This is a genomic window from Methylobacterium sp. E-025 (assembly GCF_022829705.1).
GTDB lineage: Bacteria > Pseudomonadota > Alphaproteobacteria > Rhizobiales > Beijerinckiaceae > Methylobacterium.
Window position 1 is genome coordinate 1 of record NZ_JAKSYR010000034.1, and the last position, 55,064, is coordinate 55,064.

52 protein-coding genes and 1 pseudogene (1 of these 53 running past the window's edge) are annotated in these 55,064 nt (G+C 71.8%); 21 read left to right on the forward strand and 32 right to left on the reverse strand.

What is annotated here, in order from left to right:
• The 16 genes and pseudogenes from MKK64_RS02140 to bchF all read right to left on the reverse strand — a co-directional run.
• Window positions 1-740: pseudogene (locus tag MKK64_RS02140) on the reverse strand (hypothetical protein); the annotation flags it as partial.
• A complete protein-coding gene (bchI, locus tag MKK64_RS02145; protein WP_243932067.1) occupies window positions 737-1,747 on the reverse strand; it encodes a magnesium chelatase ATPase subunit I in 1,011 nt (336 codons plus the stop codon). The gene bchI and the pseudogene MKK64_RS02140, both read right to left, overlap by 4 nt.
• 308 nt (window positions 1,748-2,055) lie before the next feature.
• The gene (gene hemA, locus MKK64_RS02150; protein WP_243932068.1) at window positions 2,056-3,273 is read right to left on the reverse strand and encodes a 5-aminolevulinate synthase; all 1,218 of its coding nucleotides are present in this window, start codon (window positions 3,271-3,273) and stop codon (window positions 2,056-2,058) included.
• Between the two features lie 45 nt (window positions 3,274-3,318).
• Entirely contained in the window at window positions 3,319-4,182 is an 864-nt protein-coding gene (puhE, locus tag MKK64_RS02155; RefSeq protein ID WP_243932069.1) for a putative photosynthetic complex assembly protein PuhE, read from the reverse strand.
• A 10-nt stretch (window positions 4,183-4,192) separates the two neighbouring features.
• Entirely contained in the window at window positions 4,193-5,245 is a 1,053-nt protein-coding gene (gene acsF, locus MKK64_RS02160; RefSeq protein WP_243932139.1) for a magnesium-protoporphyrin IX monomethyl ester (oxidative) cyclase, read from the reverse strand.
• Window positions 5,246-5,265: 20 nt separating this feature from the next.
• On the reverse strand, window positions 5,266-5,568 hold the full coding sequence (locus MKK64_RS02165; RefSeq protein ID WP_187273562.1) for a hypothetical protein: 303 nt from the start codon (window positions 5,566-5,568) through the stop codon (window positions 5,266-5,268).
• A complete protein-coding gene (gene puhC / locus MKK64_RS02170; RefSeq protein ID WP_243932070.1) occupies window positions 5,565-6,038 on the reverse strand; it encodes a photosynthetic complex assembly protein PuhC in 474 nt (157 codons plus the stop codon). The genes MKK64_RS02165 and puhC overlap by 4 nt, the downstream gene beginning before the upstream one ends.
• A 269-nt stretch (window positions 6,039-6,307) precedes the next feature.
• A complete protein-coding gene (puhB, locus tag MKK64_RS02175) occupies window positions 6,308-7,009 on the reverse strand; it encodes a photosynthetic complex putative assembly protein PuhB (RefSeq protein WP_243932071.1) in 702 nt (233 codons plus the stop codon).
• Complete coding sequence (puhA, locus tag MKK64_RS02180; RefSeq protein ID WP_243932140.1) at window positions 7,006-7,782, reverse strand: photosynthetic reaction center subunit H; 777 nt, start codon at window positions 7,780-7,782, stop codon at window positions 7,006-7,008. The genes puhB and puhA overlap by 4 nt, the downstream gene beginning before the upstream one ends.
• A gap of 31 nt (window positions 7,783-7,813) precedes the next feature.
• Window positions 7,814-9,244 (reverse strand): BCD family MFS transporter, encoded by a 1,431-nt coding sequence (locus MKK64_RS02185; protein ID WP_243932072.1) that lies wholly within the window; start codon window positions 9,242-9,244, stop codon window positions 7,814-7,816.
• Window positions 9,241-9,948, reverse strand: coding sequence for a magnesium protoporphyrin IX methyltransferase (gene bchM, locus MKK64_RS02190; RefSeq protein WP_243932073.1), 708 nt, complete (start codon window positions 9,946-9,948; stop codon window positions 9,241-9,243). Before bchM ends, MKK64_RS02185 begins: the two co-directional genes overlap by 4 nt.
• A gap of 11 nt (window positions 9,949-9,959) precedes the next feature.
• Window positions 9,960-10,853, reverse strand: a complete 894-nt coding sequence (gene bchL / locus MKK64_RS02195; protein ID WP_147727570.1) for a ferredoxin:protochlorophyllide reductase (ATP-dependent) iron-sulfur ATP-binding protein — start codon at window positions 10,851-10,853, stop codon at window positions 9,960-9,962.
• Window positions 10,850-14,569 (reverse strand): magnesium chelatase subunit H, encoded by a 3,720-nt coding sequence (locus MKK64_RS02200; protein ID WP_243932074.1) that lies wholly within the window; start codon window positions 14,567-14,569, stop codon window positions 10,850-10,852. The genes bchL and MKK64_RS02200 overlap by 4 nt, the downstream gene beginning before the upstream one ends.
• A complete protein-coding gene (gene bchB, locus MKK64_RS02205; protein WP_243932075.1) occupies window positions 14,544-16,106 on the reverse strand; it encodes a ferredoxin:protochlorophyllide reductase (ATP-dependent) subunit B in 1,563 nt (520 codons plus the stop codon). The genes MKK64_RS02200 and bchB overlap by 26 nt, the downstream gene beginning before the upstream one ends.
• Window positions 16,107-16,110: 4 nt before the next feature.
• Complete coding sequence (locus MKK64_RS02210) at window positions 16,111-17,412, reverse strand: ferredoxin:protochlorophyllide reductase (ATP-dependent) subunit N (protein ID WP_243932076.1); 1,302 nt, start codon at window positions 17,410-17,412, stop codon at window positions 16,111-16,113.
• The gene (bchF, locus tag MKK64_RS02215) at window positions 17,409-17,924 is read right to left on the reverse strand and encodes a 2-vinyl bacteriochlorophyllide hydratase (RefSeq protein WP_147841440.1); all 516 of its coding nucleotides are present in this window, start codon (window positions 17,922-17,924) and stop codon (window positions 17,409-17,411) included. The genes MKK64_RS02210 and bchF overlap by 4 nt, the downstream gene beginning before the upstream one ends.
• Window positions 17,925-18,259: 335 nt before the next feature.
• Here bchF and MKK64_RS02220 point away from each other — a divergent pair, with 335 nt between their 5' ends.
• From MKK64_RS02220 to MKK64_RS02270, 11 genes are all read left to right on the forward strand, one after another.
• Window positions 18,260-19,090, forward strand: a complete 831-nt coding sequence (locus MKK64_RS02220; protein ID WP_243932077.1) for a B12-binding domain-containing protein — start codon at window positions 18,260-18,262, stop codon at window positions 19,088-19,090.
• A gap of 35 nt (window positions 19,091-19,125) precedes the next feature.
• Entirely contained in the window at window positions 19,126-20,574 is a 1,449-nt protein-coding gene (gene ppsR, locus MKK64_RS02225; RefSeq protein WP_147728497.1) for a transcriptional regulator PpsR, read from the forward strand.
• Between the two features lie 203 nt (window positions 20,575-20,777).
• A complete protein-coding gene (gene chlG / locus MKK64_RS02230; protein ID WP_243932078.1) occupies window positions 20,778-21,659 on the forward strand; it encodes a chlorophyll synthase ChlG in 882 nt (293 codons plus the stop codon).
• On the forward strand, window positions 21,659-23,026 hold the full coding sequence (locus MKK64_RS02235) for a BCD family MFS transporter (protein ID WP_147858409.1): 1,368 nt from the start codon (window positions 21,659-21,661) through the stop codon (window positions 23,024-23,026). The genes chlG and MKK64_RS02235 overlap by 1 nt, the downstream gene beginning before the upstream one ends.
• A 136-nt stretch (window positions 23,027-23,162) precedes the next feature.
• Entirely contained in the window at window positions 23,163-24,347 is a 1,185-nt protein-coding gene (locus tag MKK64_RS02240) for a geranylgeranyl diphosphate reductase (RefSeq protein WP_147728828.1), read from the forward strand.
• Window positions 24,348-24,358: 11 nt separating this feature from the next.
• The gene (locus MKK64_RS02245; protein WP_147728829.1) at window positions 24,359-24,826 is read left to right on the forward strand and encodes a TspO/MBR family protein; all 468 of its coding nucleotides are present in this window, start codon (window positions 24,359-24,361) and stop codon (window positions 24,824-24,826) included.
• The gene (locus MKK64_RS02250) at window positions 24,826-25,182 is read left to right on the forward strand and encodes a hypothetical protein (RefSeq protein ID WP_243932079.1); all 357 of its coding nucleotides are present in this window, start codon (window positions 24,826-24,828) and stop codon (window positions 25,180-25,182) included. The genes MKK64_RS02245 and MKK64_RS02250 overlap by 1 nt, the downstream gene beginning before the upstream one ends.
• Before the next feature lie 42 nt (window positions 25,183-25,224).
• A complete protein-coding gene (locus MKK64_RS02255) occupies window positions 25,225-26,814 on the forward strand; it encodes a c-type cytochrome (protein ID WP_147841444.1) in 1,590 nt (529 codons plus the stop codon).
• A 123-nt stretch (window positions 26,815-26,937) separates the two neighbouring features.
• Complete coding sequence (locus tag MKK64_RS02260) at window positions 26,938-28,332, forward strand: dihydrolipoyl dehydrogenase (protein WP_243932080.1); 1,395 nt, start codon at window positions 26,938-26,940, stop codon at window positions 28,330-28,332.
• A gap of 115 nt (window positions 28,333-28,447) precedes the next feature.
• Window positions 28,448-31,057, forward strand: a complete 2,610-nt coding sequence (locus MKK64_RS02265; protein ID WP_243932081.1) for a histidine kinase dimerization/phosphoacceptor domain -containing protein — start codon at window positions 28,448-28,450, stop codon at window positions 31,055-31,057.
• The gene (locus tag MKK64_RS02270; protein ID WP_243932082.1) at window positions 31,054-31,641 is read left to right on the forward strand and encodes a biliverdin-producing heme oxygenase; all 588 of its coding nucleotides are present in this window, start codon (window positions 31,054-31,056) and stop codon (window positions 31,639-31,641) included. Before MKK64_RS02265 ends, MKK64_RS02270 begins: the two co-directional genes overlap by 4 nt.
• Window positions 31,642-31,654: 13 nt before the next feature.
• Here the strand turns inward: MKK64_RS02270 and gmk are convergent, their stop codons facing one another.
• The 5 genes from gmk to mutM all read right to left on the reverse strand — a co-directional run bounded on the left by gmk (window position 31,655) and on the right by mutM (window position 36,181).
• On the reverse strand, window positions 31,655-32,326 hold the full coding sequence (gene gmk, locus MKK64_RS02275; protein ID WP_147728705.1) for a guanylate kinase: 672 nt from the start codon (window positions 32,324-32,326) through the stop codon (window positions 31,655-31,657).
• Between the two features lie 45 nt (window positions 32,327-32,371).
• Window positions 32,372-33,235, reverse strand: coding sequence for a YicC/YloC family endoribonuclease (locus MKK64_RS02280; RefSeq protein WP_243932083.1), 864 nt, complete (start codon window positions 33,233-33,235; stop codon window positions 32,372-32,374).
• 63 nt (window positions 33,236-33,298) lie between these two features.
• On the reverse strand, window positions 33,299-33,649 hold the full coding sequence (locus MKK64_RS02285) for a VOC family protein (RefSeq protein WP_243932084.1): 351 nt from the start codon (window positions 33,647-33,649) through the stop codon (window positions 33,299-33,301).
• Between the two features lie 49 nt (window positions 33,650-33,698).
• Window positions 33,699-35,081, reverse strand: a complete 1,383-nt coding sequence (mltG, locus tag MKK64_RS02290) for an endolytic transglycosylase MltG (protein ID WP_243932085.1) — start codon at window positions 35,079-35,081, stop codon at window positions 33,699-33,701.
• 173 nt (window positions 35,082-35,254) lie between these two features.
• Window positions 35,255-36,181 carry a bifunctional DNA-formamidopyrimidine glycosylase/DNA-(apurinic or apyrimidinic site) lyase gene (gene mutM / locus MKK64_RS02295; protein ID WP_147729354.1) on the reverse strand — a complete coding sequence of 309 codons (927 nt, stop codon included), beginning with the start codon at window positions 36,179-36,181 and terminating at the stop codon, window positions 35,255-35,257.
• Window positions 36,182-36,387: 206 nt separating this feature from the next.
• Here mutM and ubiE point away from each other — a divergent pair, with 206 nt between their 5' ends.
• Window positions 36,388-37,182 (forward strand): bifunctional demethylmenaquinone methyltransferase/2-methoxy-6-polyprenyl-1,4-benzoquinol methylase UbiE, encoded by a 795-nt coding sequence (gene ubiE, locus MKK64_RS02300; RefSeq protein ID WP_147729355.1) that lies wholly within the window; start codon window positions 36,388-36,390, stop codon window positions 37,180-37,182.
• 25 nt (window positions 37,183-37,207) lie between these two features.
• On the forward strand, window positions 37,208-38,764 hold the full coding sequence (gene ubiB, locus MKK64_RS02305) for a 2-polyprenylphenol 6-hydroxylase (RefSeq protein WP_243932086.1): 1,557 nt from the start codon (window positions 37,208-37,210) through the stop codon (window positions 38,762-38,764).
• Between the two features lie 37 nt (window positions 38,765-38,801).
• Here the strand turns inward: ubiB and MKK64_RS02310 are convergent, their stop codons facing one another.
• Complete coding sequence (locus MKK64_RS02310; RefSeq protein WP_243932087.1) at window positions 38,802-41,195, reverse strand: EAL domain-containing protein; 2,394 nt, start codon at window positions 41,193-41,195, stop codon at window positions 38,802-38,804.
• Between the two features lie 307 nt (window positions 41,196-41,502).
• Entirely contained in the window at window positions 41,503-42,792 is a 1,290-nt protein-coding gene (gene senA, locus MKK64_RS02315) for a selenoneine synthase SenA (RefSeq protein WP_243932088.1), read from the reverse strand.
• Window positions 42,793-42,819: 27 nt separating this feature from the next.
• Between senA and senB the strand changes: the two genes are divergently transcribed.
• Window positions 42,820-43,842 carry a selenoneine biosynthesis selenosugar synthase SenB gene (gene senB / locus MKK64_RS02320; protein ID WP_243932089.1) on the forward strand — a complete coding sequence of 341 codons (1,023 nt, stop codon included), beginning with the start codon at window positions 42,820-42,822 and terminating at the stop codon, window positions 43,840-43,842.
• Window positions 43,839-45,113 (forward strand): bifunctional phosphopantothenoylcysteine decarboxylase/phosphopantothenate--cysteine ligase CoaBC, encoded by a 1,275-nt coding sequence (coaBC, locus tag MKK64_RS02325; RefSeq protein WP_243932090.1) that lies wholly within the window; start codon window positions 43,839-43,841, stop codon window positions 45,111-45,113. The genes senB and coaBC overlap by 4 nt, the downstream gene beginning before the upstream one ends.
• A 16-nt stretch (window positions 45,114-45,129) precedes the next feature.
• Here coaBC and MKK64_RS02330 read toward each other — a convergent pair whose 3' ends face one another.
• Together MKK64_RS02330 and MKK64_RS02335 are read right to left on the reverse strand one after the other, a co-directional pair.
• Window positions 45,130-45,774, reverse strand: a complete 645-nt coding sequence (locus MKK64_RS02330) for a glutathione S-transferase family protein (RefSeq protein ID WP_147727391.1) — start codon at window positions 45,772-45,774, stop codon at window positions 45,130-45,132.
• An 85-nt stretch (window positions 45,775-45,859) separates the two neighbouring features.
• Window positions 45,860-46,504: a L,D-transpeptidase gene (locus MKK64_RS02335; protein ID WP_147727392.1), complete on the reverse strand. Its 645-nt coding sequence runs from the start codon at window positions 46,502-46,504 to the stop codon at window positions 45,860-45,862.
• Window positions 46,505-46,681: 177 nt separating this feature from the next.
• On the opposite strand from MKK64_RS02335, the gene MKK64_RS02340 reads away from it, so the two are divergent.
• Window positions 46,682-47,125 (forward strand): VOC family protein, encoded by a 444-nt coding sequence (locus MKK64_RS02340; protein ID WP_243932091.1) that lies wholly within the window; start codon window positions 46,682-46,684, stop codon window positions 47,123-47,125.
• Window positions 47,126-47,142: 17 nt separating this feature from the next.
• On the opposite strand, the gene MKK64_RS02345 is transcribed toward MKK64_RS02340, so the two are convergent.
• Window positions 47,143-47,586, reverse strand: a complete 444-nt coding sequence (locus MKK64_RS02345) for a cyclic nucleotide-binding domain-containing protein (RefSeq protein WP_147727394.1) — start codon at window positions 47,584-47,586, stop codon at window positions 47,143-47,145.
• Between the two features lie 167 nt (window positions 47,587-47,753).
• On the opposite strand from MKK64_RS02345, the gene MKK64_RS02350 reads away from it, so the two are divergent.
• Complete coding sequence (locus tag MKK64_RS02350; protein ID WP_243932092.1) at window positions 47,754-48,548, forward strand: SCO family protein; 795 nt, start codon at window positions 47,754-47,756, stop codon at window positions 48,546-48,548.
• Window positions 48,549-48,554: 6 nt separating this feature from the next.
• Here MKK64_RS02350 and MKK64_RS02355 read toward each other — a convergent pair whose 3' ends face one another.
• Window positions 48,555-48,767 (reverse strand): hypothetical protein, encoded by a 213-nt coding sequence (locus tag MKK64_RS02355; protein ID WP_243932093.1) that lies wholly within the window; start codon window positions 48,765-48,767, stop codon window positions 48,555-48,557.
• A gap of 173 nt (window positions 48,768-48,940) precedes the next feature.
• Here MKK64_RS02355 and MKK64_RS02360 point away from each other — a divergent pair, with 173 nt between their 5' ends.
• Window positions 48,941-49,135 (forward strand): general stress protein, encoded by a 195-nt coding sequence (locus MKK64_RS02360; RefSeq protein WP_147727396.1) that lies wholly within the window; start codon window positions 48,941-48,943, stop codon window positions 49,133-49,135.
• A 155-nt stretch (window positions 49,136-49,290) separates the two neighbouring features.
• Here the strand turns inward: MKK64_RS02360 and MKK64_RS02365 are convergent, their stop codons facing one another.
• Window positions 49,291-49,668, reverse strand: coding sequence for a hypothetical protein (locus tag MKK64_RS02365; RefSeq protein WP_243932095.1), 378 nt, complete (start codon window positions 49,666-49,668; stop codon window positions 49,291-49,293).
• A 425-nt stretch (window positions 49,669-50,093) separates the two neighbouring features.
• Entirely contained in the window at window positions 50,094-50,897 is an 804-nt protein-coding gene (locus MKK64_RS02370) for a response regulator (protein WP_147727398.1), read from the reverse strand.
• Between the two features lie 195 nt (window positions 50,898-51,092).
• Here MKK64_RS02370 and MKK64_RS02375 point away from each other — a divergent pair, with 195 nt between their 5' ends.
• The gene (locus MKK64_RS02375) at window positions 51,093-51,341 is read left to right on the forward strand and encodes a NepR family anti-sigma factor (protein WP_313898882.1); all 249 of its coding nucleotides are present in this window, start codon (window positions 51,093-51,095) and stop codon (window positions 51,339-51,341) included.
• A gap of 67 nt (window positions 51,342-51,408) precedes the next feature.
• On the opposite strand, the gene MKK64_RS02380 is transcribed toward MKK64_RS02375, so the two are convergent.
• Both MKK64_RS02380 and MKK64_RS02385 read right to left on the reverse strand, forming a co-directional pair.
• A complete protein-coding gene (locus tag MKK64_RS02380; RefSeq protein ID WP_003599466.1) occupies window positions 51,409-51,585 on the reverse strand; it encodes a DUF1328 domain-containing protein in 177 nt (58 codons plus the stop codon).
• Window positions 51,586-51,834: 249 nt separating this feature from the next.
• The gene (locus MKK64_RS02385; RefSeq protein WP_243932096.1) at window positions 51,835-52,023 is read right to left on the reverse strand and encodes a hypothetical protein; all 189 of its coding nucleotides are present in this window, start codon (window positions 52,021-52,023) and stop codon (window positions 51,835-51,837) included.
• A 413-nt stretch (window positions 52,024-52,436) separates the two neighbouring features.
• Here MKK64_RS02385 and MKK64_RS02390 point away from each other — a divergent pair, with 413 nt between their 5' ends.
• Entirely contained in the window at window positions 52,437-53,357 is a 921-nt protein-coding gene (locus MKK64_RS02390; RefSeq protein ID WP_243932097.1) for a DUF2865 domain-containing protein, read from the forward strand.
• An 85-nt stretch (window positions 53,358-53,442) separates the two neighbouring features.
• Window positions 53,443-54,384, forward strand: a complete 942-nt coding sequence (locus MKK64_RS02395) for an MBL fold metallo-hydrolase (protein WP_243932098.1) — start codon at window positions 53,443-53,445, stop codon at window positions 54,382-54,384.
• Between the two features lie 36 nt (window positions 54,385-54,420).
• On the opposite strand, the gene MKK64_RS02400 is transcribed toward MKK64_RS02395, so the two are convergent.
• Window positions 54,421-55,064 carry the 3' portion of a DUF1499 domain-containing protein gene (locus tag MKK64_RS02400; RefSeq protein WP_243932099.1) on the reverse strand. Its footprint extends 136 nt past the window's final position, so only the last 644 of its 780 coding nucleotides appear in the window; the start codon falls outside the window, past its right edge; its stop codon occupies window positions 54,421-54,423.

Below are 55,064 nucleotides of genomic sequence, written 5' to 3' on the forward strand. Positions count from 1 at the left end.
GAAAGGGGAGCGCCGGATCCGGCATCGTCGCTCCCCTCTCCCGACCCGCTTCGCGGGCTACCCTCCCCCGCAGAGGGGGGAGGGAAAAGCGGTTCCTGCGATCGCCGTTCGGGGTGGGCGGATGCGAAAGCCGTTCCAGAAGAATGGCGTTCTGCGGAACGCGCCCGTTGCAACCCCCGAAGGTCCGCCGCGTCATGCCCGGGCGAAGCATCCTCGATCTCCCGCAGCCCGAAGGCGCGCAGATCCACGTCGAAGGCGAGGCGCTCGGTGAGCGCGCTCGGCGGCGCCTCGTCGTCGAGCCCCTCGTCGAGCAGTACCAGGCCGAAGCGGGCGGGCCGCGTCTCGCAGAAACCGTCGCGCGCGACCGTGATCGTGCCGGTGTCGAGCGCCGCGGCGAGACGAGCCGCCGTGCCGGGCGACAGGCGCTCGGCCATCGGCACGACGACGAGGCCGCCGTCGGCCTCGGCCAGGAGGCCCGCCTGGGCCACCGGGCGGCCGGCCGACAGGGTCGCGGCGAGGTCGAGGCCGCCGAGCAGGCGGTCGTCGCCGATGCCGGGTGGGCAGCGCCGGACGGGGGTACCGGGCGCGAGGCGGTCCGTCAGGTGCCGCAGCCACGCCTCGCGGACCGGGCCCGTCCCGGCGCGCAGGCGGATGCCGACGCAGGCCTGCGGATCGGCCGCCAGCAGCGAAGCGGCGCGGAGCGCCTCGGCCCAGCGGCCCTCGCCGGGCGCGAGCGTCACGCCAGCACGTCGGCGACCGCCCGCGCCACGCGGGCGGTGGAGCCGGCCTCGTCGAGCGGGTTGCGGCGCAGGCGATGGCGCAGCGCCGCCGGCGCGATCCGGCGGACATGGTCGATCGTCACGTCGTCCGCGCCGTCGAGCGCCGCCAGCGCGCGGGCGGTGCGCATCAGGGTGAGCTCGCCGCGCAGGCCGTCGGTGCCGAGCGCCACGCAGAGCCTCGCGCAGGCCTCCAGCACCGCGTCGGGGATCGTCACGGCACTCAGCCGTTCGCGGGCGACCGTGATCTGCTTGGCCTGCGCCCGCTCGGCCTTGGCGTAGGTGGCGCAGAACGCTTCCGGGTCGCGCTCGTAGGCGTCGCGGCGGCGGACCACGTCGATGCGGGTCGCGATGTCGGTGGGCGTCGCCACCTCGACCGCGAGGCCGAACCGGTCGAGGAGCTGCGGCCGCAGCTCGCCCTCCTCCGGGTTGCCGGAGCCGACGAGCACGAAGCGCGCCGGGTGGCGGATCGACAGGCCCTCGCGCTCGACGGTGTTGACCCCGGAGGCCGCTACGTCGAGCAGCAGGTCGACGAGGTGGTCTTCCAGCAGGTTTACCTCGTCGATGTACAGGAAGCCGCGGTTGGCCCGCGCCAGCAGCCCAGGCTCGAACGCCTTCTCGCCGAGCGTCAGCGCCCGCTGCAGGTCGAGCGCGCCGACCACCCGGTCCTCGGTGGCTCCGAGCGGCAGGTCGACCACCGGCACCGGCACGAGCGCGCTCTTGCGCTCCGCCTGGCCGCGGCAATGCGGGCACGATTCGGCGGGTGCGGCCGGATCGCAGGCATAGGGGCAGCCGACGACCGCGCGCATCCGCGGCAGCAGACCGGCCAGCGCCCGGATCGCGGTGGACTTGCCGGTGCCGCGATCCCCGAACACCAGCACGCCCCCCACCGACGGATCGACCGCCGCGATCAGCAGCGCCCGACGCATCTCGTCCTGGGCGACGATGGCGGTGAAGGGGAAGGTGGTCACGCGCTGGGGCACTCGCGATTGCGAAGATGTTGTCACGCCGATCCGTGGCTGGGGAGGTGCGGCGCGATCGGCGCGATCGAGAATGGCACCCTGGCCTTCGAAACGCACGGGCAGTTCCCTTCTTCCGATGCGACTCGTCAGGGCCGCACGCTATGCAGGGTCAGGCGCGGGTCCCCTCTCCCCATGGAAGAGGGGGCCCCGCGGTGCTTCGGACGCACCATCCGGCGCCGTCACGCAGAGGCGTCGGAATTCGGTAGGGCCCGAGGACGCGGAGAAACTCGCCGCACGGATTGTCGGCGGCGTGTCCCCTACTCCGCCGCCACCCGCTCCAGCCCGATCCGCCCCCAGATCGCGGCCAGCGCCTCGACGAGGTGGTCGATGTCGGCGTCCGTGTGCAGGGGCGACGGGGTGATGCGCAGGCGCTCGGTGCCGCGGGCGACGGTCGGGTAGTTGATCGGCTGCACGTAGATGCCGAACTCGTCGAGCAGGGTGTCGGAGATCGCCTTGCACAGCACCGGATCGCAGACCATCACCGGGACGATGTGGCTGTCGTTGGGCAGGGTGGGGATGCCGGCGGCGTCCAGGCGCTCGCGCACCCGCTGCACCCGCTCCTGGTGCCGTGCGCGCTCGACGTTGCTCCGCTTAAGGTGGCGGATGCTGGCGGCCGCGCCCGCCGCCACCGCCGGCGGCAGCGAGGTGGTGAAGATGAAGCCCGAGGCGAAGCTGCGGACGAAGTCGCACAGCGTCTCGCTCGCGGTGATGTAGCCGCCATGCACCGCGAAGGCCTTGCCCAGCGTGCCCTCGATCACGTCGAGGCGGTGGGCCAGCCCCATGCGCTCCGAGATGCCGCCGCCGCGCGCGCCGTAGAGGCCGACCGCGTGGACCTCGTCGAGGTAGGTGAGCGCGCCGTGCGCCTCGGCCACGTCGCAGATCTCGTCGATCGGGGCGATGTCGCCGTCCATCGAGTAGACCGATTCGAAGGCCACGAGCTTCGGCCTGCCGGGCTCGATCATCCGCAGCTTGCGGTCGAGGTCCTCCGGGTCGTTGTGGCGGAAGATCTGGCGCTCGGCGCGCGACGCCCGGATGCCCTCGATCATCGAGGCGTGGTTCTCGGAATCCGAGAGGATGACGCAGCCGGGCAGCTTGGCGCCGAGGGTGCCGAGCGCCGCCCAGTTCGAGACGTAGCCGGAGGTGAACAGCAGGGCCGCCTCCTTGCCGTGGAGGTCGGCGAGCTCGCGCTCCAGCAGCACGTGGTAGTGGTTGGTGCCGGAGATGTTGCGGGTGCCGCCCGCGCCCGCGCCGCAGCGGTCGAGCGCCGCGTGCATGGCGGCGAGCACGTCCGGGTGCTGGCCCATCCCGAGATAGTCGTTCGAGCACCAGACCGTGACGGGCTTCTCGCCCTCGGGGCTGTGATGGGTCGCGTGCGGGAAGCGTCCGGCCTGACGTTCGAGATCGGTGAAGACGCGGTAGCGCCCCTCCCGGTGCAGGTTCTGAAGCTCGGCGCCGAAGAACGCGTCGTAATCCATCGCTCGTCTCCCCGTCCTCGTTTCGATCGCGCGGGTTCTCCCGCGTCAGGCCGCGTCGCGCCGGGCCGGCTCGGCCGGCCCCTGTGTCGGTCCGGCCGCGGCGGAGGCCGCGAGCTTCACCTTTGTCGGGACGGCCGCGGCGGAGGCCGCGACCTTCGGCGGGAGGCTCCAGTTCCAGAGGGCGGCCGCGGGCAGCGGCAGCATCAGGAACCAGTGCTCGAGGGTCGCCAGGCCCATCAGCGTTGTGAGGATGGTGAAGCCGACCATCGCGTGCGGCGTGATCGGCTCGGCGAGCGCCGCCTGGCCGAGCAGCACGACGATCACGGTGGCGACGCTGACCGACACCGGGAACAGCAGGTTCATCGGCCGCTTCGTCAGGTAGCAGCCGAGATAGGCCAGATGGTCGGGCAGGAACTCGGCGTTGAGGTTGCGCACCCCGAGGAACAGGTTGAGCCGGGCGCTGAGGTTCATCCCCCACAGCACGCAGTAGGTCCACAGGGCCATTCTTTGCGGGGTGTTCCAGGTGAGCGCCAGGATCGCCAGCGCGCCGAGAACGATGGCGAATTCGTGCCACAGGCTCGTCGCGACCGCCGCCCGGAACTTCTCGACGCCGCGGGCGCCGGGCCGGCAGGCCTCCGGCCGCGGGCCGGTGACGAAGCCCATGTAGTAGCTCATCTCCTGCCAGCCCCAGACCAGCAGCGCGCCGGTGAAGGCGGTGTAGGCCCCCGTCTCCGTGGCGTCGCCGGCGCTCGTGCCGATCGCGTAGAGCGCCGCCAGCAGCACCGCGGTGCCGGCGGCCATGCTCCACGGGAAGGTGCGGCGCGGCAGGTGGTCGAGCAGGATGATCACCCCGGTGGAGAACCACCAGATCGCCACCGCATAGAGGGCCGGGACGGCGTAGGGCGACATCGCCGGCCCGCTACCACACCGGCTCGAGGCGGATGTCGGCGGGCATCGCGTTTTCGCGGGTCGGCAACAGGTAGAGCCTGCCGAAGGTGACCGCGGCCCGCGCCACCTGCACGCCGCGCTTCAGCGTGCCGGCGACGCCGCCCTGCGCCCGCGCCTCGGCGATCTTCACCGAGCAGTCGAGCAGGGTGTCGAGCCGCTGCTTGAACTTCGGGTTGTCGAGGTCGAGCGTCAGCGGGAAGGTCTGCTTCGAGATCTCGGAGGTGATGCGGAAGACCGTGAAGTCGTACTCGGACGGGTCGACCCCGAGGGCGGCGTGGAAGGCCGGCCGGCAATGGTCGCGGACGTACATCGTCGCGAACACCGCCAGCAGGAAGAACTTGATCCAGTAGCGGTTCAGCCCCTGCGTCAGCTTCGGGTTGGCGCGCATCAGCAGCGCGAAGGCCTCGCCGTGGCGGAACTCGTCGTTGCACCACTTCTCGAACCACTTGAAGATCGGGTGGATGCGCTGCTCGGGGTGCTTCTCCAGCTCGCGGAAGATGGTGATGTAGCGCGCGTAGCCGATCTTCTCGGACAGGTAGGTTGCGTAGAAGATGAACTTCGGGCGGAAGAACGTGTACTTCTTCGACTTCGTCAGGAAGCCCAGATCGACGCCGATGCCGAAATCCTTCAGCGTGTCGTTGATGAAGCCGGCGTGGCGCGCCTCGTCGCGGCTCATGAAGCCGAACAGCTCCTTGATGTCCTTGTTCTTGGCGCGCTTGCGCATCTCGGCGTAGAGGACGCAGCCCGAGAACTCGGCGGTGATCGACGAGACCAGGAAGTCGAGGAACTCCTTCCGGAGTTCGGGCTCCATCTGCGACAGGTCGCAGTCGAAGTCGGCGTTGCGGGTGAAGTGGCGCTTGTTCGGGTCGGAGCGCAGCTCCTCGATCAGCACGTCCCACTCGGCCCGGACCGGTTCGACGTTCGTGCGGTCGAGCTCTGCGAAATCGGTGGTGTAGAAGCGCGGGCTGAGGAAGGTCGTCTCCTGCGCGGACTTGGTCGATTCGTTGACCGGGCGGGTGGGCAGCGGATGCCTGACGGGAGCGTTCAAAGCTTCCTCCTCTCGCTGAAGCTGACTTCGTAGAGCTCGGTCAGCTCGAGATGGCCGGCGAGCTTGGTCCAGAGCCGCTCGATCCGGCCGGCCCGCGTCACCGTCGCGGTGCGGCGGACGACGAGGCGCTCGCCGTAGGGCACCGAGGTCGGCGCGTCGTGGACCTGCACCTCGTCGCCGGGCTCGATCTCGAAGTCGGCGTCGAGGCTGACATGGGCGTGCAGGCTCTCGGGGGTCTGCTCGATCTCGACGGTGCAGGGCACCTCGACCGTGCGGCGGCCGTTCAGGAATCCGATCATCGCGGGACGCTCACGTCGGGAAGGGCGTTGCCGGGTAGGAGCTTGGCGAAGGCGAGCGCGTTGGTCGGGCCGAAGGCGCCCATGTTCACGCTGCGCCCCGTGGTCTCGTCGATCAGGGCGAGCGAGCCGTCGTCGTAGCGGGTCAGGCGGAACGGCTCGGCCGGGGTCAGGCCGGCGCGCAGGCGGGACTGGCCGAAGCTGCGCAGGGTCGCGCGGACGAAGTTGTCCTGGCCGGGCTCGATGATCTCGATCAGCCGCGCATCGGCGGCGTCCTCGATCCGGATCGACCCGTCCGGGCGGTCCAGCACGCGCAGGGCGACGGAGGCGACGGGATTCCCGTCGGGGTTTCCGCTGAGGCCGATCCGCTCGGTGCGCCCGACCACCACCGCCAGCATGGTGAAGCCGAGGAGCGCCCCGGCTCCGATCAGTGCGAGCGCCGGGATCGGTCCGCCCTCCGCCACCTCACCCATCGGCTTCCCTCACCGTCTGCCCGGACCGGTCGTCGGGGCGGCACCGCTCGGTGTCCAGCCGCGTCGCCGTTTCCTTGGCTTCACGTTAACCGGTGTCAAGCACGCTTGACAATCCTCGTTCTGGATTTTTCGGGCGGGTTTTTCGAGAGAACCGTCAAGATGCTGTTCGCGAACGACTTTTTTCGAGAAGCGAACGCCCGCCCCGGCGGTTCGGCCGGGACGGGCGGGGTGATGTCTCGTCCGCGCGGCTCCGCGGAGGCTCGGGCCGGTCAGCGCGCTCCGACGGCGACGAGACGCGGCTTGCGCGCCGCGTTCTGCGGGCGGGCGACGAGCACCGGCAGCGCGGACTCTTCCTCGGGCGCCCGCGCCGCGACGATCGCCCGGGCGAGGATGGCGGCCACCTCGCCTGCGTTCGGGACGGAGCGGAGCATCGGCTGCGGCTCGGTCACGCGCCAGGGGCGGGCATGCGGCCACAGGTGCAGGTAGGCGACGCGGGTGCCGGCGCTCAGCCGGAGCGGCAGGTCGCCGGTGCCGTCGGCGAAGCTGTGCAGGGCGGCATCCTCCACCTGCGCGAGCGGCAGGTTGAACGTGACCGGCAGCGCGATGCCGATCCGCATCACCACGCGGCGGTTGGTGATGGTGTAGGTCGTGGTCCAGGAGGCAAGCCAGCCGAGGCCGCCGATGACGGCCAGCGCGGCGGCGCAGGCGGCGAAGGTCGGCCACGAGGCTTCGAGGCCCGCCAGCACCGCGCCGTCGAGGGCCGCCGGCAGGATGGTCCAGGCGGCCAGCACGCCGAACCACAGCACCACGAACCCGCCGTGCATCGGGCGGGCGGCCATGCCGAAGGCGGTCGGCCGGCCCTGCCACAGGATGTGCTCGCCCGGCGGCAGCGCCTCGGGCAGGCCCTCGGGGATCCGGTCGTCGCGGACGGTGTCGTCCGAGGGCGTATCGTGGGTCCGGCGGCCGCTCATAGCAGGGTCTCCGCGCGCTGGGGCGTGGCGTACAGGGTGCCGGCGCCGAAATAGGCGATGATCTTCTCCTCCTCGAGGAGGGTCACCGCGTCGGGGTCGGCGTGGGGCGGGATGTCCGAGAACTGCCGGGCGAGCAGCGCCTCGGTCTTCACGGTGCGCGAGAACCGCCCCGTGCGGCAGAAGGTGACCGGCATCAGCACGCGGCGTCCGCCGGCGCCGAGATCGACCTCGTAGTAGCGGGCGAAGCTTTCGCCGCGGTCGACCCAGATGTCGGACACCGTTCCGGCGATCTGGCTGTCGGCGCCGAACACGCTCATGCCGATCGGGTTGGGGCCGTCCTCGTGGACCATGAAATGCGTCGCGACCCGCAAGGGGACGATCCGCTTCTGGCCGTCGAAGGTGTGATCGAACGCGTCGTCGCGGCTGACCCAGGAGCCGGGGCCGACATGGGCGAACATCGGGTCGGCGCCGGTCGGCTCCAGCGGGGCGCCCGGCCAGGGCTCGCGCTTGCTGCCGAGGTAGTTGCGGTCGGGCACGGTGTCGGCCTGCGGCGCCTGCTTGATCTTGCCGTCGGCGAGGTGGAACAGCTTCGGCGTCGGGATCAGGATCGGGTCGGGGCGCTTGAGGGTGCCCGTCACCTCCGCCTCGAGGGGATAGCCCTCGCGCCGGTCCTCGCGCCGGAGCCAGAAGACCAGGCCGAAGAAGAACAGGAAGAAGGCGTACAGGACGATCTGCGCGACGTCGACGTAGCCGGTGAGTGCTCCCGTGGGCAGTGCTCCTGGTGGCATGGCGATCTCCCGAGGCTCAGGTGGAGGAGGTGGACAGGGCGACGCGGGGCCTGCCCCGCGCCGCCGGTTGCGGGCTGCGGTCCCGGACCAGCGGGCCGATCGCGACCAGCGTCGCGAACAGCAGCGCGATCTCGATGTGGTAGACGACGAGGTAGCCGATCGAGGGATCGCTCATGCCCTCGCCGAGCGCCCCCGAGACGGCGAGCGCCGAGCCGACGTCCCGCACGATGCCGCTGCCGGCGATGGCGAGGCCGGCCGCCGACGCCTGGACCGCGCCCCAGGCGCCGAGCGCGAGCCCGGTATCCTCCGGCCCGGCCTTCGCCATGGAGGCGGTGAGCGTGCCGTGGGCGAACAGGCCGCCGCCGCAGCCGATCAGGCTGACGCCGGTCGCGAAGACCTGCGTCGAGCCGAGCGGGGCCGCGAACACGACGCAAGAAAAGGCAAGGATGCCGATCACGGCACCCGCCGCCGCCACCCGGAACGGGTCGCCGCCCCGGTTGAGCCAGCGCGCCGCCGCCAGCAGCCCGAGGCCGCCGCCAGCCGCCAGCATCGCGGTCAGCGCCGTGGTCGCCCCGACCGAGAGGTGCAGGATCTGCCCGCCATAGGGTTCCAGCAGGATGTCCTGCATCGAGAAGGCGGCGGTGCCGAGCCCGGTGGCGACGAGGCGGCGCCGCGCCAGCCCCTGCCCCGCATAGGCCGCCCAGGATTCGGAGAAGCTCGGCTGCGCCGCGTCGCGGGCGCGGTCGGGGTCGCGCGCCTCCTGCTTCCACAGGGCCAGCCCGTTGAGCACGATGGTGACGAGGGCCGTGCCCTGGATCACCTGGATCAGCCGCACCTTCGAGAAGTCGGCGAGCAGCAGGCCGAAGGCGACCGCGCTGACCATCATCCCGACGAGCAGCATGACGCAGAGCAGCGCGACGACCTTGGGCCTTGCATGGGCCGGTGCGAGGTCGGTGGCGAGGGCGAGCCCCACCGTCTGCGTGGTGTGGAGGCCGGCTCCGACCAGGACGAAGGCGAGCGCGGCGGCGACCTGCCCGGCCCACATCGGGCCGGTGGTGTCGCCCGACAGCAGCAGCAGCGCGAACGGCATGATGGCGAGCCCGCCGAACTGCAGCAGCGTGCCGAACCAGATGTAGGGGACGCGGCGCCAGCCGAGCACCGACCGGTGCGTGTCCGAGCGGAAGCCGATCAGCGCCCGCAAGGGGGCGAAGATCAGCGGCAGGGACAGCATCAGCGCGACGACCCAGGCCGGCACCTCCAGCTCCACGATCATGACGCGGTTGAGCGTGCCGATCAGCAGCACCGCGGCCATGCCGACGGTGACCTGGAACAGCGACAGCCGCATCAGCCGCCCGAGCGGCAACTCCTTCGTCGCCGCGTCGGCGAAGGGGAGGATCGACGGCCCGAGGGCCGCGACGTGCCGGATCAGGCGGAGGCCGAGCTTCATCGGCGGCCCCGCGCCAGCTCGATCGCGTTCGAGAGGTAGAAGCCGCTGTTGACGCGCTGCGTGCGCGTCAGCACGAACTCGGCCAGCGCCGGCTCCCGGCCGATCCGCTTGGCCAGCGCGCCTAGCGTGATCGGCACGATCGCCGGCGCCCGGTCGGCCCTCGGGAACAGCGTGCCGGCGGCGTGCATCGCGGTGAGCAGGGCGGTGCGGGGCGCCACCGTGAACACCACCGACCCGTCCGTGCGCGCGCCGAGCGCGGCGAGCGCCCGGGCGATGTCGGCGGCGCCGTAATGGATCAGCGAATCCATCGCCACGACGTGGTCGAAGCGGCCGAGGCTCGGATCGAGCATGTCGCCGACCCGGAAGTCGATCGACCCGCCGCCCGCGATCGGCCCGGCGCGCTCGGCCGCGAGGCCGACCAGCGTCGCCGACACGTCGATGGCGACGACCTCGGCGCCGCGGCACGCGGCCTCCAGGCTGAGCGCCCCGGTGCCGCAGCCGGCATCGAGGATGCGCCGGCCGGTCAGGTCGTCGGGCAGCCAGGACAGAAGCTGAGCCCGCATCGTGTCGCGACCCGCCCGCACCGTCGCGCGGATCTTCGAGACCGGTGCGTCGGAGGTGAGCCGCGCCCAGGCCTCGACCGCGGTGCGGTCGAAGTAGGTGGTGAGCTGCGAGCGGCGCTCGGCGTAGGATGCGCTGGTCATCACGAGAACCCTCAATCAAATCCGAGGAACTCGAAGAGGTCGCGGTCCTTCATCGGGATCGCGGAGAGCGGCTTTCCGCCGGCGTAGAGGTAGGCGGCCAGCCGCATGTACTCGGCCTTCACGGCCTCCAGCTCCGGCGTCTCGTCCATCTCGAACAGGGTCGACTTCTTCAGGCGCGAGCGCCGCACGACGTCGAGGTCGGGGAAGTGGGCGATGCGCTCCAGGCCGACGGCGGCGTTGAAGCGGTCGATCTCGTCGGTCTTGGCCGAGCGGTTGGCGATGACGCCGCCGAGCCGCACGGGGTAGTTCTTCGCCTTGGCGTGGATCGCGGCGACGATGCGGTTCATCGCGAAGATCGAGTCGAAGTCGTTGGCCGTGACGACCAGCGCCTGTTCGGCGTGCTGGAGCGGCGAGGCGAAGCCGCCGCAGACCACGTCGCCGAGCACGTCGAAGATCACCACGTCGGTGTCCTCCAAGAGGTGATGCTCCTTGAGGAGCTTCACCGTCTGGCCGACGACGTAGCCGCCGCAGCCGGTGCCGGCCGGCGGCCCGCCGGCCTCGACGCACATCACGCCGTTGTAGCCCTCGGCGACGAAGTCCTCGACGCGCAGCTCCTCGGAGTGGAACTGCACCGCCTCCAGCGCATCGATCACGGTGGGCGCCAGGCGCTTGGTGAGGGTGAAGGTCGAGTCGTGCTTCGGGTCGCAGCCGATCTGCAGCACCCGCTTGCCGAGCTTCGAGAAGGCGACCGACAGGTTCGACGAGGTCGTCGACTTGCCGATGCCGCCCTTGCCGTAGACTGCGAAGACCTTCGCCGTCGTGCCGATGGCGACGTCCAGCGAGACCTGGACGCTGCCTTCCGGCTCGCGGCGGGCGGCGACGGGGTTTCGAATCGCGATGTTCATGCCGCAACCTCCGCGGTGATGCCTTCGAGACGGTCCTCGAGCTCCTCCTCGGCGCGGGCGAGCGCGTCGCGCGTCGCCGCATCGGGAGTCCAGAAGCCGCGCTGGTGCGCCTCGATCAGCCGGTGCGCGACCTTGGCCGAGGCGGTGGGGTTGAGGGCGGCCATGCGCGCGCGCATGGCGGGGTCGAGGACGTAGGTCTCGGTGATGCGCTGGTAGATCCAGGGCGCGACGCCGTCGCTCGTGGCCGACCAGCCCATGGTGTTGGTGAGGTGCGCCTCGATCTGGCGCACGCCCTCGTAGCCGTGCCCGAGCATGCCCTCGGTCCATTTCGGGTTGAGCATGCGGGTGCGGGTCTCGAGCGAGACCTGCTCGGAGAGCGAGCGCACGGTGCCCTCGCCGCGGGTCTGGTCGCTGATGAAGATCGGCACCGCGGCGCCGCGGGCCTCGGCCACCGCCCGGCCCATGCCGCCGAGCCCGTCGAAGTAGTGGTCGACGCTCGTGACCCCGACCTCGACCGAATCGAGGTTCTGGTAGGCGAGGTCGACCTTGGCCAGCACGCTGCGCATCAGCGCGCGCTGCGGTGCCGGCTGGCCGGTGCGGCCGTAGGCGAAGCTCTTGCGGCGCGAGAAGGTCTCGGCGATCTCGTCCTCGTCCTCCCAGCGGCCGGACTCGACCAGCCCGTTGACGTTGGCGCCGTAGGTGCCCTCGGCGTTCGAGAACACCCGCAGCGCCGCGGTCTCGAGGTCGATGCCGTGCTCGGCCTGATGCGCGAGGGCGTGCTTGCGGACGAAGTTGCGCTCCACCGGCTCGTCGGCGGTGGCGGCGAGGTAGGAGGCTTCGGCGAGGAGCTTCGTCTGGAGCGGCAGCAGGTCGCGAAAGATGCCGGACAGGGTGACGACCACGTCGATGCGCGGGCGGCCGAGCGTCTCCAGCGGGATCAGGGTCGCGCCGCAGAGCCGGCCGTAGCCGTCAAAGCGCGGCGCCGCGCCGATGAGCGCCAGGGCCTGGGCGATCGGGCCGCCCTCGCTCTTGAGGTTGTCGGTCCCCCACAGCACCAGGGCGACGCTCTCGGGCAGGGCCGCGCCCTCGTCGCGGTGACGGGCGAGGATCCGGGCGACCTGCCGCGCGCCGTCGGCGACCGCGAAGGCCGAGGGCAGGCGGTAGGGATCGAAGCCGTGCAGGTTGCGTCCCGTCGGCAGCACGGCCGGGTTGCGCAGCAGGTCGCCGCCGGCCACCGGCGCGATGAAGCGCCCGTCCAGCGCCTTGAGCAGGCCGGCGACCTCGTGGTCGCGGGCGAGCAGCGCGTCGGTCTCGGCCAGCGACCGGAAGGCGGCGCGGTGGGTCTCGTCGAGGGGCAGGCCCGCGGCGGCGAGCGCCGCGTCGACCCCCTCGCCCGCCACGAGCGCCGCGATCCCGGCCCGCTCCGGCACGAGGCCGGCGGAGGCTTCGGCCAATGCCAGCAGCAGGTCGACCCGCTCCTCGGGCGGCGTGCCCTGCCCCACCACGTGCATCCCGTGCGGGATCAGGGTGTGCTCCAGCTCGTGCACCGCCTGGCCCAGCGCCTGGATGCGGGCGGCGAGGTCGTCCCAGGCCGGCTCGGCCGGGGCCAAGTCGAGGGCGGCGGCCTGCGCCTGGACGAGCAGGCCGAGGTCGCGGCGCTCGGCTTCCGCCTCGGGCTCCAGGGCACGCCAGCGCTCGATCGAGGCCTTGAGGTCGATCAGGCCGCGATACAGCCCCGCCTGGGCGAGGCTCGGGGTCAGGTAGCTCACCAGCGTCGCGGCGGAGCGGCGCTTGGCGATCATCCCCTCGGAGGGGTTGTTGGCGGCGTAGAGGTAGACGTTCGGCAGCGGCCCGATCAGCCGCTCAGGCCAGCACGATTCGGACAGGCCGGTCTGCTTGCCGGGCATGAATTCGAGCGCGCCGTGGGTGCCGAAATGCAGCACCGCGTCGGCGCGGAAGTCGTCGCGCAGGTAGCGGTAAAAGGCCGAGAAGGCGTGGGTCGGCGCGAAGCCGCGCTCGAACAGCAGGCGCATCGGGTCGCCCTCGTAGCCGAAGCCGGGCTGCACGCCGACGAAGACGTTGCCGAACTGCGCGCCGAGGACGAAGAGGGCCGAACCGTTGCTGTTCTGGCGCCCCGGCGCGGGCCCCCACTGCGCCTCGATCTCGGACAGGTGCCGCTCGCGCCGGACGTGCTCCTCGGCGGGGATGCGGTGGTGGACGTTGGCCGGCGTGCCGTAGCGGGCGGAGTTGCCGGCGAGCACCGCGTTGCGCAGGTCGTCGACCGTGTCGGGCACCGCGACGTCGTAGCCGTCCGCCTTCATCGCCGTCAGGGTGTTGTGCAGCGACTGGTACACCGACAGGAACGCCGCCGTGCCGATCGAGCCGGCGTTCGGCGGGAAGCCGAACAGCACGATCGCCACCTTGCGCGCGGCCCGCGCGGTCCGCCGCAGGGCGACGAGGCGCTCGATGCGGGCGGCGAGCATGTCGGCGCGCTCCGGGTGAACGCGCATGTCGCGGGCGTTCTCGCCCATCGACGCGCCGGAGCGGCCGCCGAACACCATCGGCGCGGTGGCGCCGTCGAGCTCGGGGATCGCGACCATCATCGTGGCCTCGACCGGCGAGAGGCCGCGGTCGGAGCCCTCCCACTGCTCCAGGGTCTGGAACTCCAGCGCGTGGGCGGCGAGGTAGGGCACGTCGAGGTCGGCGAGCGCCGTCTCGGCCGCCGCGGCGTCGTTGTACGCGGGCCCGCCGACCAGCGAGAACCCGGTGAGCGAGACCAGCGCGTCGATGGCCGGCCGGCCGTCGCGGCGGAAGAAGGCGTCCACCGCCGGGCGGTTGTCGAGGCCCGAGGCGAAGGCCGGCACCACCGCGAGGCCGCGGCCTTCGAGCGCCGCGATCACGCCGTCGTAATGGGCGGTGTTCCCGGCCAGCACGTAGGAGCGCATCACCAGCAGGCCGACCCGACCCTTCGCAGGGCCGCTCGAAGGCCCCTTGGGCATGGGGAGCGCGGCGAGCGACTCGCCGATGCGGCCCTTCATGCGCGGGTGGTAGAGGCCGGTCTCGGGATAGCTCAGCGGCGCGGGTGCGACCGCGATCTCGCGCCAGGCGAGGCGCGGGCCGGCGGCGTAGCGCCCGACCAGGAAGCGCACGAGGTTGGCGATGTTCTCGTCCGAGCCCGAGAGCCAGTATTGCAGGGTGAGGAAGTAGGCGCGCACGTCCTGCGCCGAGCCGGGGATGAAGCGCAGGATCTTCGGCAGCTTGCGGATCATCGCCATCTGGCGGGCGCCGTTGCCCTGGGCGCCCGGCTTGCCGCGCAGCTTCTTCAGGAAGTCGAGGGCGCCGCGCTTGGTGCCGTCCATGTCGAAGCGGTTGAGGCGGGTGGTCTTCACCACCTCGCCGGCCGAGAGGCAGCCGATCATCGCGTCGCAGTGCGGGCGGCGGGCCAGCAGCGCCGGCAGCACGGCGCGGACGTGCTCGTCCATGAACAGCATCGTCGCGAGCACGATGTCGGCCCGGGCGATGTCGGCCTTGCAGGCGGACAGGCTCGCGGGCGCGGTGTCCCACTCGGCGGCGGCGTGGAAGTCGAGGACGAGGCCGGGCATCTCGCTGCGCAGCCGGAGGCGGGCGCGCTCGAGGGCGCTCGCCATGTGGTTGTCCATCGTCACGACGACGATGCGGAGCTCGGGCCGTTCAGTGACCGAAATGCGCTTTGGCATCGTACAAGGTCTCGACGGTGATGAGCGGCAGCGCCCGCTCCCTGGCGAAGGTTTCCGTGTTGGTGCGGGCTTTTCCTCGGACGAAGAACGGGATCTTCCGCAGCTCCTTCTCGGCCTCCACGGCCCAGGTCGGAGCGGTCGGGACGGCGAGCGTCACCGAGGTGACGGGCTCGGGAACCGGCGGGGCGGGCGCGGGCGCCCCGGCGGGAGCCTTGCCGCCGAGATGGGACGGGGCGCGGTCGTTGAACTCGGGGTCCTCGCGGAACATCCCGAGCAGGTGCTCCTCCAGGCCCATCATCAGCGGGTGGACCCAGGTGTCGAACAGGACGTTGGCGCCCTCGAAGCCCATCTGCGGCGAGTAGCGCGCCGGGAAGTCCTGGACGTGGACCGGCGCCGAGATCACCGCGCAGGGCAGCCCGAGCCGCTTGGCGATGTGACGCTCCATCTGCGTGCCGAGCACCAACTCGGGGCCGGCCGCCTGGATCGCCGCCTCGACGTCGAGGTAGTCGTCGGAGATCAGCGCCTCGATGCCGTGTAGCGTGGCCTCCGCCCCGACCTCGCGGGCGAACTCGCGGCCGTAGGTGCCGAGGCCGACGACCCGGAAGCCGAGCTCGGCCTTCGCGACGCGGGCGGCGGCGATCGCGTGGGTGGCGTCGCCGAAGATGAAGACGCGCTTGCCGGTGAGGTAGGTCGAGTCGACCGAGCGCGAATACCAGGGCGCGCGCGACGGCGCCCCGGCGAGCACCGGCGCCGGGTCGATTCCGGCCAGAGCCGCGACCTCCTCGACGAAGCGGATCGTCGCGCCGACGCCGATCGGCACCGTCTCGACCATCGGCTGGCCGAAGGCCTTCTGCAGATACTGCGCGGCCGCGCGCGCCACCTCCGGGTAGAGCACGACGTTGAAGTCGGCGTCCTTCAGGCGGCCGAGGTCGGCCGGGCTCGCGGCCATCGGCGCCACGACGTTGACGGCGATCCCGAGCCGCCCGAGCAGGCCGGTGATCTCAGCGAGGTCGTCGCGATGGCGGAAGCCCAGCGCCGTCGGCCCGAGGATGTTGCAGGACGGGCGCCGGCCCTCCGGCTTCGGCTCCGGGGACGGCGAGCCGGAAAGCCCGCGGACCAGCCGGTAGAAGGTCTCCGACGCCCCCCAGTTCTCCTTCTTCTGGTAGGCCGGCAGCTCCAGCGCGATCACCGGGATCGGCAGGTTCAGCGCCTTGGCGAGGCCGCCCGGATCGTCCTGGATCAGCTCCGCCGTGCACGAGGCGCCGACGATCATCGCCTGCGGCCGGAAGCGCTCGTAGGCGGCGGCGGCCGCGTCCTTGAAGATCTCGGCGGTGTCGGAGCCGAGGTCGCGGGCCTGGAAGGTCGTGTAGGTGACCGGCGGGCGGGCGTCGCGCCGCTCGATCATCGTGAACAGCAGGTCGGCGTAGGTGTCGCCCTGCGGCGCGTGCAGCACGTAGTGCAGCCCCTCCATCGCGGTGGCGATGCGCATGGCGCCGATATGCGGCGGTCCTTCGTAGGTCCAGAGGGTGAGCTGCATCGCCTCAGACCTCCAGCCGGGTGCGGCGGACGAGCGGGCGGGCGAACAGCTCGGCGAGGTCGCCGGCCTGCTCGTAGCCCTGGATCGGCGTGAACAGCAGCTCGATCGACCACTTGGTCGCGAGCCCTTCCGCCTCCAGCGGGTTGGCGAGGCCGAGGCCGCAGACCGTCAGATCGGGCCTCTCGGCCCGGGCCCGGTCCATCTGCGCGTCGAGGCTCTGGCCCTCGACGATGTCCGTGCCGTCGGGCAGCAGGGCGAGGTCCTCGGCGAGGTGCCCGCGGTGCAGGTAGGGCGTCCCGACCTCGCACAGGCCCATGCCCAATTCCCGCGACAGGAACCGGGCGAGCGGCACCTCGAGCTGCGAATCGGGGAAGAAGAACACCCGCTTGCCGGCAAGCGTCTCGCGGTGGTGATCGAGCGCGCGGGCGGCGCGGGCCCGGCCCGGCGCGGTCGCCGCCTCGAAGCGGCCCTCAGGCACCCCCCACGCGTCGGCTGCGGCCCTGAGCCAGCGCGTCGTGCCCTCCACGCCGAGCGGGAACGGGGCCGACAGGCGCTTGGCGCCGCGGGCCTCCAGCGCCTTGGCGGTGTCGGTCAGGAACGGCTGCGCCAGCAGGAACGTCGTGCTCGGGCCGACGGCCGGCAGCGCGCCGGCCCGGCGCGCCGGCAGGAACGCGACGTTCGCGATGCCGAGCTCGGAGAACAGCCGAAGGAACTGGTCCTCGACCACGTCGGCGAGCGCGCCCGCCACCAGCAGCGACGGGGCGGCGTCGGGCGCTTCCCGCGGCATCTCGGGCACCAGGGCCGCGAGGCAGGCATCCTCTCCCTGCGTGAACGTGGTCTCGATGCCGCTGCCGGAATAGCTCAGCACCCGCACGTCCGGCGAGAAGGTGGTCGAGAGCCGCTGCGCCGCGCGGCTGAGATCGAGCTTGATCACCTCGGAGGGGCACGAGCCGACCAGGAACAGCAGCCGGATGTCGGGGCGGCGCTCGATCAGGCGGCGCACCACCCGGTCGAGCTCCTCGTTCATGTCGGCGATGCCGGCGAGGTCCCGCTCGTCGATGATCGCGGTGGCGAAGCGCGGCTCGGCGAAGATCATCACCCCGGCGGCCGACTGGATCAGGTGGGCGCAGGTGCGCGAGCCGACGACGAGGAAGAACGCGTCCTGGATCTTGCGGTGCAGCCAGACGATGCCGGTCAGCCCGCAGAACACCGCGCGCTGGCCACGCTCCTGCCGGATCGCCACGTCGCCGCAGCCGGGTTCGGCGGTGGCTGCGACGGTCCTCGGCGGGAGGAAGGGCGCGTTCATCGCGCCACCATCGCGGTGCCGGCGACGGGGCGCGGACGCCGTGGCGCCTGCAGCCGCGCCGCCCGCAGCTTCAGCAGGAATTGCGTCGCGTTGACCGCGTAGGAGGCGTAGGCCGCGAGCGCCAGCCACATGAGGCCGGCCGTGCCGAGGAGCCCGAAGCCGAGGGCGCCGAGATAGGCGGTGTGCAGGGCCAGCACGAGCATGCTGACCACGTCCTCCCAGTAGAAGGCCGGGGCGAACAGGTATCGCCCGAACACCGCCTTCTCCCAGATCGAGCCGGTGACCATGATCGCGTAGAGCAGGAAGGTCTTGGCCAACACCGAGAGGTTGGCCGCGGCCTCGCCCTCCCCGGTGGACAGGGTCCGCAGGACCAGCCCCAGGCTGACGAGGAACACGAGGAATTGAAGCGGGGCCAGAAGGCCCTGGACCAGGGTCCAGCGGGTCGCGTCGCGCCGGGCGCGCTCGGCCGACGTGTAGAGTGGTGGTCGTGCCGTCCGGTCGCTGGGACCCATAGCCTCACCCCATCCCTGCTGCGGCGGGCCGCCTCTCGGGAGGGCGGCTTGGGGGAAGCCTAGAAACCGTGCCAAAAAGTGTCAAGCGCGCTTTACGTCAAAATCGTATGACAATGACGTGGAAGCATTCTTATTCGATTCGACCATTGCCAAGTTGCCTCGAAAGCGTATCGTTGAGGTCAAGTCGACCCGAAGAGGCCGACAGCGCCGGGAATCCCAAGCCCGGCCAAGCGTTGTTTTGAATACAAGCAAGCCGTCAGCGACATTGGAGAGGGCCAATGGATGACTTGAGGCGCTCCGAGGGGCGAAACGCCATCCTAGCGCTCGCTCGCGAGATGGCGTCAGCCTGCGAGATCGACCAGCAGGCGCCGCCGCGCCGGCAGCAATTGTCCGATCGCTGGCACGGTCACCTCTCCCGCGTGGTCGAGGCCGAGATCATCCCCCGCCTGATGCTCGCACACCGCATGGAGGCGTCGACGCGCGGCCCGGGGCCGAGAAAGCCGACCGCCGAGGACATCGAGGCCTTCGCCTCCCTCGTGCTGGCGCCGGCCGGCGAGGTGGTGGAGGCGCGCATCGCCGCGCTCGTCGACGACGGCCTCGCCCTCGACAGCCTGCTCCTCGACCTCCTGGCGCCGACCGCGCGGCACCTCGGCGTGCTCTGGGAGGAGGACCTCTGCGACTTCGCCGAGCTGACGATCGCGATGGGCCGCCTGCAGCGGATCATGCACGACCTCGCGCGCCGCTACGGCGGCGAAACAGGAGGGCACCGGGACGGGCACAGCATCCTCCTGAGCCTTTGTCCCGGCGAGACCCACATGTTCGGGCTGTCGATGATCGAGCAGTTCTTTCGCGACGCGGGCTGGGACGTCACGAGCACGGCGCTCGCGCCGGTGGGCGAGATCCTGAACCAGGCGCGGACCGCCTGGTTCGACGTGATCGGCCTGTCGCTCGGCTGCGAGGTGCTTCTGCCGACCCTGACCAAGACCGTCCACGAGCTGCGCCGGGTCTCGTTCAATCCCGGCGTGCGCATCCTCGTCGGCGGCCCGATCTTCGTCGACAATCCGGGGCATATCGAGCGCGTGGGTGCTGATGCCACGGCCACGGATGCGCGTCGTGCTGTGGCCGCCGCCGAGTTCATGCTTGATCTCAGGGCGGGAGCCTGCTGAAAGACCCGATCGACGACTTCACGAAGCGGTGAGACTTGACCAGCTTGGCCACCCACGCTGCGCAGAACCCCTCCGCAGCCCTGAGCAAGACCCTGTCGGCCCTCGGGGGAGAGGCGGCGGGCCTTCTCGTCGCGGCCGCGACCGACCTGTCCCTGGTGGTGGATGCCGACGGCATCATCCGCGACGCGGCCTTCGCCGCCCCGGACCTCGCGGGCCAGGGCTGCGACACGTGGCTCGGGCGGCGCTGGATCGACACCGTCACCGTCGAGAGCCGCCCGAAGATCGACGCGCTGCTGCGCGACGCCGCGCCGGACGGGGTGACGCGCTGGCGGCAGGTCAACCACCCGTCCGTCTCCGGCGACGACCTGCCGATCCGCTACGCCGCGATGCGCCTCGGCACGGACGGCTCGATCATCGCGATCGGCCGCAACCTGCTCGCCATGGCCTCGCTCCAGCGCAAGCTCGTCGAGACGCAGCAGGCGCTGGAGCGCGACTATCTCCGCCTGCGCGGCGCCGAGACCCGCTATCGCATGCTGTTCCAGCTCGGCAGCGAGCCGGTGCTCGTGGTCGACGCGGCCACGCGCCGGGTCACCGAGGTCAACCCCGCCGCGGTCCGGCTCCTCGGGCGTACCGAGAAGCGGATCCTCGGGCTGGACGTGGTCGAGCTGTTCGAGGCGGCGAGCGGGCGCGAGATCGAGCTGCTGTTCTCCGGCCTGCGCGCCACCGGCAAGGCCGAGGATCTCGAGACCCGGCTCGCCGGAAGCCGCGGGCAGGCGCGGATCTCGGCATCGCTGTTCCGGCAAGGCAGCTCGGCGAGCGCGCTGCTGCGGCTGAGCGATTCCGCGATCGGCGACGCCGCGTCGCCCGAGCGGCGCGGCCCGCTCCTCGACGTCATCGAGGGCATTCCCGAAGGGTTCGTCGTCACCGACCTGTCGCGGCGGATCCTCACCGCCAACGGGGCCTTCCTCGACCTCGCCCAGGTCGCGACCGTGGAGCAGGCGCGCGGCGAGCTGATCGACCGCTGGATCGGCCGCGAGGAGACCGAGGCCGCGACCCTGTTCGCGACGCTGGCCGAGCACGGCTCGGTCCGCCACTTCGCCACCGGCCTGCGCGGCCTTCTCGGATCCGTCGAGGAAGTCGAGATCGCCGCCGTCGCCGTGCCGAACGCCCGCCCGCCCTGCCTCGGCTTCACCATTCGCGGCACGCCGCGCCGTGCCGTGGCGACGGCGGTGTCGGGCGGGCACGAGCTGCCGCGCTCGGTCGAGCAGATGACCGAGCTGGTCGGCCGCGTCTCGATGAAGAACCTCGTGCGCGAGACCACCGACCTGATCGAGCGTCTCTGCATCGAGGCGGCCCTGCGGATCACCCGCGACAACCGGGCTTCGGCCGCCGAGATGCTCGGGCTCAGTCGCCAGGGCCTCTACGCCAAGTTGCGCCGCTACGGCATCGGCGATCTCGACGGGCCCGACTATCCCGACGCCTGAGCGCAATCCGCTCGGCCTGCCTCCACCCGCGAAGCGCGACGTCCGCCGCCGGAACGATCGTGAATGGACCGTCCGTCGGCATTCGACCTCGCCCGCTTGGTTTCAGCTTGGCACTACTCCTACCTTCATGTGTCCAAGTTTTCGATCATCTGTCGTGTCATCTCTGCTTGACACTTCGTAGGGCGAGATCCTAGCCTCGCACCATGGCGACACCGGCTCCCAGCGCACTCGTCGAACTGCTCAAGCCGATCACGTGGTTCGCGCCGATGTGGGCCTTCGCCTGCGGCGTGGTCTCGTCGGGGCAATCCACCAACGGGCAATGGCCGGTGATCATGGCCGGCGTCGTGCTCGCCGGGCCGCTGGTCTGCGCCACCAGCCAGGCGGTCAACGACTGGTACGATCGCCACGTCGACGCGATCAACGAGCCGAACCGCCCGATCCCGTCCGGCCGCATGCCCGGCCGCTGGGGGCTCTACGTCGCCGGGGCCTGGACCGGGCTTTCGCTCCTCGTCGCCGCCGCGCTCGGGCCCTGGATCCTCGGCGCGGCGATCTTCGGCCTCGTCCTGGCATGGCTCTACAGCGCGCCGCCGATGCGCCTGAAGAGCAACGGCTGGTGGGGCAATTCCGCCGTGGCGATCTGCTACGAGGGGCTGCCGTGGTTCACCGGCGCCGCCGTAATGGCCGCCACCGTGCCCGACCGCCGCGTCCTGATCGTCGCGGCGCTGTACTCGATCGGCGCCCACGGGATCATGACCCTGAACGACTTCAAGTCGGTGGAGGGCGACACCCTCACCGGCATCCGCTCGCTGCCGGTCCAGCTCGGCATCGCGGGGGCCGCCCGCTTCGCCTGCCTCGTGATGACCGTGCCGCAGGTGGCCGTGATCGCGTTCCTCTACGGCTGGAGCCGGGGGTGGCACGCCGCGATCGTCGGGCTGCTGCTCGTCGGGCAGATCGCGCTGATGCGCCGGCTGCTCGCCGCGCCGCGGGCGAAGGCCGCCTGGTACAACGGCACCGGCACCACCCTCTACGTGCTCGGCATGCTGGTTTCCGCCTTCGCGCTCCGCCCGCTCGTGGGAGCCCCGTGATGGCCGCGCCCGCCTCATCGTCATTCACATCTTCGTTCTCTTGGGCGCAGATCGTCCGTCTCGGCCTCGTCCAGACCGCGCTGGGCTCCGTCGTCGTGCTGATGACCTCGACCATCAACCGGGTGATGGTGGTGGAGCTGGCGCTGCCCGCCATCGTCCCGGGCGCGCTGGTCGCCTTGCACTACGCGGTGCAGGTGCTGCGCCCGCGCTGGGGCTACGGCTCGGATGTCGGCGGCCGCCGCACGCCGTGGATCGTAGGCGGCATGGCCGCCCTGGCGCTCGGCGGCTTCCTCGCCGCGGCGGCGACGGCGCTCGCCGAGACGAACCTCCCCGCCGGCCTTTCGCTCGCGATCCTCGCCTTCTTCTCCGTCGGCATCGGCGCGGGCGCGGCGGGAACCTCGCTCCTCGTCCTGCTCGCCACCGGCGTCGAGGATCGGCGCCGGGGTGCCGCCGCCACCATCGTCTGGGTGATGATGATCGCCGGCTTCGCGGTCACGGCGCCGCTGGCCGGGCACTTCCTCGATCCGTTCTCCGGCGCGCGCCTGGTCGCGGTCTCCGGCACCGTCTCGCTCGCGGCGTTCGCCCTCGCGTGCCTGGCCGTGCGCGGGGTCGAGCCAACCGTCGCGCCGGTGCGATCGGAGACCGCCGGCTCTGCGAAGGCGCCGTTCCGGGCGGTGCTCGCCAAGGTCTGGTCCGAGCCGGCCTCGCGCCGCTTCACCGTGTTCATCTTCGTGGCGATGCTGGCCTACAGCGCCCAGGAGCTGATCCTCGAGCCGTTCGCCGGCCTCGTCTTCGCGATGACGCCGGGCACCACCACCAAGCTCGCCGGCCTCCAGCACGGCGGCGTGCTCGCCGGGATGCTGCTGGTCGCGGGTCTCACCATGGGCGTCGGCGGACCCTGGCTCGGCTCGCTCAAGCTCTGGACGGCCTTGGGCTGCGCCGGCTCCGGCGCGATGCTCGTCGGGATCGCGGCCGGCGGCCTCGTCGGGCCGGAGTTTCCGTTACGCGCCGTGGTCTTCGGCCTCGGCCTGTTCAACGGCGTCTTCGCGGTCGCCGCGATCGGCTCGATGATGGGGCTCGCGGGCGCCGGCGGCGAGGCCGAGCGCGGCACGCGCATGGGCGTGTGGGGCGCGGCGCAGGGCGTGGCCTTCGGCGCCGGCGGCTTCCTCGGCACCGTCGCGGTCGACCTCGCCCGCCTCGTCACCCCGGAAGCCGTCCACGCCTACGCCGCCGTCTTCCTGGCGGAGGCGCTGCTGTTCGTGCTCGCCACCCTGATCGCGCTGCGGATCGAGCATGCGGGCGCCACCCGCGTGCCGCGCGCGCAACGCCGGGCGGCGCTCGATCTCCGGTTCGAGCCGCGGTTCTAGGGCGTTTTCAGGCGAGGTGGATGCCGGCTCGCGTGAAGGACATCCGACCCGACGACGAGAGAGCGTTTTTTTGATCCGGCGATCTGGGAAGACGCTCCAAGCGCCGCCCGCCGAAACCAACGCCAGGGAGCACAGCATGTCCGAAGCCCCCGAATTCTTCGATTGCGTCGTGGTCGGCGGCGGTCCCGCCGGCGCGACGGCGGCGACCGACCTGGCGCGGATGGGCCGCAGCGTGCTGCTCCTCGACAAGCCGGGGCGGATCAAGCCCTGCGGCGGCGCGATCCCCCCGCGGGCGATCCGCGATTTCGCCATCCCCGACGCGCAGATCGTCGCCCGCATCAAGCTCGCGCGGATGATCGCGCCCTCCGACACGGCCGTCGACATGCCGGTCGGCGACGGCTTCGTCGGCATGGTCGACCGCGAGCATTTCGATCCGTGGCTGCGCGATCGGGCCTCGCTCGCCGGCGCCGACCACCGCCCCGGCACCTACGAGCGCATCGTCCGCGACGGCGCCGGCACCACGGTGCATTACCGCGTCGGTGACGCGGCGCGCACGGTGCGGACCAAGCTGGTGATCGGTGCCGACGGGGCCTCGTCCCCGGTCGGCCGGGCCGAGATCCCGGGCCATGCCGGGATGCGCCAGGTCTTCGCCTACCACGAGATCGTCCGGCCGCCGGCCGACGGCAGCGGAGCCTACGCGGCCACGCGCTGCGACGTGTTCTACCAGGGCAAGCACTCGCCCGATTTCTACGCCTGGATCTTCCCGCACGGCGAGACGATCAGCATCGGCACCGGCTCGGCGCGGAAGGGCTTCTCGCTGCGCACCGCGATCCGCAACCTGCGCGAGTCGACGGGGCTGGCGGCGGGCGAGACGGTCCGCCGCGAGGGTGCGCCGCTGCCGCTCAAGCCGCTGAGGAAGTGGGACAACGGCCGCGACGTCCTGCTCACGGGGGATGCCGCCGGCATCGTCGCCCCCGCATCCGGCGAGGGCATCTACTACGCGATGCTCGGCGGCCGGCTCGCCGCCGACGCGGCCGACGCGTTCCTCAGGACGGGCGATGCCCGCGCCCTCGCTCAGGCCCGCCGCCGCTTCATGAAGCTGCACGGGCGGGTGTTCCTGATCCTGCGGATCATGCAGGCGGTCTGGTACCGCAACGACGCCCTGCGCGAGCGCTTCGTCTCGATCTGCCGCGACAAGGACGTGCAGCAGCTCACCTGGGAAAGCTACATGAACAAGGAGCTGGTGCGGAAGAAGCCGATGGCGCACGTGAAGATCTTCTTCAAGGACATGGCGCACCTGTTCCGCTGGGTCTCGCCTTGAGCGAGGTCTGGATGCCGGCGGCGATCGCCACCCTGTCCGCGCTCGTGGTGGCCCTGGCCGGCGGCGTGCTGACCACCACCGGCCCGTGGTACCGCGCCCTGCGCAACCCGGCCTGGAAGCCGCCAGACTGGGCGTTCGGCCCGGTCTGGGCGACGATCTTCGCGCTCTGCGTCGTCTCCGCCGTGATCGCCTGGAGCGAGGCCGACGAGCCGCAGCGCGTCGTGCTGCTCGCGGCCTACGCCGTGAATGCCGTGCTCAACATCGCCTGGAGCGCGCTGTTCTTCCGCGCCGAGCGGCCGGACTGGGCATTCTTCGAGCTCGTCCTGCTCTGGCTCTCGGTGGCGGCGCTGATCGCCGTCACGCTGCCGGTCTCGGGCGTCGCGGCGGTGCTGCTGGCGCCCTACCTCCTCTGGGTGACGATCGCCGGCTTCCTCAACCGCGCCATCGTGCGGCTCAACGGCCCGTTCGGAGCCGCGTGATGGCGGAGTGGTTCGCGACCGGCCGGATCGTCGACGCGATCCTCGTGCTCGTCGCCGCCGAGGCCGCGATCCTGCTCGCGTTCCGGTGGCGGACGGGTCGCGGGCCGGCGCCGGTGCCGCTCCTGTGCAACCTCGTCTCCGGGGCGGCGCTGATGCTGGCCGTGCGTGCGGCCCTGGTCCAGTCGCCCTGGCCGGTCGTCGCCGGCTGGATGCTGGTCTCGCTCGGCGCCCATCTCGGGGACCTCGTGCCGCGCCTGCGCAACCCGGCCGGCCTGACGCTTGGTCGCACCGGCGCCCCTGGCGTGCCAGGAACTTCCGACGCGGCGGCCGCGTTCAACGCGCGGCCGCGAAGCTGAATTATTATGCTTCTCACTTGCCACAACCGGAGATTAGGCATCATGCGTGGCTTCCTCGCTCTGGCCGCGACCTCCGGTTTTCTGCTGGGTTCCAGCCTGCCGATCGCGGCCTTCGCGCAGGAGGCTGCCGGGGGCGCGAGCCAGGATCTGGTGAAGCGCGGCGAGTATCTCGTCACCGCCGGCGATTGCGTCGCCTGCCATACCGGCCCGAGCGGCAAGCGGCTGGCCGGCAACTACGTCCTCAACACGCCGATCGGAAAGATCCGCACCCCCAACCTGACGCCCGACGACGAGACCGGCCTCGGCAAGTGGACGGAAGCGGACTTCGTCAAGGCGATGCACGAGGGCATCGACAACGAGGGGCACTACCTCTACCCGGCCTTCCCCTTCGCCTGGTACACCAAGGTGACGACCGACGACGTCAAGGCGATCTGGGCCTACCTGCGCTCGCTCGAGCCGGTGAAGGAGCCGCGCAAGGACAGCGAGATCCCGTTCCCGTTCAACATCCGCACCGCCCTGATCACCTGGCGCACCGCCTTCTTCACGCCGGGCGAGTGGAAGCCCGATCCGAACGCCACCGCCGAGGTCAACCGCGGCGGCTACCTCGTCGAGGGGCTCGGCCACTGCGGCATGTGCCACAACGAGAATAAGATCGTCGGCAACAGCAGCCTCGCGGGCAAGCTCGGCGGTGGCGTGATCGACGGCTGGTACGCCCCGAACATCACCCCCGACGGCCACCAGGGCATCGGCGCCTGGACCGAGGAGCAGGTGGTGACCTACCTGAAGACCGGCACCGCCCCGGGCGACAAGCCCGGTGTCGCCGCCGGGCCGATGCGCCAGACCATCGAGGAATCGCTCTCGAAGATGACGGACGCCGACCTCAAGGCCATGGTCGCGTATCTCCGGACCTACCAGGCCAAGCAGACCTACAAGTCCAAGGACCTGCAGGCCTACGACACCACCGGGGCGCCGGGCGCGGGCGTCTACCTCAGCTACTGCTCGTCCTGCCACCAGCCCGACGGCAAGGGCGTCGAGGGTGCGATCCCGGCGCTCGCCGGCAACACCTCGGTCCAGTCGGCCGGCCCGGAGACGGTGCTGCGCGTGATCTACGGCGGGCTCGGCGCGCAGAGCGGCTACGCGCCGATGACCGCGATCGGCCAGGGCATGACCGACCAGCAGGTCGCCGACGTCACCGACTACATCCGCAACTCCTGGGGCAACAGCGCTCCCGTCCTGAAGTCCGGCGTCGCCGCCGACGCGCGCAAGGCGACGAGCACCATGCTCGCCGGCAATGCGCCCTGCGCCGAGATCGAGCAGCCGGACGTGGCCAAGGCCGTGGCCGACGCCGGTGCCGCGGAACAGCTGAAGGGCCTCAAGCAGGAGGACTTCATTCCGCGCATCGATGCGCTCCTGCCGAAGATCAAGTCGGCGCTGCCCGCGGGACGGGACGACGACATCGTCAACGGCCTGACCACGGCATTCTGCAAGGCCGCCAAGCCGGAGACCGACGACGTGAAGCTGCCCTGGCACGCGACGATCGGCAGCTTCAGCAACCTCGTCTACAGCCAGCTCAAGCACCCCGAGCGGCAGGCCAGCACGATGCCGGCCCCGGCGATGCCGAAGCCGAACTGAGCCACGGGCAACCGGTCGCGGGCGGCCTGACGAACCAGCGCGCGATTGGCGCGTTGGCCGGCCGCGCCGACGAGGGGATGTCGCGGTGTCGCTCGATTCCGCAATCCCGGTCTTTTCAAAACCATGACGCATCAGACCTGTGACGTGGCCGTCATCGGGGCCGGCACGGCGGGGATCGCCGCGTTCCGTGCCGCCGAGGCGGCGGGCGCCGACGCCGTGCTGATCGAACGCGGCCCCGGCGGCACCACCTGCGCACGCGTCGGCTGCATGCCATCGAAGCTGCTCGTCGCGGCCGCGGCGGCGGCCCACGACGCGCGCCGCGCCAGCCTGTTCGGCGTCGCGGTGTCGGGCGTATCGGTCGACGGCCCCGCGGTGATGGCGCGTGTGCGGGCCGAGCGCGACCGCTTCGTCGCCGGGGTGCGCGACGGGCTCGACGCGATCCCGTCGGCCAAGCGGCTCGCCGGCGAGGCGCGGTTCCTCGACGCCCGGACGCTCGCGCTCGACGACGACCGCCGCGTGGCGTTTCGGGCGGCGGTGATCGCCACGGGATCGAGCCCGAGCATTCCGAAGCCGCTCGCGCCGCTGGGCGACGCCGTCCTGACCACCGACACCGTGTTCGAGCTTCCCGACCTTCCGGCGTCGCTGGCGGTGATCGGCGGAGGGCCCGTCGGCATCGAGATCGCCCAGGCGATGGCGCGCCTCGGCGTGCGCGTCGACCTCTTCGACACCGGGTCGGGCCTGGCCGGCCTGAGCGAGCCCGGCCTTCGGAAGGACGCGGCCGCGATCTTCTCCGACGAGATGGCCTTGCATCTCGGGTCCGAACTCGTCTCGGCCGAGCCCGTCGACGGCGGGGCGCAGCTGACCTGGGCGGAGGCCGACGGCACCCGTCGCACCGGCACCTTCGCCCGGGTGCTCGCAGCCGCCGGCCGGCCGCCCAACGTCCGAGGCCTCGACCTCGCGCAGGCCGGGCTTCGTCTCGACGAGAAGGGCATGCCGGCCTTCGACACCCGGACCCTGCTCTGTGCGGGAGCGCCCGTGCTGATCGCGGGCGACGCCAACGCGGTGCGACCGGTCCTGCACGAGGCGAGCCGCCAGGGCGGGATCGCGGGGCGGAACGCGGCGGCCCTCGCCGCGGGCCGAGCCCTCGCGGCGCCGGAGCCCTGGCCGGCGCTCGCCATGGTGTTCACCCACCCGCAGGCGGCGAGCATCGGTGCGCCGTTCGATCCCGAGGCGGGCGACGGGCGCGTAGTCGGCGGGATGTCGTTCGACGACCAGGGCCGGGCGCGGGTCGAGGGCGTCAACCGGGGCGGCATCCGGCTCTGGGCGGATCGGGACGGGCGCCTGCTCGGCGGCGAGATGCTCGGGCCGTCCTGCGAGCACCTCGCCCATCTCGTGGCGCACGCGATCGGCGACGGACGGACCGTCGACGACCTTCTGGCGCGGCCGATCTACCATCCCACCGTCGAAGAGGGACTTGCGAGCGCATTGTCCGATCTTATACAACCGCTGAAGGGATGATCGCCGGACGCCGGACGGTCGTGACCGATCCTTCATCTTGCCGCATCGCGGATACCATTGCGCCCGCCCGTCCCACGGGTCATACCGGGCCGCAGATGACGCGGTCCCATTCCTGATGTCCACGATCGTTGCCGCGGGCAATGCGATCGACCTCGACGCCCTGACGGCGGAAGAGCGCGATGGCCTCGATATCGGGGTGATCGGGCTCGACGCCGCCGGGACGATCGTGTCGTTCAGCGAGGGGGCGAGCGCGCTCTCGGGCCTCGCCAGCGCCGCCGTGATCGGCCGCAACTACTTCCGCGAGGTGGTGCCAAGCACCAACGTCCCCGGGTTCTTCGGCCGCTTCCTCGCGGGCACCCGCCGCGGGCACCTCGACGAAAGCTTCGACTTCGTGTTCGGGCGCATGCCGCAGCCCCTGCGCGCCCGCGTGCGGATGCGGAGCGGCAAAGGTGTCACCTGGCTCACGATCACCCCGGTGGAGACCCTCGGCGCGGGCCAGTCGCGCGAGGCGGTGATGGCCGCCATCGGCCGCCGCGTCCGGGCCGAGCCGGTCGATCCCCAGCTCTGCGAGCGCGAGCCGATCCACATCCCGGGCTCGATCCAGCCGAACGCGGTGATGCTGGCGGCCGATGCCGGCACGCTCGAGATCCTGGCCCACAGCACCAACGTCCGCGACGTGCTCAGCCGCGCGCCGGAGCGGATCGCCGGCCTGCCTCTGGCCGAGGTCCTGCCGACCGCCTTCGTCGAGACGATCCGCCAGCGCCTCGCCAGCGCCACCCTCGACGACGGGCGCTCGATCCGCCGCACGCTCAAGCTCGCGGGCGACGACCATGCCAGCTACTACGCCATCGTCCACGCCCATTCCGGCCGGGTCATCGTCGAGCTGGAGCTCGAGCCCGAGCATCCCGAGGACTTCCGGGTCGCGACCCAGACCGACTCGGAACTCGCCGTCACCCGCCTCCGGGCCGCCGAGACGCTGAGCGGGGCCGCCCGCATCGCCGCGCTCGAGGTCCGGGCGCTCACCGGCTTCGAGTGCGTGCTGGTCTACCGCTTCGACGCGGACTGGAACGGCGAGGCGATCGCCGAGGACAAGGTGCCGGATTGGTCGCGCGCCCTGCTCGGGCTGCGGTTCCCGGCCTCCGACATCCCGGCCCAGGCGCGCGCGCTCTACACCAAGGCCAAGAGCCGCTTCGTGATCGATCGCGATTCGGTGCCCGTGCCCCTGGTCGCGGCGCCGGCGGCCGGCAACGGCCCGATCGACCTCACCTTCGCGCAGCACCGCACGCTCTCGCCGATCCACCTGGAGTACCAGCGCAACCTCGGCGTGAACGGCTCGATGTCGATCTCGATCATGGTCGAGGGGCGGCTGTGGGGCCTGATGATCGGCCATCACCGCCACCCGCACTACGTCGCGCCCGAGACCCGCGCCGCCGCGACCGTGCTCACGGACGCCTTCGCCATGCGCGTGCAGGAGATCGAGGCGCGCCGGCTCTGGACCGAGCGCAAGGCCCATCTCGACACCGAAGGACGCCTGGTCCGCGGCCTGACCCGGTCGGACGACTTCGTCGCGGCGCTGACCGGCGGCTCGACCACCCTCCTCGACCTGTTCGGGTCGACCGGCGCGGCGATCGTCTCCGGCGCGCGCGCGACCCTGATCGGCACGACGCCCCCGGACGAGGCCGTCCGCGCGATCGGCGACTGGCTGAAGGAGATCCTGGCGCCGGGCGAGACCACCTATGCCAGCGCCAACTTCTCCGCGCAGTGTCCCGCCGCCGCCCCGCACCGCGAGATCGCGAGCGGCGTGCTCGCCGCGTTCGTCGACGAATCCCGCGAGAACCTGCTGATCTGGTTCCGCCCGGAGGTGTCGAGCACGGTGACGTGGAGCGGCGATCCGCGGAAACCGGTGCTCGCCGGCAACGGGCCCGTCGCGGTGCTGCCGCGGCGCTCGTTCGAGCGCTGGGTCGAGGAGCGCACGGGCTTCGCCAGCCCCTGGGCCGACTGGCAGGTGTCGCTGGCCGGCTCCCTCGCCCACGCGGTCGAGGGCGTCGTCCTGCGCCAGCGCCGCAAGATCGACGAGCTCACCGGCCTCCTCGCCGAGAAGGAGCGCCTGCTCGCCCAGAAGGATCTCCTGACCCGCGAGATCGACCACCGGGTGAAGAACTCGTTGCAGATCGTCTCGGCCTTCCTGCAGATGCAGCGGCGCCAGGTCTCCGATCCGGCCGCCCGGCAGGCCTTCGCCGACACCTCCGCCCGGGTGATGAGCGTCGCCCGCGTCCACGACAGCCTGTATCAGGCGGAGAACGTCGAGGAGGTCGACCTCGGCCAGACCATCGAGGCGCTTTGCACCGACCTCGCCGGCATGGCGGGCGGCGGCCATGCCGTCGACCTCACCGCCGAGCCCGGCCTGATGGTGCCCTACCGCAAGGCCGTGGCGCTCTCGCTGATCGCCACCGAGCTCGTCACCAACGCCTTCAAGTACGCCGCCAAGCCCGAGGGCGTCGGCCGCGTGGCGGTCACCGTCTCGGCCCACGGCCCCGGCAGCGTGCGGCTGCGCGTCTGCGACGACGGCGAGGGCCTGCCCGAGGGCTGGTCGGAGACCAAGCCCCGCGCCAACGGCACCGGCGTCGGGCTCGGGATGAAGCTGATCCGGGCGATGCTCGACCAGATCAACGCCCGTCTCGACGTCGACAACGCGCCCGGCGCCTGCTTCACGATCACGGCGTGAGCCTGCACCAGCGGCTGCGCGCCGCCACCGCCTCGTCGCATCAGGGTCTCGAGGACGCACTCGACTGGCGGGCGTGCGTCGCGACGCTGCCCGGGTATCGCGACCTGCTCGCCCGCTTCCATGGATTCCATGCGGCCTACGAGCCGGCGATCGGGCTTGCGCTCGCCGACGAGGCGTTCTGGGGCCCGCGCCGGCGCTTCGCCGCGCTGGCGGCGGACCTCGCCCATCTCGGGATGCCGGACGCCGAGATCGCCACCCTGCCCCGGCCCTCGGCCGTGACGTTCGCGGACGAGGCCGCGGCGATGGGGGCGCTCTACGTGCTCGAAGGCTCCACGCTCGGCGGCCAGGTCATCGGCCGGCACATCGGCGCGGTGCACGGGCTGACGCAGGCGGGCCTCGCCTATTACCGCGCCCATGGCCGGCAGACCGGCGTGATGTGGAACGCCTTCCGCGCGCGGCTCGATCGCCTGTCGGGCGATCCGGAGGCGGAGGCGGCCGCCCTGGCGACCGGCACCGCGACGTTCGACGCGCTTCGGATCTGGCTGTGCGCGCCGGATTCGTCCGCCGCGTGCGGGGCCGGCTGAGGCGCAGGCCGCCTCAGCCCTCGCGATCCCGCCCGAGCAGCCCGTCGACGAAGGCTTCGAGGCCGATCCGCCGCGTGCGCTTGAGGCGCTCGGCGGCCAGGATGCCGCGCAGGGCGTCGAAGGCGTTCTGCAGGTCGTCGTTGACGATGACGTAGTCGTACTCGCTCCAGCGCTGGATCTCGACGCGGGCGTTGGCGAGCCGCTTCTCGATGGTCTCCGGGCTGTCCTCGGCCCGGCGCTCCAGGCGGTGGCGCAGCTCCTCCAGGCTCGGCGGCAGGATGAACACCGTCACCACGTCGTCGGCGAGCTTGGAGCGGACCTGGCGGGTGCCCTGGTAGTCGATGTCGAAGATCATGTCCCGGCCGGCGCTGAGCACCTTCTCCACCGGGCGGCGCGGCGTGCCGTAGAAGTTTCCGTGGACCTCGGCCCATTCGAGCAGGTCGTCGCGGCTGCGCAGGTCGTCGAAGGCCTCGCGCGCGATGAAATGGTAGTGGCGCCCGGCGATCTCGGACGGGCGCCGGGCGCGGGTCGTCACCGAGATCGACAGGTCGAGACCCCAGCCGCCGTCATCGGCGATGGCGCGCGTCAGGGTGGTCTTGCCGGCGCCCGACGGCGAGGACAGGATCAGGATCAGCCCGCGGCGGGCGATCGAGTCCGAGACCGATGGGGAGGGGGCGTCCGTCATCCGCGTGCCCCGGCCGTGTCTCGCGCGCCCATCGCCTCAGTCCCGCTACTCGACGTTCTGAACCTGCTCGCGGAATTGCTCCACCACGGCCTTCAAGTCGAGTCCGATTCGCGACAGCGCCACGTCGTTGGCCTTGGCGCACAGGGTGTTGGCCTCGCGCCCAAGCTCCTGGGCCAGGAAATCGAGGCGCCGCCCGATCGCGCCGCCCGCCGCCAGGAGCTCGGACACCGCTTCGAGGTGGGCGCGCAGGCGGTCGAGCTCCTCGCGGACGTCGGCCTTGGCCGCCATCATCACCGCCTCCTGATGCAGGCGCTCGGGATCGAGGCCGCCGGCGTCCAGCAGGCCCACGACGGAGGCCGCGAGACGGGCGCGGATCGCCTCGGGCTTGCGCGCCGGGCAATCCTCCGCGGCCTGCGTCAGCACGCCCATCCGCGCGACCTGCGCCGCGACGATCTCCGCGAGCGCCCGGCCCTCGGCGCGGCGGGCCTCGACGAGGTCGGCTACGAGCCGCACGACGCCCTCCGCGAGGTCGCGCGCCAGCGCGTCCTGCTCGGTGGAGGCCTCGTCCTCGGCCTCGACGACGCCGCGGATCGACAGCAGCCCGTCCATCGTCGCGGGCGCGATCCCCTCCGGAACCGGCACGCGGGCGACGGCCTCGGCGAGCCGCGCCAGCAGCGCCTCGTCGATCCGCACCCGCGCCTTGCTCTCCGGCTTCGTCAGGTTGAGCGAGAGCTGGCACTGGCCGCGGGCCAGCGTCTTCTGCAGGGCGGTGCGCGCGACCTCGCCGACGGAATCGTATCCGTTCGGCACCCGAAGCCGCACGTCGAGCCCGCGGCCGTTGACGCTGCGGACCTCCCAGGCCCACTGCACCGGCCCGGTGGTGCCGGCGGCCCGGGCGAACCCGGTCATGCTCGCGATCATGGTCTTGCGATGCCCTGCGTTGCGGCGCCGAGGTTTCGTCGTGCGGGACGCCTAAACGAAGGCGTTCACCTCCACCGTGAACCCGCCCGGCGCCTGGAAATAGAACGTCACCCGCCCGTGCTCCTCGCGCGGGGTCTCCGGGGCGAAGCCGCCTTCGGTCAGCCGTGCGTGGATCGCGTGGACCTGCTCCACCCGCTCCTGGATGAAGCCGATATGGAAGATCTTGGGGTAGGTCGCATCCTTCACGCGGAACAGGCTGAGGATGCCGCCGCCGTCGTCGGCGAGGAAGGCCATCTTGTCGTTGACCGGCATCGCGGTGCGGCGCAGCCCGAAATAGGTCTCGAACATCGCGACCGTGGCCGGGACCTCGGTGACGCCGAGGTTGACGTGGTTCAGGTGCATCGGCTCGTCCTGATGGCGCGTGCGAGCGGCGCCGCAGCGCCGGGGACGATCACGGTTGCTTCAGCACCGGCACGGTCTTGGGCGAGCCGAGGTCGTAGGTCCTGTTCTTCAGCGGATCGAGCTTGGTGCCCTCCGAGGCGTCGAAGGCCTTCGGACGCGGCCCGCCCGCCCCGACGGTCGCCCCGTCCAGCGCGTAGGCGCTCGTCGGCGGGGCGAAGGCCGAGGCCCGGTTCGGCACCGCGGCGGGATCGGCGGGCGGCTCGGCCTTGTCGACGCCGGCGGCATCCGGCGTCGTGGCCAGGCGGGCCTTCTCGACCTGGCGCCAGCGCGCGACGTTCTTCTGGTGGCCGTCGAGGCTCTCGGCGAAGGCGTGCCCGCCGGTGCCGTCGGCGACGAAGAACAGGTCCTTGGTCCGCGACGGATTGGCGACCGCCTCCAGGGCGGCGCGGCCGGGATTGGCGATCGGGCCGGGCGGCAGGCCCTCGATCACGTAGGTGTTGTAGGGCGTCGCCCGGTCGATCTCGGAGCGCTGGATGCCGCGCCCGAGGGTGCCGCGCCCGCCGACCAGCCCGTAGACGATGGTCGGGTCCGATTGCAGCTTCATCCGCTTGTTCAGGCGGTTGACGAACACGCCGGCCACCCGCGGCCGCTCGTCGGCGCGCCCGGTCTCCTTCTCGACGATCGAGGCCAGCGTGACCATCTCGGCCGGCGTCCGCACCGGCACGTCGGCGCTGCGGCGCAGCCAGATGTCGTTGAGGACCTTGCGCTGCTTCTCGCGCATCAGGTTGACGATCTGCTGGCGGCTCGCGCCGCGCTCGAACTTGTAGGTGTCGGGCAGCAGCGAGCCCTCGGGCGGGATCTCGCCGACCTCGCCGGTGAGCACGTCGTTCTCGTTGAGGCGCATCACGATCTGCTCGGAGGTGAGCCCCTCGGGGAAGGTGATCGCGTGCTGGACCTGCCGGCCCGTGGTCACGGTGTCGATCGCATCGCTGATGCTGGCATGGGCCTTGAAGGTGTACTCGCCGGCCTTCAGCGGCGGGCGCCCGCCGAACCGGGCGGCGAACTCGAAGAGCCCGACATGGTCGATCACGCCTTCGCGCTTCAGGATTTCGGCGATCTCGCCGGTGCCGCTGCGGGACGGGATCACGACCACCTTGTCGGCGGCGAGCGGGCCGGGCTCCTGCACCTGCCGCTGGAACAGCGTCAGCCCGAGCATCACGGCGATGGCGATCACCACCGCGAAGGTGAGCAGCCCGCTGATGGTGGCGAGAAGCCCGCCGCGGCGGCGCTCGGGCCGCTCGGGCGGCGGCGGGGCCGCGGTCGGCTTGATCGCCTCGTTCGGCGAGCGGGGGGAGAGGCGCTGCGGCTGGGCCGGCTCGTCGAAGGTGAGCGGCTGCGGCGGCACGTGCGTCTGACGTCGACGGAAGAACATCGGGATCCTGCTCGGGCTCGCGCCGGCGACGAGGGCGGTGCCGGGCGCGCATGCGCGACGGGGCGGCGATCACGAAGGATCGCCGCAGGGTACCGGAAACTACGCCGGTTTGTGGCGAAATTGCCGTTGCGCGCTGCACGCGCCCCGGCTGGTCGACAGACAGGCCGATCCGGTCAGCGCGGTTTCGGGGGCGTCGGCGCGATCCGCGTCCCAGAAGGCTGGCAGGTCGCGCAGAAGAAGGTCGAGCGGCCGGATTGCACGATCCGGCCGACGGTCCCGCCGCAGCCCTTGGTGCGGCAGGCCTCGCCGACCCGGTCGTAGACGCGGAACGCCTGCTGGAAGGCGCCCGACGTGCCGTCGGTGTGGGCGTAGTCGCGCAGCGTCGAGCCGCCGGCGGCGACCGCCTCGGTGAGCACCTCGCCGATCACCCTGGCCAGCAGCCGGGCCTTCGGCGTCGGCGCGCCGTCGGCCTTGGCCAGCGTGCCCGCGGCCGCCTCGGGGTGGAGGCCGGCCCGGTGCAGAGCCTCGCAGACGTAGATGTTGCCCAGGCCCGCGATCAGGCGCTGGTCGAGGAGCGCGGCCTTCAGCGGCGTGATCTTGTGGCGAAAGAGCCGCGCGATGGTCTCGGCCGTCAGATCCGCGCTCAGGGGCTCGATGCCCATGCCGGCGAAGTGCCGGCACGCGGCGAGCGTGTCGGTGGGCACGAGGTCCATGAAGCCGAAGCGGCGGGCGTCGTTGTAGGTGACGGTGGCGCCGTTCCCCATCGCCATCACCACGTGGTCGTGCTTGGGCGTGCCGAGCGCCCCGTCGAGGTAGAAGTCGCCGGGCGACGTGTTGCTGCCGTCGGGCATCGCCACGTCGAAGCGGCCGCTCATGCCGAGATGCATGATCAGCGTCTCGCCCGAATCGAGGCCGGCCGTGAGGTACTTCGCCCGCCGCGCGAGGCCGGTGACCCGGCGCCCCTCCAGGCGCGCGCAGAAGCGCTCGGGGAACGGGAAGCGCAGGTTCGGGCGGCGCAGGGTGACGCGGCTGAAGGTGGCCCCGACCATCGCCGGCGCGAGGCCGCGCCGCACCGTCTCGACCTCTGGAAGCTCGGGCATTGTCCTGTGGCCGTCCCTCGGCAAATCGGATGGTGGAAGGCGGATCGTGGAGGCCGGGTATCGGCCCGGGCCGCCGCCGCCGCAATCCCGGCCGACGGGCGAGGCTTCGCCGCCCACGGCCGGCCGTCCCCACCGCGTCTTACGACGCATGGCGGATCGCGTCCGGCTTCGCTATGAGGCGCGAGGGCGCAGACGGGCAGGACTTCATGACGGTGGCGGACGAGACGACGGGCGCGCGGGACGGCACGACGGGGGCGCAGGAGACCGATTTCGGCTTCGAGCGTGTGGCCCTGGCCGAGAAGCAGGCGCGCGTCGACGACGTGTTCCGCTCGGTCGCCAAGCGCTACGACCTGATGAACGACCTGATGTCCGGCGGCCTGCACCGGGCCTGGAAGGCGCAGCTCATCGCGATGCTGCGCCCGTCGCGCACGCGGCCGTTCCGCCATCTCGACGTGGCCGGCGGCACCGGCGACGTCGCCTTCCGCGTCCTCGAGGCCGGCGGCCCGCAGGCCTCGGTCACCGTGCTCGACATCAACGAGGCGATGCTGCGGGTCGGCGCCGAGCGCGCCGGGGCGCGCTTCGACGGGCGCATCGACTTCGTCACCGGCAACGCCGAGACCTTGCCCCTGCCGGACGCGACCTTCGACGCCTACACCATCGCCTTCGGCATCCGGAACGTGCCGCGGATCGAGCTGGCCCTGCAGGAGGCCCGCCGCGTGCTGAAGCCCGGCGGCCGCTTCCTGTGCCTGGAATTCTCCAAGGTCGACCTGCCGGTGCTCGACAAGATCTACGACGCCTACTCCTTCCACGTGATTCCGCGGCTCGGCGCACGGGTCGCGGGCGACGCGGAATCCTACCGCTACCTCGTGGAATCGATCCGGAAGTTCCCCTCCCCCGGGCTGTTCGCCGGGATGATCGAGCAGGCCGGCTTCCGCCACGTCACGCACCGGCCGCTCTCGGGCGGCATCGTCGCGATCCATTCCGGCTGGAAGGTCTCGTGACCGACCCGAGCCGCCGGGCGGCGCGATGATCGCCGCCGCGGTCAACCTCTTCCGCGGGGCCCATGTCGGCTTCGTGCTGGCGCGCGAGGGCGCGCTGGCGCTCGTCGACGCCTCCGAGCTGCCGCCGCACCTGCGGCTCGGGCTGCGGATCGTCCGGTTGTTGGAGCGGCCGGGCCTCGGCACCGGCGCGGCCCGGCTCTCGGCCGGCCTGACCCGGCTCGGCCCGTCCTACGTCAAGTTCGGGCAGTTCCTCGCTACCCGCCCCGACATCGTCGGGATGACCGCGGCCCGCGACCTCGAGATGCTGCAGGACCGGGTGCCGCCCTTCCCGCAGGCGGTGGCCGTGAAGGTGGTCGAGGCCGCCTTCGGCAAGCCGATCTCCGCCCTGTTCGTCGCCTTCGGCGAGCCGGTGGCCGCGGCCTCGATCGCGCAGGTCCACAAGGCGGTGGTCCACGATGCCGACGGCACCCAGCGCACGCTCGCCGTGAAGATCATGCGGCCGGGCGTGCGCGAGCGCTTCCAGCGCGACGTGGAGGTGATGCGCCTCCTCGCGCGCATCGTCCACGTGCTGTCTCCGCAAGCCGAGCGCCTGCGCCCGCGCGACGTGGTCGAGATCCTGGCCCGCTCCGTGACCATGGAGATGGACTTCCGGCTCGAGGCCGCCGCCGCCTCGGAGCTCGCGCAGAATACCGCGGAGGACGACGATTTTCGCGTGCCGCGGCCCGAATGGGAGCTGATCGCCCGCGACGTGCTCAGCTGCGAATGGATCGACGGCACCCGCCTCCACAGCGCCGCCGCGCTTCGGGAAGCCGGCCACGACCCGCACGCGATCGGGCGCACAGTGATCCAGAGCTTCCTGCGCCAGGCGATCCGCGACGGGTTCTTCCACGCCGACATGCACCAGGGGAACCTGTTCGTGGACGCGGCCGGCAAGCTCGTAGCGGTGGATTTCGGCATCATGGGCCGGCTCGGGCGCAAGGAACGGCGGTTCCTCGCCGAGATCCTGCTCGGCTTCATCATGCGCGACTACCGCCGCGTGGCGCAGGTCCACTTCGAGGCGGGCTACGTGCCGGCGCACCACTCGGTCGACGACTTCGCCCAGGCGATCCGCGCCATCGGCGAGCCGATCCACCAGCGCCGCGCCGACGAGATCTCGATGGCGAAGGTGCTGACGCTGCTGTTCGACATCACCGCCCTGTTCGACATGAGCACGCGCACCGAGCTGGTGATGCTGCAGAAGACCATGGTGGTGGTGGAAGGCGTCGCCCGCAGCCTCGATCCCAAGCTCGACATGTGGACCTCGGCCGAGCCGGTGGTCCGCAGCTGGATCACCCGCAACCTCGGCCCGGCCGGGCGCCTGGAAGGGGCGGCCCACGCCGCGCGCACCCTCACCGACATCGTCGCCGACGTGCCGGACCTCGCCCTGCGGCTCCGGCGCCTGATCGTCCATGCCGACGAGGCGGGCACGGGCGACGCACGCCGCCTGGAGCGCATCGCCCGCAACGAGCGCCGCAACGCGCTGTGGCAGACGCTGGCCCTGTGGGCGATCGCGGCGGGCGTGCTGGTGGCGGCCTTGCGATAGGCCGGGACGGCGAAGCCGCCCGCTTCGGAGCGTTCCGTCAGGCGGCGCGACCCTGTCGCGGCGCATCCGCGACGGCGGCTGCGCAGGGGTCGATCCCGTGCGTGTCGACGGGGCCCGGGCGACCGAACAGGTAGCCCTGCACCTCGGCGCACCCGGCCGCTCTCAGGAACGCGAGTTCCGCGACGGTCTCGACGCCCTCGGCGACCACCGGCAGGCCGAGCCCGCAGCCGAGCCCGAGGACAGCGCGCACGATCGCCGCCGTCTGGGCGTTGGTGTCGACGTTGCGCACGAAGGACCGGTCGATCTTGATCCGGTCGAAGGGGAATGCCCGGAGGTTGGCCAGCGACGAGTAGCCCGTCCCGAAATCGTCCATGGCGATGCCGACGCCGAGCGTCCGCAACTGGCGCAGCGTCGCCACCGCACGGTCGAAGTTGCGGATCAGCGCGGTCTCGGTGATCTCCAGCTCCAGCCGCGCGGCCGGCAGCCCGGTCTCGACCGGAACCGCGTGCACCTGCGCGGCGAAGGCCGGATCGTGGACCTGGACCGCCGAGACGTTCACCGCCACCCGCAGGGGCGACGCCCAGGCCGCGGCCTCGCGACAGGCGGTGCGAAGCACCCACATCCCGATCGCCGAGATCGTTCCGCGCTCCTCGGCCACCGGGATGAAGACGTCGGGCGGGACGAGCCCTCGTGTCGGATGGGTCCAGCGCGGCAGGGCCTCGAAGCCGAGCAGGGCGCCGCCCGCGGCCGCGACCTGCTTCTGGTACTCGAGGTGGAACTCGCCGCGCGCCAGGGCCTGTTCGAGGTCGCGTTCCAAGGCGTGACGCTCGCGCACGGCGATGCCCATCTGGGGCTCGAAGAAGCGGTAGGTCCCCCGGCCCTCGGCCTTGGCGCGGTAGAGCGCCGTATCGGCATGGCCCATCAGGCCCTGGCGCTCCACGGCGTCCTGCGGGCACAGGGCGATGCCGATGCTGACCCCGACGATCGCGTCGGCGGGCCCGCCCGAGGCCTGCGCCGCGAGGGACGCGAGAATGGACTTCGCCAGGCGCTCGGCAGCGTCCGGCCCGGTCCGTCCGGCCATGAGGATGGCGAACTCGTCGCCGCCGAGGCGTGCCAGGATCTGGTCGGGGCCGAGCAGCCCGGTGACGCGGCGGGCGACCCTATTCAGCATCGCGTCGCCGGCCGCATGGCCGAACAGGTCGTTGACCGCCTTGAACCGGTCGAGGTCGAGGCAGAGCACCGCGATCGGAACGCCGGTCTCGACCGCCGCGCCCACGGCGCGATCGAGGCGCGCGTTGAAGGCGGAGCGGTTGAGCAGGCCCGTCAGGGCATCGTGGTGGGCGAGGTACCGGATGTGCCGCTCGGCGTGCTTGCGCTGCCGGATGTCGCGGACCGCCAGGGCATGATGCGGCTTGCCCGCAAAATCGATCCGCCGAAGGATCACCTCCGCCTCGATGACCGCGCCGGCGCCGTCGCGCAGGCTCAGCTCGACCGGCTGCCCGATGACGTAGGCGAGCCGATCCCAGGTCCGGGGCTCGTCGAGGAAGGCGGTGACCGACAGGCCCGTCATCGCTTCGTGCGAGAGGCCGACGAGCCGGCTGAAGCTGATGTTGGCCGTGACGATCCGGCACCGGTCCAGGACGATCAGACCCTCGACCGCCGCGTTGGCGAGGCCGCGCATGCGCTCCATCTCGGCGCGCGCGCGACGCTGCTCGCGAAGGCTCAGCGCGTAGGCCGTCGCCGTGAGGACGAACACGATGAGGCTGGCCACCGCGACGGCGCCGGCGAGCCATCCCGGCGGCATCGCCTGGGGCGACAGGGCCGCCAGCGGGTTCTCGGTGATCGTCACCCCGGCCATGCCCACCGCGTGATGCGCGCCGATCGCCAGCGCGAGCAGGCCTGCGCTGCCGAACAGGGAGGTGAGCGAACGGGCATGCACGGCGATGGAGACGGCGACGGCGGAAAGGAGCTCACCGATCAGGATCGACGCGAACACGAAGGCCGGATCCCAGCGCAGACGTCCCGTGACCTCGAAGGCCGCCATGCCGGTGTAGTGCATCGCGGCGATGCCGAAGCCGACCACGACCCCCCCGAGCCAGGACGCCCGCGGCGTCTCGGACAGGGCGATCCGCAGGCCCAGGCCGGTGAGGCCGATCGCGAAGACCAGCGAGAGGACGGTCAACTCGGAATCGTAGGCGCTCGGGATGCTCGGCTCGAACGCCAGCATCGCGATGAAGTGGGTCGCGAAGATGCCCGACCCGCTGGAGATCGCCGCGACCACGAGCCAGGTCGATCGCGCGCGGCCGCTGGCGGTGCCGGCGTGGCGGAGAAGCCGGATCGCGGTCAGCGCCGCGATCGCGCAGATCACGCCCGCCAGGACGACGAGGCGGAGGTCGTGCCGGGCCGTGAAGCAACCGAGGACGGTCAACATGCGCGCAGGTCCGAAATCGCCTCGGCCGAGCTCCAGGCGGCGCGGTCCGATCCTCCGGCCTCTCCCGAACGGATGGAGCCTGTGAGACGACGCTGCGTGGTGCGACCTTGGGGCGGTTCGAGTAGCAGGTTGCGATAATTTTCTTAAAGATGTCTTACCGCTCAGATTTCGTGCGTGAGGCGCAAGTCGAAGATGTTAACCGCGGTTTCCGCGTACGGCGTTCCACTTCCCGTCATCTGGAGTGTGAGGTACGAGTACCCATCAAGCGAACTCAGAAGTTGTAATTCAACTTCTGAGAAGCGCAACCCTACACGGCCGCCGTGCGAAAGCCCGCGAAGATGTCGCGGCGATCCGGCCCGAAGAAGTTGCGGTAGGCGTTGTCGACCATCCGCCCGCGGGTGATCCAGGCGCCGCCGCGCAGCACCTTCCGCGTGCCGAAGGCGGGCTCGGAATACTCGCGGTAGGCATCGGGCGAGAAACCCGGATAGGGCAGGAAGTCGCTCGCGGTCCATTCCCAGACGTTGCCGATCATCTGGCGGCAGCCCCAGGCGCTGTCGCCCGCTTCGTGGGCGGCCACGTCGACGCAGCCGAGGCGGCCGCCGTCGAGGTTGGCGCGGGTCGCATCCGGTGCCGCCTCGCCCCAGGGATAGCGGCGTTTCGCCTGCCCCATCGCCCCGCCCGGGGTCGGGGCGGTGGAGGCCGCGACCTCCCATTCGGCCTCGGTCGGCAGGCGGCGGCCGGCGAAGGCGCAGTAGGCGGCGGCCTCGTACCAGCCGACATGGACCACCGGCTGGTGCGGGGCGAGGTCGGAGACGCCGTCGAAGCGCCGGACCCGCCAGCCCGCCCCGTCCGGCTGCCAATGCGCGGGGTGCTCCGCCCCGCTCCGGCAGCGCCAGCGCCATCCTTCCGCGTCCCAGAACGACGGCTCGCGATAGCCGCTGGCGGCGACGAAGGCGGCGAACTCCGCGTTGGTCACCGGCGCCCGCGCGATGCGGAACGGCGCGACCTCGACCGGGTGCGCCCACTTCTCGTTGTCGAACACGAACGCCTCGCCCGGCTCGGCGCCAAGCCGGAAGGTGCCGCCGGGGATCGCCGCGTCGCCCGGCCACGGCCCCTCCGCGACCGGGGCGAGACCGGCCGAGGCGGCGAAGGACGGCGCCGGGTATCCGAGCGTCTGGCGCGAATAGGTGAAGGCCTCGCCGTGCATGTCCTCGTGGTAGGTGGTCAGCCGGTAGCGGTAGGCTTCCTCGGCGGTCGGCGGGCCGTCGAGGCGCCGGACCAGCGCATCGTGGACGCGGCCCATGTATCCGAGCGTGACGTCGAGCGGCGGCAGCGCGCGCACCCAACGGTCGTCGTGGGCGAGCACCGCGGAATTGTAGACCGCGTCGGCATCCGTGATCGCGGGTTCCGCCCCGTCGAGGGCGCGCAGGATGAAGTGCTCGTGGAACCAGGCGAGGTGCCCGATCTCCCACAGCAGCGGGTTGACGATGTCGAGCCGCGGCCCGATCAGCCGCTCGGCATCGAGCCCGGCCACCAGCTCGAGGGTCCGGGCGCGGCTGTCCTCCAGCATCGCGATGAGTTGTGTGGCGTCGGTCATGGCACCCATCCGATAAGCGATCGACCCATGGACATCATCCTGATCACGCCGGCGCCGAAACGTTCGCGGGCCGGCAACCGCACGACGGCCCTGCGCTGGGCCGGCATCCTGCGCCGGCTCGGCCACCGCGTCGTCGTGGCGACCGCCTACGCCGACGCGCCCTGCGACCTGATGATCGCGCTGCACGCCTGGAAGAGCGCCCCGGCGATCGCGCGATACCGGCGCTTATACCCGGAGCGCCCCCTCGTCGTCGCGCTGACCGGGACCGACATCAATCACGATCTCGCCGCCGATCCCGGCACCACCCTGCGTTCGCTCGATCTCGCCGACGTGCTCGTCGGCCTGCACGACCTCGTCGCCGACGCGATCCCGGAATCCTACCGCGACAAGCTCGCGGTGATCGTGCAGTCGGTGCCGGCGAGCGAGGAGCGCCTTCCGCCCACGACGCGCACCTTCGACATCCTCGTCGTCGGCCACCTGCGCGCCGAGAAGGACCCGTTGCGCGCCGCGCTCGCCGCCCGCACCCTGCCGCCCGCCTCCCGCATCCGCGTCGTCCATCTCGGCGGCGCGCCCGACCCGGCGTGGGCGGATCGCGCGCGGGCCGAGATGCAAACCAACCCGCGCTACGATTGGCGCGGCGAGGTCTCCGGCGCGCGGGTGCGGCGGTTCCTGCGGCGCGCGCGGCTGATGGTGCTGAGCTCGCTGAACGAGGGGGGCGCCAACGTGATCTCCGAGGCGATCGCGGCCGGGCTGCCGATCCTGGCCTCCGAGATCCCGGGCAATGTCGGCCTGCTCGGCACCGATCACCCGGGCTACTTCCCGGCCGGAGACCAGGCTGCGCTCGCGCGCCTGATGCTATGCGCGGAACAGGATTCGGCCTTCCTCGAGCGCCTGCGCGCGCACGGTGCGGCGCGTGCGGCGGCGTTCGACCCGGCGCACGAGCGGGAGGCCTGGGCCGTCCTCGTCGCGCGCGCGGCCGGCGCGGCGAGAGCGCGTGCCGCGGCCGGGATTGACGCGGCCCGCCCCGCACCGGCACTCCTTCTGCCATGACCGCAGCCCCCACGTTGCCGCTCGCGAACCGGCGCATCCTCCTCGTCATCGGCGGGGGCATCGCGGCCTACAAGGCGCTCGACCTGATCCGCCGCCTGCGCGAGCGCGGCGCCTCCGTCCGACCGCTGCTGACCAAGGGCGCGCAGGAATTCGTCACCCCGCTCGCGGCCGCGGCGCTCGCCGGCCAGCCCGCCCATACCGACCTGTTCGACCGGGCCGACGAGGCGGAGATCGGCCATATCAAGCTGGCCCGGGACGCCGACGCGGTGGTGGTGGCGCCGGCCACCGCCAACCTGATGGCGCGGATGGCCACCGGCCACGCCCCCGACCTCGCCTCCACGGTGCTGCTCGCCACCACCCTGCCGATCCTGATCGCGCCGGCGATGAACGTGGCGATGTGGGCGCATCCCGCAACGCGGCGCAACCTCACGACGCTGCTCGCCGACGGCGTCCGGGTCGTCGGCCCCAATGCCGGCCCGATGGCCGAGCCCGAGACAGGGCCGGGCCGCATGGCCGAGCCGGCCGAGATCGCCGACGCCGCGGCCGCGATGCTCGGGGAGGCCGAGGCGAAGCCCGCCGGGTTCGGCTTCCTCGCGGGTCGCGCCAAGGCCGCCGGGCCGCTCGGCGGCCACCGCGTGCTCGTCACCTCCGGGCCGACCCATGAGCCGATCGACCCGGTGCGGTTCATCGCCAACCGCTCGTCGGGGCGCCAGGGCCACGCCATCGCCGCCGCCGCCGCCGCCGCCGGCGCGACGGTCACGCTGGTCTCCGGGCCGGTGGCGATCCCCGATCCCGAGGGCGTCGCCGTGGTGCGGGTCGAGACCGCGCGCGAGATGCTGGCGGCGGTCGAGGCGGCGCTTCCCGCCAGCATCGCGGTGTTCACGGCCGCGGTCGCCGACTGGCGGCCCGCCACCGAGACCGGCTCCAAGATCAAGAAGGCCGGCGCGGCGCCCGCCCCGCTGACGCTGGTCGAGAACCCCGACATCCTCGCCACCATCGCCGGACGGACGGAGAACCGCCCCGCCCTCGTCGTCGGCTTCGCCGCCGAGACCGACACGGTGATCGCGCACGCCCAGGCGAAGATCGCCCGAAAGGGCTGCGACCTGATCGTCGCCAACGACGTCTCGGCTGCGGGCGGCGTGATGGGCGGCGCGACCAACACGGTCCACCTGATCGCGCGCGACGGGTCGGTCGAGACCTGGCCGACGCTCGACAAGGACGAGGTCGCGCGCCGGCTGGTGGCACGGTTTTCGGAGTTGCTTCGGGGTTAGGGCCGGTTCGGGTGCCCTACCCTGCCGCCGCCTGCTGCGCCGCCGCGAGGCGCGCGTCGTCGGCGGCGATCGCCTGGTAGGCCGGACGCGCCCGGAAGCGCGCGAGGTAGGCCATGATCGCCGGCTCCTCGGGGACGAGCTTGAACGCGGTGGTCCAGCCGAGCGCCGAGCCCCACAGGACGTCGGCGGCGGAGAAGCGCTCGCCGAGGATCCAGGGGCCGGGCGTCAGCATCGCGAGCACCTGGGCCAGCACCGTGTCGTAATCGCCGTAGGCCGACATCATCCGGGGCGGCGGCGCGCGCTCCATCGCCCGGTCGATCACGGCCGGCTCGAAGCACGAGCCGTAGAAGACCATCCAGCGCAGGTAGGCGCCGCGGGCCGGATCGGTCGTGCCGGGCGCGAGGCCGGCCTCGGGAAACAGGTCCGCGAGGTAGAGGTAGCAGGCGGCCTGCTCGGCCACCGTCGCGCCGCCGTGGCGGATCGCCGGGACCTTGCCCATCGGATTGACGGCGAGGTGCGCGCTGCCCTGCTGCTCGCCCGCCTTGAGGTTGATGACGTGCAGCTCGTGCGGCGCGTTAAGTTCCTCGAGCAGCACCCGCACGCCCGTCGAGCGGGTGTTCGGCGCGTGGTGCAGGACGAGTCCGTCGGTCGTGGTCGGCATCGTCGTCTCCGGGGCCTGAACGCTTCGGGCGCACGCTCTGCCGGAGGCCGGCTCCGGTCAAGCCGGCCGTTCGGACCGGATCGGCTCAGACCCGGTACTTGCCGTTGCGCTTGATCAGCACCTGCGTCCCCACCGGCACGCGCTCGTAGAGGTCGACGATGTCCTCGTTGAGCATGCGGACGCAGCCCGACGACATCTGCTCGCCGATGCTCCAGGGCTCGTTGGTGCCGTGGATGCGGAACAGGATGTCGCGGTTGCCCTGGTAGAGGTAGAGCGCGCGGGCGCCGAGCGGGTTGTCGACGCCGCCCTTGCGCTGGCGGTCGATCTCCGGATGGAGGGCGACCATGGTCGTGGTCGGGCTCCAGTCCGGCCAGACGCCCTTGCGGCCGACGCGGGCCTCGCCCTTCCACGAGAAGCCGAGCTTGCCCACGCCGACGCCGTACTGCATCGCTGTGCCGTCGGCCTGGACGAGGGCGAGCTGGCGCTTGTCGATGTCGACGACGATGGTGCCGGGCCGCTCGGGGCCGGAATAGCTCACGACCTGCCGGCGGTACTTCGGATCGAGGCGATTGGTGTCGACCAGCGGCACGTCGAACGGCTTGTCGGGCATCGAGCCGACATACCACGCCGCCTCCTCGTCGTTGGCGGCGAGGTTCACGGGCCCGCGCTGGTTGCAGGCTGCGAGCGGCGCGATGAGGACCGCAGCGAGGAGGATCCGGCGGAGGGGCATGGGGCCTCACGAGGCGAGGAAGCGTTCGGATCATGCCTACCGCCTCGCCGCCCCCCACGATGTGACTTTTGCGTCTCAGGTTGGATGAAGCGCCCGGCACGATTGCCCGGATTTCGCCTCGTTCGGCCGTGGGTTGCGCCCTAACTCTCCCGCATCGGTTCCGAGACGAGGCGCATCATGGCCGACACGCTCACCCTTCCCGAGATGCAAGGCGCATTGCCGGAGACGCCGCTGCGCCCGGCGATCCATCTCGACCATTGCGTGATCCACGTCAGCGACTGGACGCGCGCGAACGCCTTCTACGGAGATGTCGTCGGTGCCGAGATCGTCCCGGCCGGCGCGGGCTTCGCGTACCGGCTCGGCGGGGTGCAGCTGAACTGCCACGGCCCCGGGCTGTCCCCGGAGCCGCTCGCCGAGAAGCCGGTGATGCCGGGCGGCAGCGACCTGTGCTTCCGCTGGTCCGGCACGATCGAGGAGGCGATGGCGCACCTGGCTGCCCACGGCGTCCCCGTCGAGCTCGGCCCGGTGGAGCGCCACGGCGCGGCCGGGCCCGGGACCAGCATCTACTTCCGCGATCCGGACGGGTCGCTGATGGAGTTCATCACCTACCCGGCGCCGTGACGCCCGATCGCGCGATCTCAGGCGCGGCTCTGCGCGAGCGCCTGGTTCGTCTGCTCGAGGCGCAGGGCCAGCTCGCGCATCAGCGCGATGCTGATCTGGGGAAACTGCGCCAGCAGCTCGAGGAACACGCCGCGGTCGATGCGCAGGGCGGTGGCCGCCGTCTCGGCCGTGACGGTGGCCGAGCGCGGCTGGTCGGCCAGGATGCCCATCTCGCCGACCAGGGCGTTGGCCCCGAGCAGGGCGAGACGCACCGGCCCCGCGGCCCCGTCGATGGTCACGGCGGCGCTGCCCTCCAGGATGAGGTAGGCGGCATCCGCGACGTCGCCGCGGGTGAAGAATTGCTGGCCCGCCTCGAAATGCACCCGCTCGCTGGTGAAGGCGAGCAGCTTCAGCCGCGACGGCTCGACCTCGCGGAACAGCGGCACCTGCCGAAGGGAGGTAACCTCCGTATCGAGGGTCATGGGTGGAACTCCGCACCGCGCCGGATCTCGTGATGGCGCCGGCCGCCTCATCCATGCGGCTTGCGGCGATCTTGTCCAGCCCTCCCGTCCCGGCGGCACGCTGCGACGGCGTGCCCCGGATGCCCCGTCGAACGCGATCGGGCATGCAGGCCCCCACCGGAGGTGCCATGCGCCGCGCCCGCCATCCTCGCCTCGCCGCGCTCCTCGTCGGGATCGCGTTCGCCGCCACGCCGGCCGCCGCCCGCCTGAACCGGACCGAGCTCGCGCGCGTCGCGGTCGTGCCGCCTCCAGGCGCCCGTGTTCCCCTCGATCTGGCCTGGAACGATGCCGCGGGCGACCGGCCGACCACGCTGGGCAAGGCGCTCGGTGGCCGGCCGACCCTGCTGCTGCCGGTGGACTACACCTGCGGCAACGTCTGCGACCCGATGCTGTCGATGTCCGGGGCGGCCTTGGCCGCAACCGGCCTCGTCGCCGGCCGCGACGTCAGCCTCGTCCTCGTCGGGATCGACCCGCGCGACGACGCGGCCGCGGCGCGGCACATGCTCGACACCGAGCTCGGGAACCCGGGGCTTTCGGCGCAGGCGGCCGCGCTGGTGGGCGACGCCGCCGCCGTCGATCGGCTGACGCAGGCGCTCGGCTACCGTTTCGTCTACGACGCCGGCACCGACAGCTTCGCCCACCCCGCCGCCGCGATCCTGCTCACCGGCGACGGCCGCGTCGCCCGCGTCCTGTCGCCGCTGGCGCTGAACGGCAGCGACCTGCGGCTCGCCCTCGTCGAGGCCGGCGAGGGCCGGACCGGCAGCCTCGCCGACCGCCTCGTCCTGCTCTGCTACGGGTACGATGCCGCGACCGGCGTCTACACGCCGATGATCCGCCGCGTCCTCAGTTTCGCCGCCGCCGGGACGATCCTCGCGATGGCGATCGGGATCGTCCTGCTCAGCCGCCGGCCGCGGCAGGTCTGAGGCCGCTCAGCGCTTCGTCGCCAAGCCGGATTTCTCGGCGCTCGGCGGCTCGCGGCCGGCGCTGGCGTTCGGTTGGGGCGAATCGATCGGCTCGACCTGCGTCGTTGGCGTCGCGCTGCCCTCGTCCGCGGGCATCGGCGGAAGCGCCCGCGTGTTCGGCTTCGGCGCGGCCTCCGGCGAAACCTTGGCCGCACCGGAGACCATCTCGCGATTCGTCATGCTCGAAAAAACCTCGTTCGAGGCAGGCGCTGAATTGTCGTTTGCCCCACCGCTGTCTTCCAACGCCAGCGCACCGACGTGGTTGCGGCTAAGCTTGTCGCGGAAGCGTGAGAGGAACCTTCGGATACTGGCGAAGGTTGTGAAAGGGTGAAGAGAAGCCTGAGGAGGAGCTGATGGCATCCGGTAATTCAACCTCGAAGCGAGGTTTTGCGTCGATGGATCTCGAGCGCCAGCGCGAGATCGCCAGCAAGGGTGGCCGCAGCGTGCCGGCTGAGAAGCGTTCGTTCTCGCAGGACCGCGAGCTGGCCTCGACGGCCGGCCGCAAGGGCGGTCAGGCCACTGGTACGGGCCGCGACGGCGCCGAGTGATCGACCGCCCTTTGAGACGCGCGGCGTCTGCCCTTCGCTGGGCAGGCGCCTTTTTTATGTCCGCTTCCATGCTGCACAACGCGAAGGCCCGCTCCAGAGCATGGAGCGGGCCTTCGCGACGTGCACCGTAAGCCGGTAGGCTGATCGGTGTCGCCTCAGGAGATGCAGCGGCCGGGGATCATGCGGCGGGCTTCGGGGCCGACCAGCGAGCTGAGCGCCGCCTCGCAGCCCTCGCGCATCATCCGACGCGGCTTGAGCGGCGGCTTGGTTCCCATCTCCTGCGCCGTGTCCGACGCGGCCGGGACGGCGCGGTTCGGCTCGGATTGCAGGCTCGCCACCCGGCTCGGCCGGATCGCGATCGAGACCGGGCGCATGCCCGGCAGGGGGCGTGCTTCGAATGCGGCCGGACCGGGGGCGGCGACCGTGGTCGTGGGGACCCATTGGTCCGCGCTCGCCTGGACCATCGGGTGGACGAGCAACGTCAGGATGGCGGCCGGTGCGCTCACGCCGAGAAGGAAGCCTGACCGAAGCATCGTCGTGGTCTCCGAATGGGAGCTTGACAGGATGAACGGAAAACGCGTCTTCCATGATCCGGTTCCGTCACGGCCTCGCTTTTGACGAAATCAGTATTCGGCAACAGTTTCTCGCGGTGGTGCCGGGCACGAGGAACCTTGTCCACAGCGACCCGGAGTGGCGCGGACGCCACAGGCGTCGAAAAACGGTTCGCGCCCGGAACCTGGTTCGTGCACGCCCGTTGATCGAGCACCCGGCTACCTGGTCCTCCCCGCATTCCCCTTGTGCATCGGCCGGAACCTCATCCACGGGTCGGAGATTTCTCCGGCCCGTTTTTTTATGCCTGGACCGATGTCCTTGGCGGGCAACAAAAAACCCCGGCTCGTCGCCGGGGTTTCTTTCGTTCTGCCGATTGGTGCGGAGGCGGTTGCGGACCGCCTCGCGGTCAGGCCGACTTGGCTTCACGCCGGCGTGCCGTCTGCTGGAAGAACAGCGCCTGGCTGATGACGGCGGAGACGTTGGCGGGCTGGAACGGCTTGGCGATGAGGAAGGCCGGCTCCGGGCGCTCGCCCGTGAGGAATCGCTCCGGGTAGGCGGTGATGAAGATCACCGGGACCTCGAAGGTCTTCAGCAGGTCGTTGACGGCATCGAGGCCGGACGAGCCGTCCGCGAGCTGGATGTCGGCGAGGATCAGGCCCGGGCGCTTGCTTTCGGAGGCGATCTTGACGGCCTCGGTGCGCGTGCGGGCGACGCCGATGACGTTGTGGCCCAGGCCCTCGACCAGCGCTTCGAGGTCCATCGCGATCAGCGGCTCGTCCTCGATGATGAGGATGTCGGTGGCCATGTCCGCGGCGAGCTCGCGTCCCGCCTCGTCGACGAGGTCGCGCACCTGGCTGACGTCGACGTCGAGGATGATCGCCGCGTCCTCCTCCGAGAAGCCTTCGAGGCAGGAGAGCAGGAAGGCCTGGCGCGGCAGCGGCGTGATCTGGCCGAGCCGCACCTCGGCGGGGAGATCGTGCTGCACCTGTTCGCTGCGGCCGTTCACCGAGAGCGAATTCCAGATGCGGGTGAACACCCGGAACAGGTCGGCCTTCACGTTCGTGCTGCGGCCGAGCGTATCCGGCTCGTTGACCAGCGTCTCCAGAGTTGCCGCGACGTAGGCGTCGCCCGCCACCTGGCTGCCCGTCAACGCGCGCGCGTAGCGCCGCAGGTACGGCAGGTGCTGCACCACGAGTTGCGATGTCGACATACGATCCCCTGTGCCTTGTCGGCCTGCTATTCAACCTGCCGCCCCAACGCGGGGCATCCGACTCCGTTCCGGCAGGGCGCGGAACCGCTTCTGGCCGGAGGCGTTGCTGGTGCAGCCATGGCGTATGTCGCGCGGCAAGACAATGCGCGCGTGCCTCATGCACAGATGCCGCGAACGGCACCGGGGGACGTGAGGATGACCGACGCTGCGAAGGCGGGGAGGCCGATCGGCAATGCCGGCCTGAGGCCTGTCGGGGAATCGGGGCCCGCGGGCTCGAAGGCCGAGAAGCGCGAGCATGGATCGTCGCGCCTCAGCGACCAGGCCCAGGCGCGCATCGGCCACAACCTCCGCTGCCTCTACGACGGTCTCGTCCAGCAACCCGTCCCGGATCGATTTCGCGAGCTCATCGAGCGTCTCGATGCGAAGGAGCCGAAGTCGCCCTGAGGCGCTCCGGCTCCATCTTCTGCAGTTCCTGTGGCGCGTGGAGCGCCCGCAGGACGCGAGCTCGGCGTCAGAGCGTGGGCGAGCGGCCGCGCATCAGGCCGATCACGGCCGAGATGGCGAACAGCACGATCGCGACGAAGAACACCAGCTTGGCGGCTTCCATCGCCGTGCCGGCGATGCCACCGAAGCCGAGCAGAGCGGCCACGAGGGCCACGACGAGGAACGTAACGGCCCAACCGAGCATCTGCGTTATCCTTGACAACATGGACGCGGGCTTGGCCGCGACCTTCTGACATCCCAAACGTCAAGTCGTTGTTTCGGTTCCGCCGCTTCGAATGCCTGCACACACGAAAAATCGAGCGCCTCGGATCCGGTGCCGATCCATCGCCGAAATCGTCGCCCGCCCCCTCGCGCCGGTGCGCATGTCACGCCATATTGCTCTTCGTTGGACACGAGGCCGCAGCCGGAACGGAGCCGTTCCGAACGGCGTTCCTCAGTCCAGGTCCGAAACCAGAGAACAGCGATGAGAAAAGCGTCCGCCCTCGTCCAGCGCCTCACCGATATCGTCAGCTCCGCCGCAGGTGCCGCGGCACGCGGCGTCGAGGAGGTCCTGGGTGCGCTGGCCCCGAGGCCCGAGCCGCGCCTGGTTCCGATCCGGGTCCGGCCGAACGGTTTCGCTCATCGGCATTGATCGCCGCCGGAGTCGATCCGTCGCTGAGCAAGCCGCCCTCCGGGGCGGCTTTTTTCATGCGCCGTCCACCGGAATCCCGCGGCGGAGGCTCGAACGCGCCGCGCACCGCCCACCGAGCAAAGCCGACGAGCATGGCCTCGCGACAGGTCCGCCAAGTCGAGCCGCCTGCTGGTGTCCTCATAATAGGCCGCTCGAGGGGCCAATACCTGTGCCTGATCGCTGCGATGTTATGATCGTGTCGGTTGTCTTCCGCACTTGCCGCCCCGCTTAACGAACCTTTAAGTCGGCCTCGCTCGCCCAGGCCACCGCCGGGCCGGCATGCCGCATGGGCGGGGACCTGACGAGACATGGCGTTCTGGGCGCGCTGGCAGAGGTTTTACGGCTCCGGGGGAACGCGGCGGCAGATGATCGGGACCGCCGCGGCGGGGCTGATCCTCGGGCTCGGCAGCGTCACGATCGGATCGAGCCTCGTCCAGGCCTCCGAGCGCGGCGGCCTGCTCGACTTCTTCCAGGAACTCTTCGCGCCCGCCCGGCCGCAGCCCGCGCCGCCGGCGCACCGCCCCGGCCGCTACGCCAACCTGCCCGACGGCCGCCGCCTCGGCTATTCGCGCCCGGTCTATCATACCCCGCGTCCCGTGGCCGACCTCCCGCTCGGCCGGTCGCGTCGCAAGCGGGCCCGCGCGGAGCGCGTGACGCGGGTCGCCGTCGCCTCGACCGGGCGTCGCACGGTCTGCGTGCGGATGTGCGACGGCTATCTCTTCCCCCTCGGCAATCTCGGGGCACGGGCCGACATGCCGGTGCACGAGGCGGCCTGCGCCGCCGCCTGCCCGGGGGCGCCGACGAACGTCTACACCCTCGGCGCCCGCGAGACCGAGCTCGACCGCGCGATCAGCCCGCAGGGCCTGCCCTACCGGGCCTCGGCTCTGGCCAACATCTACCGCCAGCGGCGCGTCGAGAACTGTTCCTGCCAGGCCGCGCCCGGCACCCCGCCCCTGCCGCTCGCCGGCGATCTCACCCTGCGCAAGGGCGACGTCGTCGCCACCCGCGACAGCGCCGACGTGGTGACGCGGAACCGGTCGGGCTCGGTCGCCCTGGTCGACTTCCGGCAGGCCGCGATCACGCGGGGCCAGAGCCGGCGGATCGAGGCCAAGGTTGGCGCGATCCGCCGCGACGCCGAGGCGCACGCCTTCCGCCGGACGCTGCGCACGGCCGAGCGGGCGAGCCTCGTCCAGGTCGCCTCGGTCGGCGACGGCTTCCGCATCCCCGAGCGCGCCGCGATCAACCAGAACCCGATCCGCGTGGTCACGCCCTCCCCGTTTCGTTGACGTCCTCGCGCTTCGGATTGTCCGCCGCCGCGCGTTCGCGTAGCTCCGGGCCGACCGCGCCGGTCGGGATCGGAAGGAGCCTCGGATGGCGGACACGGATGCCGGTACCGATGCGCCCGACTTCGACACGGTGATGCCCGCGAGCGGCCGCCTGGAAACGTTGAGCCCCCTCGTCCGCCGCCGGGTCGCGCCGAACGGCGGCCCGTTCACCGCGAGCGGCACCTGCACCTACGTCGTCGGGCACGGACGCGTCGCGGTGATCGATCCGGGGCCGGCCGATGCCGGCCACGTCGAGGCCCTGCTCGCCGATCTCGGCCAAGAGTCGGTGGCGGCGATCGTCGTCACCCACACCCATCGCGACCACTCCCCGGGCGCCCGCCTGCTGCAGGCATGCACCGGCGCGCCGATCGCCGGCTGCCTGCCGCATCGGGCCGCCCGCGCGCTCGGCGCCGGCGAGATCGGCCATCTCGATGCCGCCGCCGACCGCGACCACGTCCCCGACCGGCCGATGCACGAGGGCGATGCGCTCTTCGGCGAAGGCTGGACCCTCGTCGCGGTCGAGACGCCCGGCCACACCATGAACCACCTCGCCTTCGCCCTGCCGGAGGAGGCGGCCTTGTTCTCCGGCGATCACGTCATGGCATGGTCGACCAGCATCGTCGCGCCGCCGGACGGTTCGATGCGCGCCTACATGGATTCGCTCGACAAGCTCAGGGGCCGCGACGAGACCATCTACTGGCCGGGCCATGGCGGCCCGGTGCGCGATCCCCGGCGCTTCGTGCGCGGGTTGGCCAACCACCGCCGCCACCGCGAGGCCTCGATCCGCGCGCGCATCGCCGCCGGCGACGACACCATCCCGGCGATCGTCGCGGCCACGTACCAGAACCTCGATCCGCGCCTGCGCGGCGCGGCGGCGCTGTCGGTGTTCGCCCACCTCGAGGATCTCGTCGCGCGCGGGCTGGTGGCGACGCAGGGCGCGCCGCGCCTCGACGGGACCTTCGCAGCGGGCCCCTCGCCGGCCGGCTGAGGCGCGAGACCGCCCGCCGCGCGCGGCCGCCCGACCCTACTTCACGGCGAGCGCGAGGTTCGCGACCTCGTCGAGATAGGCCCGGATGCGGTCGGCGTTGACGCCGAAATCGCGCGTGCCCAGCCGCGAGGCGGAGCGGACGTCGATGCGGGCGCCGTCGGCACGCGGCCGGACGCGGATGGTGACGTCGTCGGGCAGGTTGAGGATGAGGCTGCGCGAGACCGCCTCGATCCGGCCGTTGCCGGTCCGCCCGCCGGGGCGGATCGCCTCGACGATCTGCCACTTGCGGTTCACCGCCGCCTTGCGCGCCAGCTCGAACGCCTCGTCGGCGTCGATGTCGAGGGTCAGCGGCGCGATCTGCGGATAGGCGGCGCGCTGCCGTTCGCGGGCCGGGAGGTCGGGATCGGCGGGGTAGCGCCCGTTCCGGGCGGCGAACGCGGCGCGCGAGCGCGAGAAGGCCGGAGGGTTGTCGATGTCGGTGGTCACGTCGGTCAGCGCCGGCAGCCGGAAGCCCCGCAGCGCCGCGTAGGCCGGGTAGACGAGCACCAGCATCGCGAGAACCAGCCCGCCGAGCGCCGCACCGAGGCCGCGGGCGCCTTCCCGCCAGACCCGGACGAAGGCGAACCCGGCGAGCGCGACGGCCAGCACCGCGACGCCGAGGCCCGCGGCCAGCGTCGCCA

Excerpts from the sequence above, each read along its gene's own strand:
- puhC (WP_243932070.1), bottom strand. The coding sequence starts at position 6,038 with ATGGGTGAGGTGGCGGAGGGCGGACCGATCCCGGCGCTCGCACTGATC.
- bchM (WP_243932073.1), bottom strand. The coding sequence starts at position 9,948 with ATGACCAGCGCATCCTACGCCGAGCGCCGCTCGCAGCTCACCACCTAC.
- MKK64_RS02250 (WP_243932079.1), top strand. The coding sequence starts at position 24,826 with ATGGCGGAGTGGTTCGCGACCGGCCGGATCGTCGACGCGATCCTCGTG.
- MKK64_RS02165 (WP_187273562.1), bottom strand. The coding sequence starts at position 5,568 with ATGATCGGATTCCTGAACGGCCGCCGCACGGTCGAGGTGCCCTGCACC.
- ubiE (WP_147729355.1), top strand. The coding sequence starts at position 36,388 with ATGACGGTGGCGGACGAGACGACGGGCGCGCGGGACGGCACGACGGGG.
- bchB (WP_243932075.1), bottom strand. The coding sequence starts at position 16,106 with ATGCAGCTCACCCTCTGGACCTACGAAGGACCGCCGCATATCGGCGCC.
- mutM (WP_147729354.1), bottom strand. The coding sequence starts at position 36,181 with ATGCCCGAGCTTCCAGAGGTCGAGACGGTGCGGCGCGGCCTCGCGCCG.
- MKK64_RS02350 (WP_243932092.1), top strand. The coding sequence starts at position 47,754 with ATGCGCCGCGCCCGCCATCCTCGCCTCGCCGCGCTCCTCGTCGGGATC.
- MKK64_RS02330 (WP_147727391.1), bottom strand. The coding sequence starts at position 45,774 with ATGCCGACCACGACCGACGGACTCGTCCTGCACCACGCGCCGAACACC.
- chlG (WP_243932078.1), top strand. The coding sequence starts at position 20,778 with ATGGCGACACCGGCTCCCAGCGCACTCGTCGAACTGCTCAAGCCGATC.
- MKK64_RS02380 (WP_003599466.1), bottom strand. The coding sequence starts at position 51,585 with ATGCTCGGTTGGGCCGTTACGTTCCTCGTCGTGGCCCTCGTGGCCGCT.
- MKK64_RS02395 (WP_243932098.1), top strand. The coding sequence starts at position 53,443 with ATGGCGGACACGGATGCCGGTACCGATGCGCCCGACTTCGACACGGTG.
- MKK64_RS02255 (WP_147841444.1), top strand. The coding sequence starts at position 25,225 with ATGCGTGGCTTCCTCGCTCTGGCCGCGACCTCCGGTTTTCTGCTGGGT.
- hemA (WP_243932068.1), bottom strand. The coding sequence starts at position 3,273 with ATGGATTACGACGCGTTCTTCGGCGCCGAGCTTCAGAACCTGCACCGG.
- MKK64_RS02375 (WP_313898882.1), top strand. The coding sequence starts at position 51,093 with ATGACCGACGCTGCGAAGGCGGGGAGGCCGATCGGCAATGCCGGCCTG.
- MKK64_RS02390 (WP_243932097.1), top strand. The coding sequence starts at position 52,437 with ATGATCGGGACCGCCGCGGCGGGGCTGATCCTCGGGCTCGGCAGCGTC.
- coaBC (WP_243932090.1), top strand. The coding sequence starts at position 43,839 with ATGACCGCAGCCCCCACGTTGCCGCTCGCGAACCGGCGCATCCTCCTC.
- senB (WP_243932089.1), top strand. The coding sequence starts at position 42,820 with ATGGACATCATCCTGATCACGCCGGCGCCGAAACGTTCGCGGGCCGGC.
- MKK64_RS02345 (WP_147727394.1), bottom strand. The coding sequence starts at position 47,586 with ATGACCCTCGATACGGAGGTTACCTCCCTTCGGCAGGTGCCGCTGTTC.
- MKK64_RS02310 (WP_243932087.1), bottom strand. The coding sequence starts at position 41,195 with ATGTTGACCGTCCTCGGTTGCTTCACGGCCCGGCACGACCTCCGCCTC.
- MKK64_RS02240 (WP_147728828.1), top strand. The coding sequence starts at position 23,163 with ATGTCCGAAGCCCCCGAATTCTTCGATTGCGTCGTGGTCGGCGGCGGT.
- MKK64_RS02360 (WP_147727396.1), top strand. The coding sequence starts at position 48,941 with ATGGCATCCGGTAATTCAACCTCGAAGCGAGGTTTTGCGTCGATGGAT.
- MKK64_RS02235 (WP_147858409.1), top strand. The coding sequence starts at position 21,659 with ATGGCCGCGCCCGCCTCATCGTCATTCACATCTTCGTTCTCTTGGGCG.
- puhE (WP_243932069.1), bottom strand. The coding sequence starts at position 4,182 with ATGTCGCCCTACGCCGTCCCGGCCCTCTATGCGGTGGCGATCTGGTGG.
- MKK64_RS02245 (WP_147728829.1), top strand. The coding sequence starts at position 24,359 with ATGCCGGCGGCGATCGCCACCCTGTCCGCGCTCGTGGTGGCCCTGGCC.
- MKK64_RS02335 (WP_147727392.1), bottom strand. The coding sequence starts at position 46,504 with ATGCCCCTCCGCCGGATCCTCCTCGCTGCGGTCCTCATCGCGCCGCTC.
- MKK64_RS02185 (WP_243932072.1), bottom strand. The coding sequence starts at position 9,244 with ATGAAGCTCGGCCTCCGCCTGATCCGGCACGTCGCGGCCCTCGGGCCG.
- MKK64_RS02260 (WP_243932080.1), top strand. The coding sequence starts at position 26,938 with ATGACGCATCAGACCTGTGACGTGGCCGTCATCGGGGCCGGCACGGCG.
- mltG (WP_243932085.1), bottom strand. The coding sequence starts at position 35,081 with ATGTTCTTCCGTCGACGTCAGACGCACGTGCCGCCGCAGCCGCTCACC.
- MKK64_RS02285 (WP_243932084.1), bottom strand. The coding sequence starts at position 33,649 with ATGCACCTGAACCACGTCAACCTCGGCGTCACCGAGGTCCCGGCCACG.
- MKK64_RS02265 (WP_243932081.1), top strand. The coding sequence starts at position 28,448 with ATGTCCACGATCGTTGCCGCGGGCAATGCGATCGACCTCGACGCCCTG.
- MKK64_RS02200 (WP_243932074.1), bottom strand. The coding sequence starts at position 14,569 with ATGCCAAAGCGCATTTCGGTCACTGAACGGCCCGAGCTCCGCATCGTC.
- bchL (WP_147727570.1), bottom strand. The coding sequence starts at position 10,853 with ATGAACATCGCGATTCGAAACCCCGTCGCCGCCCGCCGCGAGCCGGAA.
- MKK64_RS02340 (WP_243932091.1), top strand. The coding sequence starts at position 46,682 with ATGGCCGACACGCTCACCCTTCCCGAGATGCAAGGCGCATTGCCGGAG.
- puhB (WP_243932071.1), bottom strand. The coding sequence starts at position 7,009 with ATGAGCGGCCGCCGGACCCACGATACGCCCTCGGACGACACCGTCCGC.
- MKK64_RS02370 (WP_147727398.1), bottom strand. The coding sequence starts at position 50,897 with ATGTCGACATCGCAACTCGTGGTGCAGCACCTGCCGTACCTGCGGCGC.
- MKK64_RS02355 (WP_243932093.1), bottom strand. The coding sequence starts at position 48,767 with ATGACGAATCGCGAGATGGTCTCCGGTGCGGCCAAGGTTTCGCCGGAG.
- ubiB (WP_243932086.1), top strand. The coding sequence starts at position 37,208 with ATGATCGCCGCCGCGGTCAACCTCTTCCGCGGGGCCCATGTCGGCTTC.
- MKK64_RS02210 (WP_243932076.1), bottom strand. The coding sequence starts at position 17,412 with ATGAACGCGCCCTTCCTCCCGCCGAGGACCGTCGCAGCCACCGCCGAA.
- gmk (WP_147728705.1), bottom strand. The coding sequence starts at position 32,326 with ATGACGGACGCCCCCTCCCCATCGGTCTCGGACTCGATCGCCCGCCGC.
- MKK64_RS02220 (WP_243932077.1), top strand. The coding sequence starts at position 18,260 with ATGGCGTCAGCCTGCGAGATCGACCAGCAGGCGCCGCCGCGCCGGCAG.
- MKK64_RS02365 (WP_243932095.1), bottom strand. The coding sequence starts at position 49,668 with ATGCTTCGGTCAGGCTTCCTTCTCGGCGTGAGCGCACCGGCCGCCATC.
- MKK64_RS02385 (WP_243932096.1), bottom strand. The coding sequence starts at position 52,023 with ATGAGCGAAACCGTTCGGCCGGACCCGGATCGGAACCAGGCGCGGCTC.
- senA (WP_243932088.1), bottom strand. The coding sequence starts at position 42,792 with ATGACCGACGCCACACAACTCATCGCGATGCTGGAGGACAGCCGCGCC.
- bchF (WP_147841440.1), bottom strand. The coding sequence starts at position 17,924 with ATGGGTCCCAGCGACCGGACGGCACGACCACCACTCTACACGTCGGCC.
- MKK64_RS02280 (WP_243932083.1), bottom strand. The coding sequence starts at position 33,235 with ATGACCGGGTTCGCCCGGGCCGCCGGCACCACCGGGCCGGTGCAGTGG.